The sequence below is a fragment of the Streptomyces sp. NPDC000878 genome (assembly GCF_053599695.1).
Genome location: NZ_JBSFMT010000066.1, coordinates 1 through 57546 on the forward strand (window position 1 = coordinate 1; position 57546 = coordinate 57546).

Below are 57546 nucleotides of genomic sequence, written 5' to 3' on the forward strand. Positions count from 1 at the left end.
AACACCTTTTTGTATAACATCTTGCCCACCCCGACCCTCTTCCGATCTCCTAGGTTGAGGTCGCCAGTTCGAACCTGGTCGTCCGCTCAGCAGTCGAAGGCCCCGGTCCAGTGGACGGGGGCCTTCGACGTGTTCCCATTCCATCGGCTCCATCGGCGTCTGACATTTGTCATGTGCGCTGATGACACCACGCACTGTCCGCCCCTCCCCCCGGCCGGGATGCTGAAGGCATGGAAACCAACGAACACGAACACGTGATTGAGGTCACTGACCTGCGGCGTGTGTACGGGGGCGGGTTCGAGGCGGTGCGCGGGGTGTCCTTCTCCGTGGGCCGTGGGGAGATCTTCGCCCTGCTCGGCACGAACGGCGCGGGCAAGACGTCCACGGTCGAGCTGCTGGAGGGGCTCGCGCCACCGGCCGGGGGACGCGTGCGGGTGCTGGGCCATGATCCGTACGCCGAGCGGGCCGTCGTACGGCCGCGCACCGGTGTGATGCTCCAGGAGGGCGGCTTTCCGTCCGACCTGACCGTCGGCGAGACCGCGCGGATGTGGGCCGGGTGCACGAGCGGGGCGCGGCCCGAGGCGGAGGCGCTCGCGCTCGTCGGACTGGAGCGGCGGACCGGCGTACGCGTGAAGCAGCTGTCCGGGGGTGAACGGCGGCGCCTCGACCTCGCGCTCGCCCTTCTCGGCAACCCCGAGGTGCTGTTCCTCGACGAACCGACGACCGGCCTCGACGCCGAAGGGCGCCGCGACACCTGGGAGTTGGTACGGGAACTGCGCGCCGGCGGTACGACCGTACTGCTCACCACGCACTACCTGGAGGAGGCCGAGGATCTCGCCGACCGGCTCGCCATCCTCCACGACGGGCGCATCGCCGCCGCCGGTACGCCCGCCGAGGTGACCGCCTCGCAGCCGTCCCGGATCTCCTTCGAGCTGCCGAACGGGTACTTCGTGGGGGACCTGCCGCCGCTCGACTCGCTCGGCGTGAGCGGGTATGAGGAGGAGGGGCGCGTCGTCCGGCTGCGGACCCATCAACTCCAGCGCGCGGCAACGCGGTTGCTGGTCTGGGCCGAGGGGGCCGGGGTCGAGCTGCGGGGGCTGGACGTGCGGTCGGCCTCGCTGGAGGAGGCGTTCCTGCGGATCGCGCGGGAGGCGTCGGCAGGGTCGACGGAGGCAGCAGGTTCTGTTGTGGCTGAGGAGCGTGTCGCGTGAGTGCGGTTGTCGGTACGGGAAGCACGGGTAGTACGGGTACTGGTCGCACGGGTACTGGTAGTACGACCACTCCCGCCGGGCGGATGCGGGCCCTGGCGCAGGCCGAGTTGACGTTGTTCCTGCGGAACAAGGGGATGCTCGTCACGGCCCTGCTGGTGCCGCTGGTGCTGCCGTTCAGCGTGCGGTCGGGCACCCAGGACATGGACCTGAAAGAGGTCGGGCTCAACATCGGGACGGTCATGCTGCCCGCCTCGGTCGGCTTCTCGCTCCTCTTCGCCGTGTACGCGGGCCTCGTCGGCGTCTACACCGCCCGGCGCGAGGAACTCGTCCTCAAACGGCTGCGCACCGGCGAGCTGCGCGACGTCGAGATACTCACCGGGGCGGCGCTCCCGGCGGCCACGACAGGCTTCGTACAGAGTGTGCTGCTGGCCATCGGCTGCGCCGTCCTGCTCGACCTCGACGCGCCGTCCGCGCCCCAACTCGCCGTCATCGGGCTGCTGTTGGGACTGGCGACGTGTGTGGCGCTGGCCGCGCTCACCGCCGCCCTCAGCCGGACCACCGAGAGCGCGCAGGTCACTTCGCTGCCGTTGATGCTCGTCTCGTTCCTCGGCTCCGGGATCACCGTCCCGCTGGAGGTGCTGCCCGACCGGGTCGCGTCCTTCTGCGAACTCCTCCCGCTGACACCGGCGATCACGCTCGTACGCGGCGCCTGGACCGGTGACCTGTCGGCGTACGAGGTCCTGGGCGCCGTACTGACCGGCCTGGCCTGGACCGTGCTGTCGGTGTTTGCTGTACGACGGTGGTTCCGCTGGGAACCACGGCGCTGACGGGGACGGGGGCAGGGGAAATGCGCAGGCCCGGGAGCTGGTGGGGGCGCAAGAGCACGCCGGCGAAAGTGGAGACGTACACCCGCTGGACCTTCCATATGATCGCCCTCGTCGAGATCACCGCGATCGGGCTGCCCGTGCTGGGGCTGCTGGACGTGCGGCTCGCGCTGTGGCTGTCGCTGGTGGTGTGCGGGCACGCCGTGCTGGGCGCGGTGACCGCCTCCCGGGCGCTGGACTGGATCTGCGGGACCCGGGAGCAGCCCGTACGGCTGATGGTCGCGCTCGGCATCGTCACCGTACTGATCGGTGTCGGTGCCCTCGTCCTGGTCACGCACGGGCCGGGCGGCGACGACCTGGAGACCGGCGCGGCCTCGCTGTTCATCGGGGTGGTGTCCTTCGGCGCGGGTGGCATCTCCCTCGGAATGCGCGGCCGGATGCGGATGCTGGTGATGGTGGCCTGCCTGGCCGTGGGCTCGGCCGCCGTGTCGTTCCTGCTGGGTCGCCCGGCGGGCGAGTCCGTCGGCACGGGCGTCGCGGTGCTGTTCAGCGCCGGGTTCATCGCGTTCACCTGCGCCCTCTCCGTCTGGCTGCTCAAGGTCGTGTACGAACTCGACGAGGCCCGCGAGACCCGCACCCGGCTCGCCGTCGCCGAGGAACGGCTGCGGTTCGGGCGCGATCTGCACGACGTGATGGGGCGCAACCTCGCGGTGATCGCCCTCAAGAGCGAGCTGGCGGTGCAGCTCGCCCGACGCGAACGGCCCGAGGCCGTCGACCAGATGATCGAGGTGCAGCGCATCGCACGCGAGTCGCAGCGGGAGGTACGGGATGTCGTACGGGGGTACCGCGAGGCCGACCTCGGTGCGGAACTCCTGGGCGCGCGGGGCGTGTTGACCGCCGCGGGGATCTCCTGCGAGGTGACCGGCGAGGCGGTCGGGCTGCCGGCCGAGGTGCAGTCGGCGCTCGGGTGGGTGGTCCGGGAGGCGACCACCAATGTGCTGCGGCACGGGGATGCCGGGTGGTGCGGGGTTCGGGTGCGAGTGGGGGACGGGTGCGTGGTGCTGACCGTGGAGAACGACGGGGTCACCGACGGCGGCAGGGAGTCCGGCGAGGGCTCCGGGGCGCAGTCGGGGGCGGGGGTGGGCTCGGGGTCGGGGCTTGTCGGGCTGCGGGAGCGGTTGACTGCCGTTGGGGGGCGGCTGGAGGCGGGGGTTGTGGGGGAGGGCCGGGATGCGGGTTCGGGTGCGGGTGCAGGTGCAGGTGAGGGGCAGGGGCGGTTTCGGGTGGTCGCTACTGTGCCTTTGCCTGCGGGGTCGGGGGCTGGATCGGGGACTGATTCGGGGGCCGGTTCGGGGGCGGGCTCCGGATCAGGGGCCGGGTCTGGATCGGGTCCTGATGCGGGAGCCGGATCAAGGGCCGCTGCGGGGGCCGCTTCGGGGGCGGGGACTGGTTCAGGTGCGGGGTCTGGATCGGGTCCGGGTGCTGGGTCCGGTGCTGGGTTTGTTGTGAGTGAGGTCTCTTCATGAGTGGGGTGCGGCTGCTGCTCGCCGACGATGAGCACCTCATCCGGGGTGCGCTGGCCGCGCTGCTCGCTCTGGAGGACGATCTCGTGGTCGTCGCCGAGGCCGCGACCGGGCCCGAGGCGCTGGCCATGGCCCGGGCGCACCGGCCGGACGTGGCCGTGCTCGATCTTGAGATGCCGGGCGCGGACGGTGTGAAGGTCGCCACATCGCTGCGGGCCGAACTGCCGGAGTGCCGGGTGCTGATCGTGACCAGCCATGGCCGGCCCGGGCATCTGAAGCGGGCGCTTGAGGCGGGTGTGCGGGGGTTCGTCCCCAAGACGGTCAGCGCGCAGCGGCTCGCCGAGATCATCCGTACCGTGCACGCCGGAAACCGTTACGTCGACCCCGAGTTGGCCGCCGACGCGATCTCCGCCGGGGACTCGCCGCTGACCGCGCGCGAGGCCGAGGTCCTCGAACTCGCCGCCGACGGTGCGCCGGTCGCGGAGATCGCGGAACGGGCCGCGCTGTCGCAGGGGACCGTACGGAACTATCTGTCGTCGGCCGTTTCCAAACTCGGGGCGGAGAACCGGCATGCGGCGGTGCGGCTCGCCCGGCGTCGGGGTTGGGTATAGTTGCTCTCGCGCCACGGCACGTACGGCAGGTTCGTACGACAGTGTGCGGGACGCGATGCGGACGTAGCTCAGTTGGTAGAGCGCAACCTTGCCAAGGTTGAGGTCGCCAGTTCGAACCTGGTCGTCCGCTCAGCAGTCGAAGGCCCCGGTCCAGTGGACCGGGGCCTTCGTCGTGCGCTACGTCCAGCTGACTCCGGTCAGGCGTTCGTACGCCTCGATGTACTTCGCGCGGGTCGCGTCCGTGACCTCCTGCGGGAGCGGCGGCGGGGGCTGCTCGCTGGCGCGGACCCAGCCGGACTCGGCGGACGTGAGCCAGTCCCGTACGAACTGCTTGTCGAACGAGGGCTGGGCGTGGCCCGGCTCCCACTCGTCGGCCGGCCAGAAGCGGGACGAGTCCGGGGTGAGGACCTCGTCGGCCAGGATCAGGGTCTCGCCGGCCGCCGTGGTCTCGTATCCGAACTCGAACTTCGTGTCCGCCAGGATGATGCCCCGGTCGCGGGCGATGTCGCGGGCGCGGGAGTAGACGGCGAGGGTCGCCTGGCGCAGCTCGGCGGCGGACTCGGCGCCGACCTGGCGGGCGACCTCCTCGTACGACACGTTCTCGTCGTGCTCGCCGACCGCCGCCTTGGTGGCCGGGGTGAAGATCGGGGCGGGGAGTTCCGAGCCGTCGGCCAGGCCCTCGGGGAGGGCCAGGCCGCAGACCGTACGGGACGCGTTGTACTCGGTGAGGCCGGAGCCGGTGAGGTAGCCGCGGGCCACGCACTCCACCGGCATCATGCGCAGGGACTTGCAGATCAGGGTGCGGCCCGCCCAGTCGGCGGGGGCGCCCGGCGGGAGTTCGGTGCTCAGGACGTGGTTGGGGGCCAGGTCCGCGAGCTGGTCGAACCACCAGAGCGAGAGCTGGGTGAGGACGCGGCCCTTGTCGGGGATCTCCGTCCGCAGCACCCAGTCGAAGGCGGAGATACGGTCGCTGGCGACCATCACGAGGTCGCCCGCCTCGTTCTGGTACAGGTCGCGCACCTTGCCGGTGTGCAGATGCACCAGACCCGGAACCTGAAGGGGCTCGGGCTTTTCTACGAATCCGGACACGGTTCCTCCCCGTGGTGATGTCCAAGTGGGTCGATTCTCCCGTATGCGGAGAGTCCGTCGACGCCAGGGGTTGGGAGGCCGGGTCTCAGTCTCGTTTGCAGATGCGGTCCAGGAGGTTTGCGGTGGCCCGCTGGACACGGGCGTCCACGTGGCCGGGGCGGTCCAGGGACGGGGACCACGCGAACGTTCCGGACGCGAAGACCAGGGAGCCGGAGGGGGCCCGGTAGAGGGAGGTCTCCTGGTGGCGGAGGGCGCCTTCGCTGTCGGCGTACGGGGAGTGGGCGAGGAGGATGCGGTCCTCGTGCTCGGGGAGCTGGGTGCGCGGGAAGTAGCGGTCGGCCTCGCCGGCGACCATGCCCTCGATCTGGTCGCCGTCGTGGGCGCCGGTCGCCTCCCACATCCAGTGGTCGGCGTTGCGCACGACCAGGGGGGTGGGCTCGGGGACCCGGCCCGCGTACTGGATGCCGATCAACTGCTGCTCGGGCCGGTCGATTTCGCGCCAGAGGGCAGGCTTCCCGGGCCCGCGGCGCTTTCGGCAGGTGAGGAGGCGGTCCGCGACGCCGGAGGGGGACGGGCCCAGCTCCACCTGCCAGTACATGGTGTTGGCGGAGAGGAAGACGAGGGACGTGCCGTTCTCCCGGGCGAGTTCGGTGGTGCGGCGCATCGCCGAGGACCAGTACTCGTCGTGGCCCGGGAAGACCAGGCCCCGGTAGCGGGTGGGGTCGACCCGGCCGGCGTGCAGGTCGCGGGCGTCGGCGTAGGCGAGGTCGTAGCCGTAGCGCTCGGCGAAGCGGATGAAGTCGTAGGCGTGGCCGACGTGGAGGGGGAGGCCGGCACCGGCGTACGGACGGTCGAAGGAGACGGTGGTCGCGGCGTCGGCCTCACCGAGGAGTCGGCCCTCCTCGTCCCAGGCGTGGTAGAGGCTCGCGCCGGTGTGGCCGTCCTCCGGGTAGAGGTTGTACGCCTGCCAGGTGATGTCGGGCAGGAGGAGCAGCAGGTCCGCGGGGTGGTTGTCGCGGACGGTGAAGGGGATGTGGGAGCGGTAGCCGTCGACGGTGGTGAGTACGGCGACGTACGCCCCGATGTTCCAGTACGACGGGATCTGCAGGCGCCAGGAGAGCCACCAGTGGTGGCAGGAGACGGTGCGGTCGGCGGTGAGGGGCGGGGGCTGGACGATGCCGGAGAGGCGGGGGCTGGTGGTGATCTTCGCTGCGCCGTCGCCGCCGTAGTGGCCGATGCGGTAGATGTCCACGGCGAACTCTTGGGGCGGGTCGACGGTGATGTGGAAGTCGATGGCCTCGCCGGGGGCCGCCGGGCCGGTGGAGGCGAAGCCCTTGATCTGACGGCGTACGTCGTCGGCGGCTCGGGGGCCGCCGGTGGGGCGGGGGGTGGTGCGGGGGGTACCGGGGGTACGTGGGGTGGGGATTCTGGCGGTGGTGCCTGTGGCGGTGGGGCTGGGGGTGGGGTCTAAGGGGTCCACGTACCAGGGGACTACGTGGCCCGTGTCGTCGAAGTAGGTCTCGCTGCCTCGGAGCCAGGGGACGGGGCCCAGGCCGAAGGGGTCCGTGACGGCGTGCGCGAGTGCTCCCGACTCCCAGCGGCGGATCGGCTGCGACCCCATGACTGCTTCCCTCCCTGGCTCCCCCGTCAGGTGTGTGCGTGCGTCTTGCGTCTCGCGGTGCTGTGTCCCGCGGTGCTGTTCCCCGTGGTGCTGTTCCCCGCTGTCTTATGTCCCGAGCGATTGCCATGTGCGCGATCGGTCCCAGCACATCACATTACGCACGCAGTCCGTCACCGTTCGTCGCTAATTGACCAGAAGCGGAAGGGTGGAATCCGACCGGTTTTTCCTTCGCCCCCGCCGCCCCTGGGGGCTGCGCCCCCAGACCCCCGCTACGGCCCTGAACGGGCCTTGTCCTCAAACGCCGGACGGGCTGAGTCAGTCAGCCCGTCCGGCGTTTGAGGACAAGCGCGTTCAGCGCGATAACGGGGGTTCGGGGGCGGAGCCCCCGAGGATGGGACGGGTAGGGGCGGCGGGGGCGAGAAAAACCCGCCCTCAGCCCCGCGTCAACCCCAACAACTCCCGCGCCGGCCCCGTCGGCCGATGCCCCACCGGCCACACCGCCCGCAACTCCCGATCCAACCGCACCCCCGCCAACGGCACACACACCAACCTCCGCGTCGACAACTCCTCCCCCACCGCCAGTTCACTCAACACCGCCGGCCCCGCCCCACCCACCGCGGACGCCTTCACCGCGGTCGTCGACGACAGCTCGATCAGCGGACGCGCCAACCCACCCAGCGCCGTATCCAGCACCTGCCGAGTCCCCGACCCCTCCTCCCGCAGGATCAACGGCGTCACCGCCAACTCCTCCGCCCCCACCGGCTTCCGCCGCCGCGCCCACGGATGCCCGGGCGCCGTCACCACGATCAGCCGATCCTTCGCGACGACCGCCGAGTCCAGCCCGCTCGGCACGCCCGTCCCCTCGACGAAGCCGAGGTCCGCCTCGTCCGCCAGGACCCGCTCGGCCACCGTCGCGGAGTTCCCGGCGAGCAGCGACACCGCCGTCTCGGGGCGGAGAGCCCGTAGCGCGAGCAGCCAGCCCGGCAGCAGGTACTCGGCGATCGTCATGCTCGCCGCCACCCGCAGCCGGGAGTCGCGTCGCACCCGCAGGGCCTGCGCGCCGGCGTCGAACGCCTCCGCCGCCTCCACGACCCGCCGGGCCCAGTCGGTGACGAGCACACCCGCGTCCGTCAGTCGGGATCCGCGCGGCGACCGGTCCACGAGGGCCAGGCCCAGCTGCCGCTCCATCGACCGGATACGGCTGCTGGCGGCAGGCTGAGTGACGCCCAGCTCCTGCGCCGCCCGCCCGAGACTCCCCAGCCGGGCCACCGCCAGCAGCAGCTCCATCGCGCCGAGATCCGGGACCCGGTGCGCGACCCCCGTCGACCGCGCGGCCCTGCCCTCCGCCCTGCCCTCCACATCACCCATAGATCCAGCTTATGTCCTCATTCACCGGAACCACCTGGTGACGATCCCCACCCCGCGCGACCGTGAGGACATGGCCACCGCAGCCCCCGCCACCTTCGCTCACCCCCACACCCACCCCCACACCCAGGCCCTTCGCCCCCTCCCCCTCGGCGCCCTCCGCCACCTCGGCCCCAACTGGTACGCCCCCGTCATGGGCACCGCCATCGTGGGCACGGCGGGCGCCGGTCTCCCCGGCGCGGACGGCATCCCGGGACTGCGTACCGCCTGCACGGCCGTCTGGGCCCTCTCCCTCGCCCTCCTGCTCGCGCTGCTCTGCGCCCGCGCCCTGCACTGGACCCACCACCACGACCAGGCCCGCGCCCACCTCCTCGACCCGGCGACGGCACCCTTCTACGGCTGTCTCGCCATGGCCCTGACGGCTGTCGGCGGCGGCGCCCTCGTCGTCGGGCGGGACTGGATCGGCCTCCCCGCCGCCCTCGCCCTGGACGCGGTCCTGTTCACCGCCGGGACGGTCGTCGGGCTCGTGGCCGCCGTCGCCGTCCCGTACCTCCTGGTCGTACGCGGCGGGGCCCCCAGCCCCGTATGGCTGCTCCCTGTCGTCGCGCCCATGGTGTCCGCGGCACTCGGTCCGCTGCTCGTCCCCCATCTCCCGCCGGGGCAGGAGCAGCAGGCGCTGCTGTTCGGCTGCCTGGCCATGTTCGGGCTGAGTCTGCTCGCGACCCTGGTGATGCTGCCGCTCGTCCTCGCCCGTCTCGTGTCGACGACCGCCCCGCTTCCGCTCGTCCTCACCCCGACCCTGTTCCTGGCCCTGGGCCCGCTCGGCCAGTCCACCACCGCCGCCGGCAACGTCGCCGACCTCGCCCCCGGCGTCGTACCCGTCCCGCATGCCATCGCCGCGGCCGTCGCCGTCCTCTACGGCGTCCCCGTCATGGGCTTCGCCCTGCTGTGGCTCGCGTTCGCCGGTGCGCTGGTGGTGCGCGCCCGGCGCCGGGGCATGGGCTTCGCGATGACGTGGTGGGCCTTCACCTTCCCGGTGGGGACCTGTGTCACCGGCGCGGCAAGTCTCGGCCGGCACACCGGGCTCGCGGCCTTCGACGTGCTCGCCGTCGCCCTGTACGTCCTGCTCGTCACCGCCTGGGGCGGCGCCGCCGTCCGTACCGTCCGGGGGCTGGTCAGCGGTGAGCTGCTCGCAGGGCCTCGCCCAGCACCTGTGGCGCCTCGGCCAGCGACGGCCCGTACCAGGTGAGATGGCGCCCGCTGACGAGCGCGCAGGGCACCCCCTCGAAGGCCTCGGGCCCGTCCTCGGCCGTGAAGCGGTACGGCTCGTCCGGCAGTACGACCATCCCGGGCGCGGCAGCGGCCACCAACTCCTCGATCGGTATGCGCGGATAGCGTTCGGCGTGGTCCGCGTACGCGTTGTCGACCCCCAGCCGCGCCAGCACGTCACCGGCGAAGGTGTCCCGCCCGAGGACCATCCAAGGGCGCCGCCAGATCGGCACGACAGCGGTCGTACGGCCCTCCCCGGCCGTCGGCCACCAGCGCTCCGGTGCCGACCACGCCGTCTCCGCCTCGTCCAGCCACCGGGGCCGCGCGCTCGCCCCGCACGCCGTCACCACCCGCTCCAGTTCCCGGAAGGCCTGCGGCACGTCCCGTACCTCCGTGAGGAGCACCTCGATGCCCGCCGCGCGCAGGGCGGCGAGGTCCGGTTCACGGTTCTCCTCCTCGTTGGCGACGACCAGGTCGGGGGCGAGCGCGACGATCCGCTCGACCTTGGGGTTCTTGGTGCCGCCGACGCGGACGACGCCGTCGCCGAGGTCGGCCGGATGGCTGCACCAGTCCGTGGCCCCGACAAGGACGCCGGGCACCGTGACCGCGACCGCCTCCGTCAGGGACGGCACCAGCGAGATCACCCTCATGGTCGTGTTCCCCAAGTGCTGATCAATGGATACGAGTTGACGGCGAACGCCGGGTCGTCGAGCAGCCGCAGGAATTCGTCGATGTCCGCGTCCGGTACCCCGCACTCCGCCACCAGCCGGTCTCTGACCTGGCGCACATTGACCGCGTGCAGCCGGACGCCCGCCCCGCCGCCCGGCCACGCCCCGGCCCAGGTGGCCGACGCCACGTCCGTCAGGCCCGCCGCGCGCAGGGCGCCGTACGTCCGAAGGCCCCAGCGGATGTCGGCGCCGGCGCGGGCCAGGAGGTCCATCAGGGCGTCGTGGACGGTCTCGAAGAGCGTGGCCGCCTCGGGCGAGGGCGCCGTCAGGACCGGCACCCAGGCGCAGTCGAACTCGTCGAGCACGAGCCGGCCACCGGGGCGCAGGGCGCGCACCATGCGGTCGAGGGCGGCAAGCCGGTCGGGCAGGTGGATGAGGACGAGACGGGCGTGGATCAGGTCGAAGTCGCCCTCGGGAAGGTCGTCGCGGGTGATGTCGTGGCGTACCACCCGTACGGTGCCGTGCGCCTGCGTGCCGGTCAGCCAACGGGGTTCGATGTCGGTGACGAGGACGGTGCCGTCGGGTCCCACGTGGTCGGCGAGCCAGGCGGCGACCGAGCCGCCGCCTCCGCCGACGTCGAGGCAGCGCATGCCGGGGGTGACGCCCAGGTCCGCGAGTCGCGCGAACGTCACCGGGTCGTAGCAGGTCTGGAGGGCGTCGAAACGGCCGCCCGCGTGTTCGGAGGCGTTGTCGAAGGCGTACGCAGAGGTGCCGGACATGTCGCCAGTATCTGGGCAGGGTCTGACAACAGGGACGGCAGGGGTTCCCAAACCGCCCAGAAGTGGTGCGCAGAAGGGCATTTCAGCACCGTTCACCGGAGCATCCGGACGCCTCAGCGACGGCCGTCCTGCACCGCCTCGATGTGTTCGGCCACCGCCACCACGATCACCCGGGTGTCCGGCACGGTCGCCCGCCAGCGGTGGCGCACCCCGCCCGTCAGGTACAGGGTGTCGCCGCGGCCGAGCCGGTGTGCGCGGCCCTCCGCCTCGACCTCGACGGCGCCGTCGGCGACGTACATCAACTCGTCGTTGCGGTGCTGGAATTCGCGGCCGGCGTCGTGGTCGCCGATGAACTCCATGGCGTGCAGCTGCTGGTGGCCGCGGACGAGGGAGCGCACCCGGGGCTCGTCGGGAGCGGGTTCGAGGGCGTCCGCGCGGACGACGTCGACGCTGCACGCGGGGTCGGCCGCCGCGAGGAGTTCGACTGCGGTGGTGCGCAGGGCGTCGGCGACCTTCTCCAGGGAGCTGCGGCTGGGCCGCGCCCGCTCGTTCTCGATCTGGCTCAGGAAGGGCACCGACAGGCCGCTGCGTTCGGCCACGACGGCGAGGGTCAGCTCCAGCGCCCGGCGCCGCCGCCGGACGGCCGCGCCCACCCGAAGGGGCTGTTCTTTGTGGTCGCCCATAGCTCCGGCTCCCTCCTCGGCTCGTCGTCGCGTCCCGGTTGCGTACGTCCCATCACAGCGCATCGCGCCGCGTGTTCGGTGGCTGTTCGCCGGATCGACTCCGAAGCATGCACGACGCGTTCCCTGATGAGTTCCTTGCACCCTACGCATGTTCGTCAAACCGTTTCATGCGGCCGTCACATCGGGGTCGCCCCGCGTCGGGCACGACCCTCACGGTTCGCGCCAGTGGAGGGGCCGCCCGGCCCCTCCCGGCGCCGTCCCGCGCGCGCGTGCGGCGGAGCTGACCAGGGGAACCGGCCGACTCGGCGGCCGGGCCAAGGGGATGGCATCGCGCTCCGTGGTTGTCCGGATCCTTCTCGTACGCGGAACAGCTCCGTCCGCCTCGTACGCGGAACAAGTCCGTCCGCCCGGAAACGCCGCGAGGGGTGGGCCTCACCGGAAAAACACCCGCACACGCGCGCGTGCCGTCCGGTTCGACCCACCCCTCCTGAGCGGCTCCCTCAGTTGTTCGATACCCCTTTCGCACCGGTCTTCCCCTCGGAACCGCCGGCCGGTGCCCATTTCTCGGCGAGTCCGGGGTTCGCCTTCAGCCAGGTGCGGACGGCGTCCTGCTCGCTGCCCTTGCCCGCCCGCTGGATTCCCGCCTCCAGACCGGTGAGCTGTGCCTCCGTCATGGAGAAGCTCTTCAGCCAGTCGCCGACCTCGGGGTTGTCGTCGGCGAAGCCCTTGCGGGCGAGCGTGTGCACGCCGTCGCCCTTGCCCCAGGCGCCCTTGGGGTCCTTGAGCTTCTTCAGGTCGTAGTCGCTGTACGCCCAGTGCGGCGACCAGAGGGTCACGGCGATGGGTTCCTTCTTGGCGTACGCGCGCTTGAGTTCGGCGAGCATGGCCGGGGTGGAACCGTCGACGACCTCGTACTCGCCGTCGAGGCCGTACTCCTTGAGGACCTTGTCCTTGAGGAGGCCCATCATTCCGGCGCTCGGTTCGATGCCGACGATCCGGCCCTTGAACTTGGACGACTGCCCCTCGAGGTCGGCGAGCGAGTCGACGCCCTTCACGTACGAGGGGACGGACAGCTCCAGGGAGGTGGGGCTGTACCACTTGCCCAGGTCCTCGAGCTGGTCACCGTACTTCTTCCAGTACTCGGCGTGGGTGACGGGCAGCCAGGAGTCCGTCTGGAAGTCGATCTGGCCGGTGGCCAGGCCCGTGTACAGCGGGCCGGCCGCGTACTGGGTGGTCGTGACGTCGAAGCCGCGCTCCTCCAGCAGCTCCTTCCACAGGAACGTCGTGGCGATGCCCTCGTCCCAGGGGATGTAACCAATGGTGACCTTCTTGCCCTGGCCCACGTCCGCCCCGGTGACCCGGCTGTTCTGCGAGGCGGAGCCGAAGATGCCGAGGCCGCCCGCGACGAGCGCCAGGACGAGCACACCGGCCAGCGCGATCGCCGGGCGGGGGCGGTAGTTCCAGGCCTTGGCCGTGCCCGCGGTACGGGCCTTCGCCGCGGCGCGGCGGCCCAACGGGGAGATCTGGGCGCCGAGTGCGCCGGTCATCCGGTCGAGGTAGATGGCGAGGACGACGATGCCGAGGCCCGCCTCGAAACCGAGGCCGATGTCGAGCTGGCCGATGGCCTCGTTGACGGCGCCGCCGAGGCCGCCGGTACCGACCATGCCCGCGATGACGACCATGGACAGGCCGAGCATGATGACCTGGTTGACGCCCGCCATGATCGTCGGGAGCGCCAGAGGCAACTGCACGCGCAGCAGCGTGTCCCGGGGCGGGGTGCCGAACGCCTCGGCCGCCTCGACGAGTTCGGCGTCGACCTGGCGGATGCCGAGTTCGGTCATGCGTACGCCCGGGGCGAGGGCGAAGATCAGGGTCGCGACGACACCCGCAGGGACGCCCATCCCGAAGAACAGGATCGCCGGGATCAGCAGCACCATCGACGGCATCGTCTGGAGCAGGTCCAGGACGGGGCGTACGACGGCGCTGACCGTCCGGGAGCGGGCCGCCCAGATGCCCAGCGGGATCGAGATCACCAGGGCGATCAGGGTGGCGACGAGCACCAGGGAGAGCGTCGACATGGCCTTGTCCCACAGGGCCATCGAGTCGACGAGCGCGAATCCGGCGAAGGCGAGGACGCCCGCGACCAGGCCGCGCAGCCACCAGGCGGCCACCGCGAGGATGCCTGCCAGGAGCAGCGGCTCGGGGGCGGTGAGCACCGCGTCGATGCCGTCGTACAGGCCCTCCACGACCGCCTTGATCGCGTCGAAGAGCCAGGACATGTGGCCGACGAGCCAGCTGACGCCGTCGTCGACCCAGTCGCCGAGCTGGATCCTAGGCACGGGCGGTCACCTTCCCCTCGCGCGAGTCGCGGGAGCCGGTACAGGACTCGGGGTCCCCCTGCCGGTCGCCCAGGAAGCCGACGAGGCGCTGTCGCGGTACGACGCCGACGAGTTCGCGGTCCGCGGTGAGCACGGCGACCGGGTGGGGCACGCGCGCGCTGAGGGCGCACAACTCGGCGAACGGCGTGTCGGGCGTCGCCGTCGCGCAGTCGCAGTCGGCCTCGTCGCCGTGGGTCTCCGGGTCCATGACGGCGCCCGCGGTGAGGACGCGGGAGCGGTCGACGTCCTTGGTGAAGGAGGCGACGTAGTCGTTGGCGGGACGGACGAGGATGTCCTCGGCTGTGCCGGTCTGGACGATGCGGCCGTCACGCATGACGGCGATGCGGTCGCCCAGGCGCATGGCCTCGTTGAGGTCGTGGGTGATGAACACGATGGTCTTCTTGAGGGTCTTCTGGAGTTCCAGGAGCTGGTCCTGCATGTCCCGGCGGATCAGCGGGTCGAGCGCGCTGAACGACTCGTCCATGAGCAGCAGGTCGGCGTCGGTGGCGAGCGCCCGGGCCAGGCCCACGCGCTGCTGCATACCGCCGGACAGCTCGTCGGGCCACGAGTCCTCCCACCCGGCCAGACCGCACAGGGCGAGCGCCTCGTCGGCGCGGCGATCGCGCTCGGCGCGGGGCACGCCCTGCACGCACAGGCCGTACGCGGCGTTCTCGCGGACGCTGCGGTGCGGGAAGAGCGCGAAGTGCTGGAAGACCATGCTGATCTTGCTCGCTCGTACGGCGCGCAGTTCGCGGTCGCCGAGCGCGGTCAGGTTCTGGCCCTCGAAGTTGACGTGTCCGGCCGTGGGTTCGAGCAGGCCGTTGAGCATGCGCAGCAGGGTCGACTTGCCGGAGCCGGACAGGCCCATGACGACGAAGATCTCGCCCGGTTCCACGGTGAAGGACGCGTCGATGACGGCGGCCGTGATGCCGTCGTCGCGCAGTTCGTCGCGGTCGGCTCCCTGTTCGAGCCGTTTCACCGCGTCCTCGGGTCGTCTGCCGAACACCTTGTACAGATGCTCGGCCTCAAGCCTGGATGACAAGGGTGCTCCTCGGTCGTGCACTTCGGTGGTGCTGTTCGGTGGTGCTGTTCGGTCGTGCTCTTCGGTCGTGCTCTTCGGTCGTGTCTTTCGGTTACGGCGGTTGCGTGAACAACCGGGTTTGTCCGTGACCGCGCCTGCCCCTGCCCGACGTGGGCAAACGGGCGAGTGGGCCAGTTCACAAGGCCTTCGCAGGAGCAACACCGCCCTGGAGAGCGGGCAGCCCGGGGTGACTGTCAGTGGCGTACGGCATGATGCGAGGCGTGACCGGACGACTGATGCTCCTCGACACCGCCTCGCTCTATTTCCGCGCCTATTTCGGCGTCCCGGAGTCCGTGAAGGCTCCGGACGGCACACCGGTGAACGCCGTGCGCGGGCTGCTCGAATTCATCGACCGGCTCGTCAAGGACCACCACCCCGACCACCTGGTGGCCTGCATGGACGCGGACTGGCGTCCACAGTGGCGGGTCGACCTGATCCCCTCGTACAAGGCCCACCGGGTCGCCGAGGAACGCGAGGTGGGACCGGACGAGGAGGAGGTGCCGGACACCCTGTCGCCGCAGGTGCCGATCATCGAGGCGGTGCTGGACGCGGTCGGGATCGCGCGCGTGGGCGTCGCGGGGTACGAGGCGGACGATGTCATCGGCACGTTCACCGCCCGCGCCGAGGGCCCCGTGGACATCGTCACCGGCGACCGGGACCTGTACCAGCTGGTCGACGACGCGCGCGGGAGGCGTGTCCTGTACCCGCTCAAGGGCGTGGGCACCCTGCAGCTGACGGACGAGGCCTGGCTGCGCGAGAAGTATGGCGTGGACGGGAAGGGGTACGCGGATCTGGCACTGCTGCGGGGCGACCCGAGCGACGGCCTGCCAGGGGTGCCCGGCATCGGCGAGAAGACGGCCGCGAAGCTGCTGGCCGAGTTCGGCGACCTGGCCGGGATCATGGCCGCGGTCGACGACCCGAAGGCGAAGCTGACGCCGTCGCAGCGGAAACGGCTCGACGAGTCACGGCCGTACGTCGCGGTCGCGCCCAAGGTCGTGCTGGTCGCGGGCGATGTCCCGCTGCCGGACGTCAACACGGTGGTGCCGCGTACTCCTCGCGACCCGGCGGCGCTCGACGCGCTCGCGGCCCGCTGGGGACTTGGCGGTTCACTGGAGAGATTGCTCACGACACTCGGAAGCTGAGGTACCACTTCCCCCGGAGCGAGGCACGATGTACTCGTGCCTCATGACCAGGCACGACACCCTCGCCCGGGGAGAACGGCATCCTCACCTCAGAGAACACCACTCTCTTTTGAGGAGTCTTCACGAAACAAAACACCTCGGGTGACAGGGATTTCCAAGGGGGAGATGCTAACTTAGGTAAGCCTAAGCAAAGGGAACAGGGAGGCCGTCATGGCAGAGCGCCCGGAACGCAGGGCTCCGAAGACCCACTCCGCGCAGGTCGTCCGCACCGAGCGCCTGACTCCACACATGCAACGCGTGGTCCTGGGCGGCGACGGCCTCGCCGAGTTCACGGCCGGCACCCGCACCGACCACTACGTGAAACTGCTGTTCCCGGCCGAGGGCGTCACCTATCCGGAGCCCTTCGACATGCAGCAGGTCCGTGCGGAGTTCCCGCGCGAGCAGTGGCCGGTGACCCGTACCTACACGGTGCGCGCCTGGGACCCCGAACTGCGCGAGCTGACCCTCGACTTCGTCCTGCACGGCGACGAGGGCCTGGCCGGCCCCTGGGCGATGCGCGTCCAGCCGGGCGAGACGGTCTCCTTCGGCGGCCCCGGCGGCGCGTACGGCCCCGATCCGGACGCCGACTGGCATCTGCTCGTCGGGGACGAGAGCGCGCTGCCCGCGATCGCCTGCGCCCTGGAGGCGCTGCCCGACGGCGCCAAGGCGTACGCCTTCGTGGAGGTCGCCGGCCCCGAGGAGGAGCAGAAGATCGACTCCGACGTGGAGGTCCACTGGCTGCACCGCGGCGAACGCCCCCTGGGCCAGGCCCTCGTCGAGGCCGTACGCGCCCTGGAGTTCCCCGCGGGCCGGGTACACGCGTTCGTGCACGGCGAGGCGGCCTTCGTGAAGGAGCTGCGCCGGCTGCTGCGGGTGGAGCGCGAGATCCCGCGCGAGGACCTCTCGATCTCCGGCTACTGGCGCCTCGGCCACAACGAGGACGGCTGGCAGGCATCGAAGCGGGAGTGGAACGCACAGGTGGAGGCGGAGCAGGAGGCCACCGAACCGGCGGCGCCCTGAGCTTCGGCGTCTTGAGCTAGGGCGCCTTGAGCCACGGCGTCCTGACCGGCGGCGCCCCGACCTGCGGCGTCCTGAGCTTCGGCGAGCTTTCCGGGGCCCGTGAGAACCCGGGCCCCGTCGGTCCGACCCCTGGAGAGGCCGGACCGACAACGCACCGCCCCGACTGAGCGGGTCTCCCCGGTCGGGGTGGTCGGCGGGTGGAGATCGGCTGCGCACCCCACGCCATGCCTTCGCCGAGCCCTCACCATGGCTACGCCGCGTCCCGAAGACACCGGACGGGAACGCCCCTCGGGCCAGTAACATGCCGCCGAGCCTCATCAAGTCGCCCGGTCGCCCAGTCACCCCGCCGCCCGAACACCCCGCCGCAACCGGCACGTGAGGACTTGGGCCCCGCCTCGATACGGCCACGACATCCCTGCGAAACAGCGCCTCCCTAATTTCTGTCACCCGACAGGAATTCCGCGCCGAAGGCAGGTCCCGCCGTGACCACCACCACCGCTGACTCCGACGTACGCCCCGATCCGCCGGAGCCGTCCGCCGACCGTTCCCTCGCCGAGTTCGGCTACCGCCAGGAACTGCACCGCAGCCTCGGCCGGTACGCCTCGTTCGCGGCCGGGTTCTCCTTCATCTCCGTTCTGACGACCGTCTTCCAGTTCTTCGCCTTCGGGTACGCGTTCGGCGGCCCCGTCTTCTTCTGGGCCTGGCCCGCCGTGCTGATCGGCCAGCTGCTGGTCGCCGCGTGCTTCGCGGAGCTGGCCGCGCAGTACCCGATCTCCGGCGCGATCTACCAGTGGTCGTCCCGGCTCTCCAACCTCACCTTCGGCTGGTTCGCCGGCTGGATCATGGTGATCGGGCAGATCGTGGTGGTCGCGGCGGCGGCGCTCGCACTCCAGGTCGTCATGCCCGCGATCTGGTCCGGCTTCCAGCTGGTCGGCGACGACCCGGCCCCGACCTCGGCGAGCGGCGCGGCCAACGCGGCGATCCTCGGCGTGCTCCTCCTGGCCCTGACGACGTTCGTGAACGTCATCGACAACCGCGTGATGTCGCTGATCAACCGGGTCGGCGTGACCGCGGAGATCATCGGCGCGGTCCTGATCATCGTGCTGTTGCTGACCCACTCCGAGCGCACTCCGGGCATCACCTTCCACACCGGAACAGCCCTGGAATCGGGCCTGTTCGGGGCGCTGCTGGTGGGCTCGTTCACGGCGGCGTACGTGATGATCGGGTTCGACAGCGCGGGTGAGATGAGCGAGGAGACGCACAATCCCCGGCGTACCGCGCCGCGCACGATCCTCACCGCGCTCGCCTCGGCGGGCCTGCTGGGCGGTCTGATCATCCTCGCCGGCCTGCTCGCCGCACCGAGCCTCACCGACGGCCGGCTCGGCGTCGAGGGCCTGAGCTACGTCCTGACGAGCAGCCTCGGCGACGGGGTGGGGCGTGCCCTGCTGGTCGACGTGGTGGTGGCCATCGCGGTGGCGACTCTGGCGATCCAGACATCGGCGTGCCGGATGCTGTTCTCCATGGCCCGAGACGGCCAGCTCCCCTTCTCGGCCCGCCTCGCCAAGGTCAACGCGCGCACGGGCATGCCGAGCGCCCCGGCCCTGGTCGTCGGCGTCCTGGCGGCGGCCCTGCTCCTCCTCAACTTCGCGTCCCCGGAGGCGTTCCTGGCCATCGGCACGACGTGCATCGTGATGCTGTACCTGGCGTACGCGATGGTGACGGGCCCGCTGCTGCTACGCCGCCTGCAGGGCACCTTCACCACCACAGGCACCGACGAGACGGACAAGCCCCTCTTCTCCCTGGGCCGCTGGGGCATCCCGGTCAACGCCCTCGCCCTCCTCTACGGCCTCTTCATGACCGTCAACCTGGCCTGGCCGCGAGCGGCGGTGTACGACCCGGCGGGCGGGCACTGGTACTTCCAGTGGTTCACGGTGTTGTTCTTGGGGGTCACGGTGGGGGGTGGGGTGCTGTTCCGACTCGTGCGTGCACAACGGGTGCGCTCTGCCGGGAAACCTGCTCAGGCGCTGCGTGAACCGGCTTAACAAGCCACCGGTAGCGGCAGCGGAGAGCTGTCGGGTTCCGCGGTGAAGACCACGTTCACTTCGAGCGTCTCGCCCCTCAGACGGTGAACGGAGCTGTACCTCGGGGTGCTGTGCGTCCACAGCGCCAGCCCGGCAAGCATGTGATGGAGCGCGTCGAACCACCATCCGATTCCTGTTCGACGACGGGCGCGCTCCTCGACGTGGAGGAAGCGAGCAAGGAGATCCTCGTGGAGTCGTGCAGCCTCTGCGGCACCATCGACCCACGAGAGATCTCGCTCGTGCGCGATCGAGAAGACGGCATTGAGCCAGCTGTCGTTCATGTCCTTGGTGATGCCGTGAAGGTCGTTGTCGAGGATGTGCAGGACGCGGACCAGCTGCCAGATCTCCCGGATGCAGGGATCGGAGAAGAAGTCGACCGGTAATTCACGCCCCTGCGTGTACTCGATAAGGTCGATCCAGTTGTCTATCCCCACCGAATAGGAACGGACGGGGAAGTACTCGTGCGGCCGAGGTGGCTGCCCCTTGCGGGCACGTGCACTTAGATCCGCCTCGTCCTCTACGGAATACATCCATGCCTCGAAGTGGCCGGAGAACCGCTTGCGCCACTGCGGACTCATGGTGTGCTTGAACTCCTGCCCCAATTCCCACCAGGCACTCAGGAAAGGATCTCCCTCGAACGCCTCCTGCTCCAGCTCTCCGACCAGGGCCGGACCGGCCTTGGTCTCACGACCCCCCGTTCCCACACCTTCGGCCGGATCATCGAAGGCGAACCAGAGCCCGAGGAACTTGCTGATCGTATTCAGCTGGGGGCCCGTGGCCGAAGGGTAGGAGTTGGCGCAGTTACGAGCTACCTCAGCCCGTTCGAGCACGCTAGAGTATTGGGACGATATGAGCCCGCGGCCGGTGAGCCACGACATCATGACGCGCTCCGCCCCCTGATACCGGTCAGGGGAGGAGGACTCCGCGCCGGCACACCACGATCGTGGATACGTTGTCGTTATTGCGCGCTTGTTCACAGTGCTCCTTAACCGATAGAAGGCTCGGGATGGCATGTGGGACGGCGTTCCCTTTGTTGCGCGGGAATTGAGGAAGGGCTGTTACCGGCATCGAGACGGTCACCCTGACCTGACGCATGTCGGGAGAGAAGCGGGTCGTAGAACTGCGGCTGTGTGAAGGAAGGGATGACGCACCTCCTGCACTCCTCGATCAGGGCGCGGATTGCTCGGCCGACGTCAAAGCGTGCTCCATACCCTTGTCGACGGCATCGCCTCCCGGACAATCGCGACAACTTCGCCTTCCTCGAAGACGCAGTCACGTTCCTGACCGGCCCGACACCGTGATCACTGCCCCGCCCCGGGCCGACTCGACACCCAAATGTAATCGAACAGGCGACGTAGGCCCAGATAGCATCCACGGTGACGGAGGCGTACGCCCTCCGGGAAGGGCGCACAACGGGAGCGCTCGAAGCACCGTTCGTCTGCTCCCAGGCCTGTGAAAGCGCCCTGTGACCAGTGGTGTCGGCATGCTCTTCAGCCAAGGCGTTCTGTTACGACGTTCACGATGCTTGCTGCTCGTACGCTTGATCGTGATGAGACGCCGCACTCCGCCCCCGCCCTCTCCCCTGCCGCAGCGCAACGGGGTGGATCCCGTGCGCGTGCGGTTGCCGGCCGGGGATGCGTGGGCGACCGTACGGGATCATCTCGTGGCCCGCCTCGCGGCCGGCGACGAGGTGATCGACGAGATGCTGGACGCCGGAAGGATCGTGGACGCCGCCGGGCGTCCGGTGCTGCGGAACACGGCATACGCGCCGGGGATGTTCGTCTGGTTCCACCGGGAGCTGCCCGACGAGGAGCGGGTGCCGTTCGCGGTCGATGTCGTCCACCGGGACGAGCATGTGGTGGTGGCCGACAAGCCGCACTTCCTGGCCACCACCCCGCGCGGCAGCCATGTCGCCGAGACCGCCCTGGCCCGGCTGCGGCGCCAGCTGGGCGTCCCGACACTGAGCCCGGCGCACCGGCTGGACCGGCTCACGGCCGGACTGCTGCTGTTCACCGTGCGGCCCCAGGAGCGCGGCGCGTACCAGTCGCTCTTCCGCGACAGACAGGTGGCGAAGGAGTACGAGGCGGTGGCCCCGTACGACCCCGCGCTGGCCCTGCCGCGCACCGTGCGCAGCCGGATCGTCAAGGAGCGCGGGGTCCTGGCTGCCCGCGAGGTCGAGGGCGAGCCCAACGCCGAAAGCGGGGTCGAGCTGCTGGAGCACCGGAACGGGCTCGCCCGGTACCGGTTGACACCGCGTACCGGGCAGACACACCAACTGCGGGTGCACATGAGCGCGTTGGGGGTGCCGATCCTCGGCGATCCCCTCTATCCCGTGGTGACCGGCCCCGTGGCGGCAGGTGACTTCCGGCGTCCGCTCCAACTGCTGGCGCGGGTCCTGGAGTTCACCGATCCGGTCACGGGGCGCGAGCACCGGTTCGTCAGCCCGCGGGTGCTGCGAGCGTGGTCGTCGTACGACGAGTGGGCCGGGTAGCCCCGGTGCCCGGTCTGCTCAGTTGCCGCGCCACCACTGCAGGAGGCGCCTGAACACCCCCGGCCGTCCCACCGGTTCGGGCGTCGCCTCCGGCGTCGGAGCAGTGGGCTCCGAAACGGTGGGCTGCGGAGCTGCGGCTTGTGGCTCCGCCATGCCGACCTGCCAGTTCTTGGAGCGCTGCGACGGCACAGGATTGATGGACGGGAGCTGTGTGACGTCCTGCTGGACCTTCGGCACAAACTTCACCGGCAGTTCCACCAGGTGCCGGTTCGAGATGGACTCCTGCCAACGCAGCTCGTCCTCCTCGCAGGCGAGCTGGATGTCCGGAATGCGGGTCAGCAGCGCGTCGACACCGACGTCGGCGACGGCGCGGCCGATGTCCTGGCCCGGGCATTCGTGAGGGCCGCCACCGAAGGCCAGGTGGGAGCGGTTGCCCTGCATGTTGGCCTTGAGGTCGGGACGGACGCGCGGGTCCACATTGCCCGGCGCGATGCCGAAGAGGAGGCCGTCGCCCTTCCTGATGCGCTGGCCGCCCAGCTCGGTCTCCTGCTTGGCGATGTAGGGGATGATCGTGCTGAACGGCGGCTCGTCCCACAGGGACTGCTCGACCGCTTGGGGCACCGTCATCTGGCCACCGTTGAGCTGGGCTCGGAAGCCGGGGTTCGTGAGCACCACCCGCAGTACGTTGGCGAGGAGGTTCACCGTGGCCTCGTACGCGGCGATCATGACGACGCGCAGGTGCTGGCCGACCTCCTCGTCGGTGAGCTTCGCCGGATGGTTGATGAGATGGCTGGTGAAGTCGTCCTCGGGTTCGGCCCGGCGGCGAGCGGTGAGCCGCATCAGGATGTCCATGAGGTACGCGTTGCTGGCGATGGCGGTCTCAGTGCCCTTGGGCAGGTCGCGGGTGGCCTCCACGATCCGGTCGTTGTATTCGTCCGGCATACCGAAGATCTCGCAGAGCACCGCCATCGGCAGGTGTTCGCAGAACTGGCTGACCAGGTCGGCCCTGCCCTCCTCGCAGAACTTGTTGACGAGAAGCTGGGTCGCGCGGTTGATGTGGCGGCGCAGGCCCCGGTGGTCGATGGTCGACATGGCGCCGGTGACCGCGCCGCGCAGCCGCAGGTGCTCGTCACCCTCGGCGTAGCAGCAGATGGGCTGCCAGTAGACGTGCGGCATGAGCGGGTGGTCGGGCTTCACCGTGCCGTCGTGCAGGGGGGTCCACAACCGGGTGTCCCGGCAGTACTGCGAAGGGCTGCGCACCATGTGCATGTTCTCGCCGTGACCGAGCACCACCCAGATCGGTACGTCGTCGTGGAGCAGCGCAGGCGCCACCGCGCCGTGCTCGGCCCGCAGTTTCTCGTACACGGCTCCCAGGTCCGCGGCCTCCGGGCCGTACAGCCGGCGCAGTCCGCCGGGGCCGGTGCCGTGGGCGGGGCAGCCGGGGGGTGGGCTGAGGGCGGTGTCGTCCGGGCTGGTCGGGGAGAGGGGTTCAGGCGTCATGCTGATGGCTCCGAAACTGAAGTGGATCCGGTGTCAGAAGAGTTGGGGGTGTGCTGGATTACTGATCACGGCGCTCACACCGACGCCTTCGTCATCTCCAGCGAGTGCAGGAAGCGCATCAGCGTCATGAGCGTGTCCCGGCTGGAGGCCCGGCGGCGGGCGTCGCACTCCACGATGGGGATCTCCGGGGCCAGGTCGAGCGCCGAGCGCAGGTCCTCGACCGGGTAACGGGGGGCGTCCGGGAAGGAGTTGACGGCGATGACGAAGGGGACGCCTCGTTCCTCCAGTCGCCCTATCACGTCGAAGCTCACTTCCAGACGTCGCGTGTCGATCAGGACGACCGCGCCCAGGGCGCCCTCGAACAGGCCGTTCCACAGGAACCAGAAGCGTTCCTGGCCGGGGGTGCCGAACAGGTACAGCACCAGTTGGTCGGTGATGCTGATGCGGCCGAAGTCCATGGCCACGGTGGTGGCGGTCTTGGAGTCGGAGCCGTAGTTGTCGTCGACGCCGATGCCGGCCTGCGTCATGGTCTCTTCGGTGGTCAGCGGCCTGATCTCGCTGACCGAGCCGACCATGGTCGTCTTGCCGACGCCGAATCCGCCCACGATCACGATCTTCACCGCGGCCTGGGTGGAGTGCGGCAGGCGGTCCTCGGTCCGTGGACCCGTGATGGTGTCAGAGCCTTTGAAGTCCATGCATCACCGCTTCGAGGAGGGAACGGTCGGCGAGCGACTGGCGGATCAGCGGGTCGCGCGCCTGGACCAGTTCGGCCGTCAGCAGCTCGGTGAGCAGGACGGTCACCACGCTGAACGGCAGGTTGAGGTAGGCCGAGAGTTCGGCCACGGACAGAGGGGCCTTGCAGAGGCGGAGCAGCGCCGACTGCTCCGGCGGGGCGGAGGGCGTCGGCTCGGCGCACGCCACGATTAACGTGACGAGGTCGAGCGGAGCGCGCTCGCCGCCCTGGGCCGCGCCGGTGAGCACATAGAGCCGTTCGGGGTTCTTCCGCTCCCCCTCCTTGCCCTCTGTGCCCTCCGCACCCTCCTTGCCCTCCGGGCCCGCGCCGCCCTCCGTACCGGCGACGCTCAGAAGGAGCGGTTCCGGGGGCGGTTCCTGCTTGATCGGATAGCGCCGTCGGCGCTGCGGAGGAGTCATACGGTCTGCCCGTTCCGCCGGGGCGGACTGGTGAGGTGCTCACCGATGCGGATGACGAGGTCGCGCATGTGGTGGCTCATGCTGCCGGGTTCGGCGCCCACGTTGGCGAGGACCGCGAGGTAGGCGTTGGGACCGGCGGCCATCAGATAGAAGTAGCCGCCGGTGACCTCGATGATGACCATCTTCATCGTGCCGTCGCTGCCCGGGATCTCGTGGGCGACGGCGCCCGCGAGGCTCTGCAGCCCCGCGCAGGCGGCGGCGACACGGTCGGCGGCGTCGGGGTCGCCGCCGTAGCGGGCGATGCGCAGGCCGTCGGCGGAGAGCACCACGATCTGCTGGACACCCGGTACGCCGTCGGCGAGCGCCTTGAGCATCCAGTCGAAGTTGGCTCGCTGCGAGATCACTTGAGGTCCCCCTCGTCGTCGGCCTCAGCGTGGGCCGGCTGCTGGTTGGTCGCACTGGGTGCGGTCGGGTCTTCCCGATGGCCGCCGAGGGCCGCCAGGTCGTCCGGGTGGCCGCCCAGGGCCGTGGAGTCGCCCGGGAACACGTAGTCGGCCGCGTCGTCCGGGTGGCCGGAGAACGTCGTCGGGTCGTCGGGGTTCCTGGTGAAGGCCGTGGGGTCCGGGTCGCCCTTGAGGCCCTCCATGAACGCCTCGACCCACAGGCCCGGCAGGGGCTCGTCCTCCTTGGCCTTCTTCTTCTGCGACTCGGGCTCCCACAGTTTCCGCAGCTCCGGGTCGGCCTCCATCTCGGCCTCGGCGGCCCTGGAGCGGGCGTACCGCTCGCTGAGCGGAGTCGTGACCCGGCTGCGGCGCTGCGGCAGGCCGTTCTCGGTCCACTCGGTGACCACCGGGATGTCGTCCTCCATCGAGACGGAGGCCGGGATGCGCGGACCGGTGGTGGGGCGGCGCTTCTTGGGCGGGCGCTTGGGGCCTTCCACCGCACCGAGTTCGGGCTTGGGCGCGGCGGTGGCGCCGATGCCGTGGGCGAGACCGACACCGGGTTCGCTGGTGAGCATCTCGGACGGCACGACCAGGATGGCGCGGACACCGCCGTACGCGGACTGCCTGAGCGAGATCTGCATGTTGAACGCCTCGCACAGGCGTCCCACGACCGCCAGGCCGAGGCGCGGGGCCTCGCTGAGGTCGTTGAGGTCGAAGCCGGCCTGGGCGCGGGTGATCATGTCCTCGGCGCGCTTGCGGGACTCCTCGCTGAGGCTGACGCCGGCGTCCTCGATCTCGATGGCGATGCCGGTCTGCACCTCGGTCGCCGTGACGTGCACCTTGGTGTGGGGCGGCGAGTAGCGCGTGGCGTTGTCGAGCAGTTCGGCCGCCGCGTGGATGACCGGTTCGACGGAGTTGCCGTCGACCTGGACCTTCGCGATGGAGGTCAGGTCGATACGCCGGTACTCCAGGATCCGGGACATCGCACCGCGCAGCACGCTGTACAGCGCGACGGGCTCGGGCCACTGGCGTCCGGGCCGGCCGCCGCCGAGCACCGAGATGGAGTCGGCGAGGCGGCCGATCAGCGCGGTGCCGTGGTCGATGCGCAGGAGGTCGTCGAAGACCTCGGGGTTGCGGCCGTGGTCCTCCTCCATCTCCCGGAGTTCGTTGGCCTGCTGGTGGACGATCGACTGGACGCGCCGGGCGATGCTGACGAACGCACGCTGCGAGCCGTCCCGCATGGCCTCCTCGTGGTCGATGATCTCCATGACCAGGAGCAGCAGCCTGCGCTGCGGTACCGGGAGTTCGCGGTACGGGGAGTCCGCCAGACCCATCCGGCGAATCACCTCTGAGGGTGAACCGACGCCGTGCATCATACGGAGCGCGTACGGCAGGATCTCCTTGCCGAGCCGGCCGAAGTCCTCGTCGTGGGCGGCGATGCGCCGCTCCAGATACGCGGTGTGACGGGCGTGCTCGGCCCGCAGGTTACGGACGGTACGGCCGCGGCGGACCACTTCGGCGGCCACCGCGACGACCAGGACCGTGGCGATGGCTCCGCACCAGCCGACGGCGATGCGGGCCGGCCCTGTGACCAGGGCGCCGGCGGCGCCGGTCGCCCCGGCCATCGCTATGGCAGGCAGCAACAGCACGCGCGCGTAGGGAAGTTCACGGCCACCGGAAGGCGATTGAAGACTCACCATGTATGCCCTCTGAGACAAATCGGCTGGGGTTGGGGGAGCTTGCTGTGGGGTACGTCTGGGAACTGTCCGGATCTTCGGTATTTTTGGGAACAAGCGCACGAATACATCCCAACTCGGTGCGCTGCGGGCGAGCTTAGTCCGACCGGATCAACGCCGTGTCATATTCGGCAAGCCTCTGAAATGCCCCTTGCGACTGGAGTACTCTCAGCTCCATTTGCACGCTGCGGATGCAATCGCACACAGTCCGTCACGACGCATGGGCGTACGAAAACCACTCACCGTGACGGGTGAACGAGGCCCCTGGCAGCCCTCAGGGGCGCCCCTGCCTCAGATGCCGGCGATACGCAGAGCCGCGTCCGCGGTGGCTTCCGCGAAGACCGAGACCGGGCGCTCGGGGTCGGAGCGGTGTACGAGGATGACGCCCTCGATGAGCCCGAAGAGCAGATCCGTCCGCAGATCCAGCTCGCTCTTGGCGAGCGCCCCGCCGGCCGCCGTCGCGGCGAGCAACTGTCGGTAGGCGTCCTTGAGTTCGGCCCGTACGGCATGGAAGCCGGCGAAGCGTTCGGCGCGCACCTCGGGGAGGAGGTAGAGGCCGCCGAGGTTGTGCGGGCCGCCGCAGAGCAGCTCGACGTCGGTGCGGCACAGCTCCCACAGCCGGTCCCCGGCCGGGGTCGTGTCGTCGGCGAGGAGTCCGCGGGCGTAAGTCAAGGAGGGGGTGACGGTGGACTCCAGGAGGTCGGCGAGCAGTTCCTCCTTGCCGGAGACGTAGTGGTACATGGACGCCTGGCGCATCCCCGCCCGCTCGGCGATGGTCCGGGTGGTGGTGGCCGCATAGCCCCGGGTGGTGAACAACTCGGCGGCGGCGGCGAGCAGTTCGACTCGTGGGGCGACCCCGCTGTCCGGCCGCTGCGCGGCCCGCGGCCTGCCGACCCGCCGTCCACCCGGCCCACCCGTCGTTCCCATGCGTTCGATCCTCGCATACCGGCCGGTCCGGCGATCTTCGTGAGCAATCGGTAACGGGGTGGAAACGCACGGGCAATTCCGGTGTCGCACCGCCCGCCTAATTTCTGTCGGGCGACAGAAATTAAGCGCCACCGCAGACAGCACGCCACGCAGTACGACTTCGGAGCCGGAGGACCCCCGATGGGGACATCGACCACGTACGGAGCCCGCGACCACGCCCGTGCCCAGGAGGGCGCCCGGACCGAGGCCATGCCCGTCGTCCCGGCCGCCGACTGGCCGGCGCCGCCCTGCGCGGCGGGCCATCTGGTGTGGGCCGAGACGGTGGCGGGCGGCAACTACACGCACCGGGTGCTGGCCCGCGGCACCGAGCTGCGCCTGACCGACCTGCGCGGCGACGCCTGCGCCCATCTGCTGCTCTTCGTCGCGGACCGGCCCTGGGAGCGGCTGAACGTCGCCGACACGGTCAAGGTCCAGTGGAACGCCTACCTCGGCGAGGGGCAGTTGCTCCTGTCCGACCAGGGCCGCGTCCTCGCCACCCTCGTCACCGACACCTCGGGGCGCCACGACGCGCTGTGCGGCACCTCCACCCTCGTACGCAACACGGACCGGTACGGCGACGGCACCCCGCAGTCGCCCTCCCCCGCCGGCCGTGAGCTGTTCAAGCTGGCCGCGGCCAAGAACGGCCTCCAGCCGCGCGATCTGCCGCCCTCGCTCTCCTTCTTCCAGGGCGTGGAGGTACGCGAGGACGGCTCCCTCGACTTCACCGGCTCGGCCGGACCGGGCGGCAGTGTGACGCTGCGCGCCGAGCAGGACGTCACGGTGCTCATCGCGAACGTCCCGCACCCCGCCGACCCGCGCGAGGACTACGTCAGCACCCCGCTGGAGGTCCTGGCCTGGCGCGCCGGGCCGACCGCCCCCGGCGACCCGCTCTGGGAGGCCACGCCCGAGGGCCGCCGCGCGTTCCTCAACACCGCCGAATTCCTTGCCGCGAGGGGGCTCGCATGAGCACATCCACCAGCACGGCCGTCGTTCCCGCCCGCGCCGCCTGGTCGTCCGTCGTCCGGGCCGGCGAGACGCTGACCATCACCGACCTGCACGGCAACCAGGCCGTCGACTTCCTCGTGTACGACGCCCACGACACGTCCGTGCGCTACAGCGCGCCCGACACGATCCACGCGCAGGGCGGCATCTTCCTCACCACGGGCAGTGTCCTGATGTCGAACGAGCACACGCCCCTGATGACCGTGGTCGCCGACGACGTCGGCCGGCACGACACGGTCGGCGGCGCCTGCTCCAAGGAGTCGAACACCCTGCGGTACGGCCATCACACCTGGTCGCAGCACGCGTGCGTGGACAACTTCCTCGCCGAGGGCGCCAAACACGGCCTGGGCAAAAGGGACTTGGTGTCCAACATCAACTGGTACATGAACGTGCCGGTGGAGAAGGACGGCACGCTCGGCATCGTCGACGGCCTCTCGTCACCGGGACTCCAGCTCAAGCTGCGCGCCGAGCGCGATGTCCTGGTGCTGGTCTCCAACTGCCCCCAGATCAACAACCCTTGCAACGGCTTCGACCCGACGGCGGTGGAGATGACCATCACCGAGGCGGGCACCCAGGCGGGTATCCAGGCGGGCACGGAATGAGCTTCGACACGCTGCTGGTCGCCAACCGCGGCGAGATCGCGGTGCGGATCATCCGTACGGCAAGGGAGTTGGGCCTTCGCACGGTCGCGGTCTACTCCGACCCCGACCGTTCCGCCCCGCACGTCCGGCTCGCCGACGAGGCGGTGCGGCTCGGTCCGGCGCCCGCGAAGGAGTCGTATCTCGACGCCGACCTGGTACTGGCGGCGGCCAAGGTGACGGGCGCGGGGGCGATCCATCCCGGGTACGGCTTCCTGTCCGAGGACGCGGCCTTCGCGCGGCGCTGCGAGGACGCCGGGATCGTGTTCGTGGGGCCGACGCCGGAGCAGCTGGAGCTGTTCGGCGCCAAGCACACGGCCCGGGCGGCGGCCGAGGCGGCGGGCGTGCCGCTGGCGCCGGGCACGGGCCTGCTGGCCTCGCTGGAGGAGGCGTCGGAGCAGGCCGCCGCCATCGGCTATCCCGTGATGCTCAAGGCGACCGGCGGGGGCGGCGGCATCGGTATGTCGGCCTGCGTGTCGGCCGCCGAACTCGCCGAGGCCTGGGAGCGGGTGCAGCGCGTCGCCGCCGCGTCCTTCTCCTCGGCCGGCGTCTTCCTGGAACGGCTCGTCGAAAGAGCCCGCCACGTCGAGGTCCAGGTCTTCGGCGACGGCGAGGGCCGGGTGGTGACCTTCGGCGACCGCGACTGCTCGCTCCAGCGCCGCAACCAGAAGGTGGTGGAGGAGGCCCCGGCACCCGGACTTCCGGCCCACGTCCGGGCCCAACTGGCCGACTCCTCGCGAGACTTGTGCGCGTCGGTCGGCTACCGCTCCGCCGGAACAGTCGAGTTCGTGTACGACGCCGCCCGCGGGGAGGCGTACTTCCTGGAGGTCAACACCCGGCTCCAGGTGGAACATCCGGTCACGGAGGAGATCTACGACGTCGACCTCGTCGCCTGGATGCTGCGGCTGGCGCGCGGCGAGCGGGATGTCGTACGGGACCCGGGCGCCCCTCGCGGCCACGCCGTCGAGGCCCGTGTCTACGCCGAGGACCCCTCCCGCGAACACCGGCCCAGCGCGGGCCTGTTGACGCGGGTGGAGTTCCCGGGCGGGGTGCGGATCGACGGCTGGGTGGAGACGGGCACCGAGGTGACCACGTCGTACGACCCGATGCTGGCGAAGGTGATCGCGTACGGCTCCGACCGGGCGCACGCGCTGCGCCGACTCGACGAGGCGCTGGCCCGCACCCGGGTCGACGGCATCGAGACGAACCTCGGGCTGGTACGGGCGGCGCTCGCGGACCGCGACTTCCGCGCGGCGACGCACTCGACGGCGACCCTGGCGAGGGTGAGCGATCCGACTCCACGCATCGAGGTCGTCTCCGGCGGGACGCTCACCACGGTCCAGGACTGGCCGGGCCGCACCGGCTACTGGCAGGTGGGTGTCCCCCCGTGCGGCCCGATGGACGACCGTTCGTTCCGGCTCGGCAACCGGGCCCTGGGCAACGACGAAGGCGCCCCCGGCCTCGAATGCACCTTGCAGGGCCCGGCGTTGAGGTTCACGCACCCCACGACGGTCTGCGTGACCGGGGCCCCGGCGCCGATCGCGCTGGACGGGTCACCGGTCGCCCAGTGGGAGCCGGTGACGGTACCGGCGGGCGGAGTACTCCAGATCGGCGCCCCGACCGAGCAGGGCCTGCGGACGTACGTACTGTTCGCGGGCGGCGGCCTGGACGTGCCGCCGTTCCTCGGCAGCGCGGCCACCTTCACGCTGGGCAGGTTCGGCGGGCACGGGGGCCGGACGCTGCGTACGGGAGACGTCCTGCACGGCGGGGCGACGACGGAGTCGGGAGCCCCGGTTCCCCCCGCCGACCGCCCGGAGTTCGCGTCCCCCTGGCACATCGGTGCCGTCGAAGGCCCGCACGCGGCACCGGAGTTCTTCACCGAGGAGGACATCCACGACTTCTACGCGGCCGACTGGAAGGTCCACTTCAACTCGGCCCGCACCGGCGTACGGCTGGTCGGTCCCAAGCCCCGCTGGGCACGCACCGACGGCGGCGAGGCGGGCCTGCACCCGTCCAACATCCACGACACGCCGTACTCCGTGGGCGCCGTCGACTACACGGGCGACATGCCGGTCCTGCTGGGCCCGGACGGCCCCTCCCTCGGCGGCTTCGTGTGCCCGGCGACGATCATCAGCACGGAACGCTGGAAACTGGGCCAGCTGCGCCCGGGGGACACGGTCCGCTTCGCACCCGTGGACACAACGGGCGTACAGCGGGCGGACATTGTCGACGGAGGCGTCCTGGCCCGGGACGGCGACATCACGTACCGCCGCAGCGGCGACGACAACCTGCTGGTCGAATTCGGGCCGATGCAGCTGGACTTGGCGCTGCGGATGCGGGTCCACGCGCTGATGGAGGCGGTGACGGAGCTGGACCTGGAGGGCGTGACGGACCTGACGCCGGGCATCCGCTCCCTCCAGATCCAGGCCAACCCGGCGGTGCTGCCCCAACCCGAACTCCTGTCTGCCGTACGGGAGATCGCAACCGCCATGCCCCCGGCGGACCGCCTGACGGTCCCCTCCCGCACGGTCCACCTCCCCCTCGCCTGGGACGACCCGGCAACTCGCGAGGCAATAGCCCGCTACATGGCGGGAGTTCGCGACGACGCCCCTTGGTGCCCGTGGAACATCGAGTTCATCCGCCGAGTGAACGGCCTCGCCTCGGTAGACGACGTGTACCGCACGGTATTCGAGGCGGAGTACCTCGTACTGGGCCTGGGAGACGTCTACTTGGGCGCGCCCGTGGCGACCCCGCTGGACCCCCGCCACCGCCTGGTGACGACGAAGTACAACCCGGCCCGCACCTGGACGGCGGAGAACTCGGTGGGCATCGGCGGTGCCTACCTCTGCATCTACGGCATGGAGGGCCCGGGCGGCTATCAGTTCGTCGGCCGTACGACGCAGGTGTGGTCGGGCTGGCAGCAGCGCGGCGCGTTCGAGCCGGGCTCGCCGTGGCTGCTGCGGTTCTTCGACCGCATCAAGTGGTACGCCGTCGAGCCCGACGAACTCCTCGACCTGCGGGCCGACATCACCTCGGGGCGCTTCGTCCCGCGCATCGAGGAGGGTGTCTTCTCGCTGGCGGAGTACGAGGGTTTCCTGGCGGAGAACGCGGACTCGATCGCGGAGTTCCGCTCCCGCCAGGGGGCGGCCTTCTCGGCGGAGCGGGATGCGTGGGAGGCGGCGGGCGAGTTCACGAGGGCGGAGGCGGACACGGGCCCTGCGGCTCCCTCCGCCGAGGTGACGGTTCCGGCCGGGGGCCACCTTGTCGAGGCCGAATTCGCCGCGTCGGTCTGGCAGTTGAACGTGTCTCCGGGCGACGAGGTGACGGCCGGCCAGCCGCTGCTGGCCCTGGAGGCGATGAAGATGGAGTCCCGGATACACGCCCCGATAACAGGGGTGGTCCACCAGATCCTGACGAGGCCGGGCGCCCAGGTGGAGGCAGGCACAGCACTGATGATCCTGACCCCGGTCACCTGAGGGACGGGGCTGAGCCCAGGTAGTTTCTTCGCCCCCGCCGCCCCTACCCGTCCCATCCTCGGGGGCTCCGCCCCCGAACCCCCACATCGCGCTAAAACGCGCTCGTCCTCAAACGCCGGACGGGCTGGATGGTGCCGACCTGCGCTTGATGGTGCCAGCCGGGCTTGATCTTTCAGTACCGGCCCGCATTCCCAGCCCGTCCGGCGATTGAGGACAAGGCCCGTTCAGGGCCGTAGCGGGGGTCTGGGGGCGCAGCCCCCAGGGATGGGAATGGGTAAGGGCGGCGGGGGCGAAACAAACACCCAGATCAACCCACCACAACGAAGGAGCACCCAGATGTCGACCCTGACCCGAGTCCGTATGGCCTACGCCCGTATCGACGCCGTAGACCGCCCCGAGGTCTGGATCGACCTACGTCCCCAGGCCGAGGTCGAGGCGGAGGCCAACGCCATCGACGCACGCCTCGCCGCAGGCACCCCCCTCCCCCTCGCCGGCAAACTCTTCGCCGCCAAGGGCAACATCGACGTCCAAGGCCTCCCCACCACCGCCGGCTGCCCGGCCTACGCCTACCACCCCGAGGCCGACGCCCCCGTCGTCGCCCGCCTCCGAAACGCCGGCGCCATCGTCCTCGGCACCACCAACCTCGACCAGTTCGCCACCGGCCTGGTCGGCACCCGCTCCCCCTACGGCCCCGTCCGCAACGCCCACGACCCCACCCGCATCAGCGGCGGCTCCAGCTCCGGCTCAGCCACAGCGGTAGCGCTCGGCATCGTCGACTTCGCCCTGGGCACCGACACCGCCGGCTCCGGCCGCGTCCCCGCCGCCTTCAACGGCATCGTCGGCCTCAAGCCCACCCGAGGCCTGGTCCCCACCACCGGCGTCGTCCCGGCCTGTGCCTCCCTCGACTGTGTGACCGTCTTCGCCCGGACGCTCCCCGAGGCCGAGCAGGCCCTCGCGCACATGACGTCCCCGCCCGACCGAGACCTCCCGCCCCTCCCCCAGCGCGCCCCCGGCCCCTGGCGCGTAGCCGTGCCGCCGCTCGACCAGCTCGGCGAACTGGACCCGGGCTGGGCCCAGGCGTACGAGGCCTCCGTGACCCAGCTCCGATCCGCGGGCGTCTCCGTCCGCACGCTCGACCTCACGCCCTTCACCGAGGCCGCCGCGATGCTGTACCAGGGCGCGTTCGTCGCCGAGCGCTACACAGCGGTGGGTGCCTTTGTCGACAAGTTGCTCACCGAGGGAGGGGAAGGGACAGCAGAAGGCGAACGAGAAGGGCACCCCGCCCTCGACCCCACCGTCGCCGGCATCATCACCCGCGCCCGCGACATCCCCGCCCACCAGCTCTACGCCGACCAGGAGCGTCTGACCGCCCTGCGCACCCATGCCCTCGCCGAACTGGCCGACGCCGACGCCCTGTTGCTGCCCACGGCCCCCGGTCACCCCACCCTCGCCGAGGTCGCCGCCGACCCGCTGGGCGCCAACGCCCGCCTGGGCCGCTTCACCAACTCCACCAACCTCTTCGACCTGGCCGCGGTCGCCGTACCAGCGGGCGAGGTGAACGGTCTCCCCTTCGGCGTGATGCTGATCGGCCCGGCGTTCACCGACGAACGGCTCGCCACGATCGCCCGTCTGCTCCAGCCCGAGGCCCGCCTCGCGGTGGTCGGCGCGCATCTCTCGGGCCAGCCGCTGAACCCCCAACTCCTCGCCCTGGGCGCCCGTTTGGAGCGTACGACCACGACGGCCCCCGTCTACCGCCTGCACGCCCTGGCCACCACCCCACCCAAGCCGGGCCTGGTCCACGTCGGCGAAACAGAGACCGGTGGAACCGCCGTCGAGGCCGAGGTGTGGCGCCTCCCCGCCGAAGGCCTCGGCCGCTTCCTCGCCGCCCTCCCCCGCCCGATGGCCCTGGGCCGCGTCGAACTCGCCGACGGCACCCACGTACCCGGCTTCCTGTGCGAACCGGCCGCCCTCGAAGGCGCCGAGGACATCACGACGTACGGCGGCTGGCGCGCGTACCTGAACGACCGTCCCTGAAACGACCGTCCCTGACCCGGAGTTGCCGACCGGAGTACCCCAACCACCCGACCGCAACCAGCGCTTAAGCACCCCGCGTCACCGTCAGAGCCCCGTCACCGACTCGGGAGGGGCAGTCCGATGACAGCAAGGCCCGCACAACAGCCGCCTACGACAGGGCGAGCGGACGACGGGGGTGGGGGGAGGTGGGGCCGGGCCATAGCGGCCCGGCCCCGGTTGCTGCTCCTCGTCGTGCTGGCCCTCACCGCCTGTGCGGCCGTGCTCGGCGGCGGGGTGGCGGACCGGCTGAGCAGCGGGGGTTCGCAGATCCCGGGGGCGGAGTCGACGTACGCCACCCGGGTGCTGGAGCAGCGCTGGCCCGCCTCGCAGCCCAACCTGTTGTTGATGGTGTCGGCACGCGGGGCGGCGGGAGGCGTCGATGACTCCCAAGTCACGGCCCAGGCACAGGACTTGGCGCGTCGGCTCGGTGCCGAGCAGGCGGTTGGCGGAGTCGTCTCGTACTGGGACGGCAGGGAACCGGCGCTGCGGGCCCGCGACGGCGGCGAGGCGCTGATCACCGCGCGCATCGCCGGTGACGAGGACGCCGTGGACGCCGTACTGGAGCGGGTGCGGCCGTCGTACGAGGGCAGGCGGGGGCCGGTCGAGGTGCGACTCGGGGGTCCCGCCGCCGTGCGCAACGCCTCGCAGGAGGTGATCGCCGAGGATCTGGTCCGGGCGGAGATGATCGCGCTGCCGGTCACCCTCGTACTGCTGGTCTTCGTGTTCGGCAGCGCGGTCGCGGCGCTGCTGCCGCTGCTCGTCGGGATCATGGCGATCCTGGGCACGAACGCCGTCCTGCGTGTGCTCACCGAGTTCACCGATGTGTCGGTCTACGCGCAGAATCTCACCACGGCCCTCGGGCTCGGACTCGCCATCGACTACGCCCTGTTCATCGTGCGCCGCTACCGCGAGGAGCTGGCGGCGGGCACCGATCCCCGCGCGGCCGTGGTCACCACACTGCGCACCGCCGGGCGTACCGTCCTGTTCTCGGCGCTGACCGTCGCCGTGTCGCTGGCGTCGATGTTCGTCTTCGAGCAGTACTTCCTGCGGTCGTTCGCGTACGCGGGTATCGCGGTCGTCCTCATCGCGGCGGCGGCCTCGCTGATCGCGCTGCCCGCCCTGCTGGTGGTGCTGGGCCGCCGCGTCGACGCCCTGGACGTACGCCGGTTGCTGCCCCGACGCGGAACCTCGGAGTCGAAGCCGAAGCGCGAGCCGGGTGCCGGCTGGGCCGCGCTCGCCCGGCTCGTGATGCGGCGGGCGCCGCTCTTCGCGGTCGGTACGGCGGTGGTGCTCATCGCGCTCGGACTGCCGTTCAAGGACGTGCGGTTCGGCACGGCCGACGACCGCCAGCTGCCGTCCTCGACCCCGGCGCATCTCGTCCAGCAGCAGATCCGGGAGGAGTTCCCGGGCAGTCCGGGCGGCATCCTCGCGGTGCTCGCGCAGGGGCCACGGGTCGATGAGGCCTCGCTCGCGGACTTCAGCCGGAGCGTCTCCCAACTCCCCGAAGTCGTACGAGTGTCAGGTCCCGCCGGTCTCTACGCGGACGGCGAGCGCATCCGCGCGGCCACTCCCGTCGAGGCGGCTCAGACAGGCACCGACGGAAGTGCTTACGTCACTGTGCTGCCCAAGGGCGAGGCCACCTCGGCAAGTTCACTCGAACTAGTGACTGACATTCGGTCAATTCCCGTTCCGTTCAAGGCCTCCGTCGCCGGAGCCGCCGCCGTGCTCTCCGACACCCAGCACGGAACGGCCGAGCGGCTGCCCTGGGCGCTCGGTGTGATCGCGGTGACGACCCTGCTGCTGGTGTTCCTGCTCACCGGCAGTCTGCTGCTCCCGCTCCAGGCCGTTGTGCTCAACGCGCTCAGCCTGACGGCCATGTTCGGAGCGGTCGTCTGGGTCTTCCAGGAGGGCCATCTGTCGGGGCTGCTCGGGTTCACGTCGACCGGGGACATCGAGACCGCGCTGCCGGTGCTGATGTTCTGCGTGGCCTTCGGGCTGTCCATGGACTACGGCGTCTTCCTGGTCTCCAGGATCCAGGAGGAGTACGAGCGCGGCGGCGACCACCGTGCGGCCGTGGAGTTCGGCATCCGGCGCACCGGCGGACTGATCACGGCCGCGGCGGTGATTCTCGGCTTCGTGATGGTGGCGATCGGCACCTCGCGGGTGACCAACATCAAGATGCTCGGCCTGGGGGTCGGGCTCGCCGTGCTGATGGACGCGATGGTCGTGCGCAGCCTGCTCGTACCGGCGGTACTGCGGCTGACCGGTCGCGCCACCTGGTGGGCGCCCGGGCCGCTTCGCCGGCTGCACCGCCGTATCGGGATCTCCGAGACGGCCGCCGGAACAGCCCCCGGAATAGATATCTCTACGGCCGACGACGCGAACCAGCAGTCAACTCCCGTCGCGGAAGCTCCGGTTGAGGCACAGGAGGCAGACAAGTCGCTCATCGGTTCGCATCGCGCGGAGCGCACCTAGCGTCGGATGTGGCTGCTTTGCGGTGCCCGTCGCCGCGCGCCATCGAATCGGTCATAAGGGATGGATAGACTCCCGGAATCGTGGACGTGCACTTCCGACGTCCGCGTTATTCCGGGGGGAATGTTGATACGGATCCTGCTGGCCGAGGACGTCTCCATGGTCCGGGGCGCACTGGTCGCCCTGCTCAATCTGGAACCCGATCTGGACGTCGTGGCGGAGGTGGGGGCCGGCGATGCCATCGTCGGCGCCGCCCTCGCCGCCAGGCCCGACGTGGCGGTCATCGACGTCCATCTGCCCCGCCTCGACGGGATCAGCGCCGCCGCGCTGCTCCAGGAGGCGTTGCCCGAGTGCCGTACGGTCATCATCACCAGCCTGGGCAAGCCGGGCACCCTGCGCCGGGCGCTGCACCACAAGGTCACCGGCTTCGTCCTCAAGGACGCACCGGCGGTACGGCTCGCCCAGGTCGTCCGTCAAGCGGCGGCCGGGGAGCGGGTGTTCGACAGAGAACTGGCCCTGGCCGCCTTCGACAGCGGCGAGAGTCCGCTCACGGACCGGGAGACGGAGATCCTCCAACAGGCCGCGGGCGGGGCGGGCGCCGCGGAGATCGCTGCCGGCGTGCATCTCTCGGTGGGGACGGTCCGGAACTATCTCACGTCGATCGTCGGAAAGCTGGACGCGCGCAACCGGCTGGACGCGGTACGGATCGCGGAGGACGCGGGCTGGATATGACGCACCGTCAATAACCTCTCCCACTAGGCATGTTCACCTGGGTCGACGGCCGGCTCCGGAGGGCGCCTCGGCGGTCACGCGGTACCAGCCGCGTTCGTCGGTGTCCACGGCCAGCCGGCCGCCCACCGCGGCCAGCCGCTCGGCGAGGTTACCGAGGCCGCCGGGCCGTCCGTCCCGCGCCTCCCGCCCGTCTCGTGCTTCCCGCCCGCCCCGGACACCGTCGTTGGCGAGGGTGAACCGGACGAACCCGGTGCCCAGGTCCCGTACTTCGATCCGGCACTGGGTGGCGTCGCTGTGCCGGATCAGGTTGGTGACTCCTTCGCGCAGCACGGTCGCCAGGACGGAGCCCACGGCGCCCGGCACCTCGCAGCGCACATCGACACTGGCCCGGATGTCGGCGGCGGCGAGCAGGGAGCGCGCGGACTCGGCCTCGACGGTGAAGGACAGTTCGCGGTAGCCACGGGCGACCGTACGGACGTCGGCGAGGGCCTGCTGGGCCACGTCCCGGGCACTGTCCAACTCCGCGAGCGCACGCTCGGGTTCGCCCCGCACCAGCCGGTGGGCGAGGTCCGTCTTGAGCGCTATGGCGGAGAGGCTGTACCCGAGGAGGTCGTGCAGATCGCGAGCGAACCGGCGCCGCTCCTGCGCGACGGCCCGCCAGGCCAGTTCCTCGCGCTCCCCATGGGCCCGTACGACGAGATCGGCGAGCCGGGTGACCCCATACACGGCGAGACCGACGGCCACCGTGGCCGCACCGCTCAACACCCAGTCCCGCCACCCCTGTTGAAGCACGACACCACTGACGCACGCACCACCGACGACGACCAGCGCACCCAGTGCCCGACCGACCGCACCTCCGACCACCAGCGGCACGGATCCGGCGAAAAGGCCGAACATTCCCGGCCAGTTGAAGCCGAAGGCAACGACCGGCAGTAGAGCTAGCACACCCTGGAGCACCAGGGCCGGACCCGCGAACCGGTCGCGTAAGGACCGCAGTTGCGGTGCGGAGTGCACCAACTGCAGCCCGTACGAGGCGAACAGGGTGACGAGGGTGACCGTGCCGACGACGGCACCGGGGTGCCGGGTCACGACGGCGAGCGCGCCCAGGGGAAGCAGACCGCTCGTCGCGAGCAGAACCACCCTGCCCGCGACACGCGGTACCCGCAGACCGGCCGGACCCTCGATCGAGGTTGATTCCGGCTGGTCAGCCGCATCCGACATCGGCCCACCCCCAGACGGGGATGCTAGGCGCCGCCGGGTCCCGTCAGCGGAGAGCCCCTGAACAACCACACAGTGTGATGAATTCATGAAGCAGTCGTGTCCGGATCACTTCTCTTCGCTCCCGTCAGTCTGGGAGGGTCTGTACAGGGACGTAAGGGACACATAAGCAGCGCGTGAGCCGTTTTGGAGCAAGGAGCCGGATCCACGAGGCACAACAGGCAGAGGTGACGGACGTTGGAGATCTCCGTACTCGGGCCGCTCACGGCACGGCTGGGCCAGACCTCCGTGGTGCCGAGCGCGGCCAAACCACGCCAGGTCCTGGCCCTGCTGGCCCTCAACTCGGGCCGGGAGGTGAGTGTTTCGGCCCTGGCGGACGAGCTGTGGGGCGACGGCCCGCCGCGCAGCGCCGCCGCGACCCTGCACACGTACGTCAAACAACTGCGCCGCATGATCCAGGCCGCGCTCGGCCCCGCACCGGACCGCGGCCCCCGCGAGGTGCTCGGCAGACGGCACACCGGTTACGTACTCGACGCACCGCCGGACGGCACGGACGCGGCCCGCTTCGAACGGCTCGCCCGGCAGGGGCGGACGGCGCTGGAGGCGGGGGATGCCGCCCGGGCCTCCGAACTCCTGGAGCGGGCCCTGTTGTTGTGGCGCGGACCGGCGCTCGCCGATGTGACACCGGGCCGGATGCTGGGCGCCGAGGTGCTGCGCCTGGAGGAGCTGCGCCTCACCGCCGTGGAGGACCGGATAGGCGCCGACCTGCGCCTCGGCCGCCACGGCACCCTCCTCGGCGAACTCACCGGCCTGACCGCACGGTTCCCACTGCACGAAGGCCTGCACGGCCAGCTGATGGTGGCCCTTTACCGCAGCGGCCGGACCTGGCAGGCCCTGGAGGTCTACGGCCGACTGCGCACCGCCTGCGTCACGGACCTGGGCCTGGAGCCGTCCCCCCAACTCCAGCGTCTGCACCGGGCATTGCTCGCGGGCGACCCGGCGCTGGAACCGCCGGCCGTCGGGGACGGCGGCGGTCTGTCGGCGGCAACCCTGTTCGTCGACCACGGCACGATCCGGTGACACCGCCGACACCGGGGACGCCGGGTCCACCGGGGACGCCGGGTCCAGCAGGCGCACCGGGGACGCCGGGTTCGCCAAGTTCGCCGGGTCCAGCAGGTCCACCGGAGACGCCTGGTCCGCCGCGGACGCCGGATGCGCCGACCTGCCGGTTGCTCTGCCTCCCGTACGCCGGGGCCGGGGGCTCGGTGTACGCGCGCTGGCAGCAAGGGCTGCGGGAGCGCGGCTGTTCGGTGGAGGTGATCCCGGTGCGGCTGCCGGGCCGGGAGGGGCGGGCGGGCGAACCCCGGTTCACTCAACTGGACCCGCTGGTCAGGGCGTTGGACGCGGATCTCGGCCCGCTCCTCGACCGTCCGGAGCCGTATCTGGTGTACGGGCACAGCATGGGGGCGCTGCTCGGCTACGCCCTCACCCTGCGCCGCCAGTCCCGGGGCGCCCTACTGCCCCGGGCCCTGCTCCTCGGCGCGTACCGGGCCCCGCACCTGCCCGCGCCGCGCATCGCACACCCGGACACCCCGGACGTCGAACTGGCCTCCGCCCTGGCCCGCCTCGGTGGCCTGCCCCCTCCGCTGCTCGACCAGCCGGAGTGGCTGCGGGTGCTGCTGCCGGTCGTACGGGACGACCTGAGCGTGTGCGCGGACGCCAACTCCCGGCGTTCGTCCTGGACTTCGCCGGTGCGGGTGCCGCTGCACCTCTTCGCCGGGGAGCAGGACGCCCTGGTCGGCGTCCGCGAGATGGTCGCCTGGCGCCGGTTCGCGGCGCGGGGCTGCGAGGTACGGACGCTGCCGGGCGGGCATTTCTTCGTGCGCTCGCACGAGGACGAGGTCCTGGACGAAGTCGCTTGCCTGGTACGGCGGTACGGCGGTACGGCGGCGGCGTCACGCATCTGGAAGCGGCAGGGACGGGCGGCTCGGCGCAGGCGTCCTGAGGTGACCGTCGGCCTTCCGCGCACGGGTCGCCCGCAGCAGCCCGAGCGTGGTCATGCCGCTGAGCGCCCCCAGCGGGAGATTCATCCAGAACGCCCACCGCCACTCGCCGGCCGGCAGCCGAGCCCCCAACACCAGCCCGGCGAAGACCCCCGCGACGATCACGGCACCCCAGCCGAACTGGACCGACTCCCGCTCACCGCGCACCGGGAGCACCCGCGCCACCAGCACCAGCGCGACGGCGGTGAGCGCGGCGGCCCCCGCACCCTGCACTCCGCGCAGGACCAGAAAGGCCACCGGCGTGGTGATCAGCCGGGCCCCGATCACCACCGACGTCTGGACGAACATCCACAGCCCGGCGAGCAGCACGAAAAACGGCCCGCCGAACGGCCCGATCCGCCCGCACAACCACCGCGACGGCAGCAACAGCCCACCCAGGGCGAGGAGATAGACGACGACCGCCCAGGGCAGCGCGGTGCCGGACAGGCCCATGGCGGTAAGCAGGGCGGGCCCGAGGGCGGCGACACAGGCGCCGGCGGCGGCGACCAGGAACTGGTTGAGGGCGAGGGCGCAGAGCAGGACGACCCGGGTCCGCCCGTGGGCCAGCGGGCTCGGCGGCTCGCCCCCAAGTCCCGGCGACAGCACGCCCGTAGACCTCACCCTCACGTACCGGCCTGCATCTTCGCCACCCGCTCCCCCGGCGCCTGCAACTGGAAGTACGCGCCCGCGAGCACCTTCCGGGTCAGCCGCGGGCTGCTGCTCACCACCCGGTAGAGGGCCCGCCGCCAGGCCGAGCCCAGCGTCCCGTCGAGGGTGAACAGGCGTTCCTGGCGCAGCTGGAGGGCCCTGGACCGGGCGACGGACGCCTCCCGCTCCCGCTGGAACGCCTCGGTGGCCGCGAGCAGTGGCACCGCCGATCCGGGTCCGCCGTCCCCCAACGCCCGTTCGACCAGCGGAGCGAGTGTCACGGCGTCGATGATCGCGTGGTTGACGCCCTGCCCGAGGATCGGCGTGAGCGTATGGGCGGCGTCGCCGATGAGCGTCAGCCCGGGCATCGACCAGCGCGGGACGACTGTCGTGAAGATGTCCAGCATCGAGGTGTCCGACCAGCTGTGCACCGACTCCCGTACGGCCTTTGACAGTTCGGGGGCCAGCAGGTCGAGCCGCTCGTACAGCGCGGGCAGCCCCTGTGCCCGCATCTCCCGCAGCCCGCCCTTGGGAATGTTGAAGCCGACGCGGACACTGTCGGGCCGGGTCGGGATGAACAGCCCGTGCTGATCGCCCCGGATGCGCACCCGGTACGTACGGTCGTCCCAATCCCCGTACGGGAACGGCAACTTGAGCCAGATGACGTCCCGCTCCAGCGGAACCTTCCGGTACGTGAGGCCGGACATCTCGCGGATCTTGCTGAACCGCCCGTCGGCGGCGACCGTCAGCGCCGCCCGGATCTCCGTCTCGCCGTCGCCGGTCCGGGCCCGCACCCCGGTGACCGTGCCCTCGGCGTCGCGCAGGAGGGCGGTCGCGGTGGCCCCCTGGACGAGCCGGAAGCAGGGGTGTGCGGCGCCGGTCTCGGCTAGGGCGGCGAGCAGGGTGGGCTGCGGCAGCTCGACGGGGAAGGGGTGCGGGTAGCGGAAGTCGGTGAACTCGGCCTGGAACACGGTGTGTCCGGAGTCGTCGATCTCCATCCGGTGCATCTGTACGTATGTTCCGTCCAGCCGGTCGAGCAGTCCGAGCCGGTCCAGCAGCCAGACGGAGTCCGGGGAGACCGACTCGCCCCGGAAAGAGCGGTTGAAGTGGGTGCTGGCCTCCAGCACGACGACGGGGACGTTCCGCCGGGCCAGTTCGACGGCGAGGGTGAGCCCGGCGGGCCCGCCGCCGACCACGCACACGGACGTCTGGATCCGTTGGGTCGTCTGGATCGTCATGTAACTCCCCCAAGCAAGCGGCTGCGGAGCTTCTGGTCGTGCGGGCTCCCGGTTTCGCAGCCCGGCCTTAAGCCGTTCTTGGGCGGGTCTTGCACAAGACCGGCTTAAGGCCGGGTCCGCAGGCTCCCCGCCATGACCACCGACCCACTCGACCGTCTGCGCTCGCTGCGGCGGTACGCCCCCGAGGTGCCCGCGCTCCTCGCGGAACTCGCCGCGGGCCCCGACCCGTTCGGCGCCCTCCAGTCGGCCGGCCGCGCCCTCGCCCGCCTCGATCCAGCGGACGGCACCCCACTCCACGACGAGGACCGGGTCACCGTCACGATCTCCGGCAGCGGCACCCTCGACGGCCTCACCGCCTCCCTCACCGCCGAGTTCGCCCGCCACGGACTCCAACTCGACGCCGTCACCCGAGACTTCGGCGCCTGGGAACGTGACCTCCTCGACACCGGCAGCGCGCTCTACGCGCCGACGACCGCGCTCTCCCTCTGTGTCCTGGACGCCTCGGTCCTCTTCGCCCCCTTGCCCCTCCCCTGGACGGTCGCCGACGCGGCCTCGGCCGCCGACGAGCTGCTCGCCCGCCTGGACTCGCTCGCCGCCCGCCACGGCGAGCACGCCTCCGGACTGCTGGTGCTGAACACGCTTCCGCTGCTCCACACGCACACCCACCAGCTCGTGGACCTGCGCGCACGGGCCGAACTCAGCGCGCTGTGGCGGGAGTTCAACGCGGGCGTACTCCGTCTCGCACTGCGGCACCCGCGTACCCAGGTCATCGACCTCGATCCGCTCGTCGCCGCCGGCGGCCCGGTACGTGACGCCCGGCTGGCCGCGTACGCCAAGGCCCGGCTGGGTTCCGAGCTGCTCGCCCGGTACGCCCGCGAGGTCGGCCATCTGGCCCGAGCACTGCGTGGCCGGACACGGAAGGTGCTGGTCCTGGACGCCGACCAGACGTTGTGGGACGGGGTCCTAGGCGATGTCGGCCCGGAGGGGATCGCGGCGGCGGGGACGATCCGCGGGGAGGCCTTCGGCGGGTTCCAGCGGGTGGTACGGCAGCTGGCCGCGCAGGGTGTCCTGCTCGCCGTATGTTCGAAGAACGACCCGGAGCCGTTGCTGACCGTGTTGCGCGAGCATCCGGACATGGTGCTGCGCGAGCCGGATTTCGTGCGGGTGCAGGCGAGTTGGGGTCCGAAGGACGCGGGGCTGCGGCAGATCGCGGGCCGGCTGAACCTGGGGACCGACAGCCTGGTCCTCGCCGACGACTCGGCGTTCGAGCGCGGCCAGGTGGCCGGTGCCCTGCCCGCCGTGGCGCTCGTCCCGCTGGACGACGAGCCCGCACTGCACGCCGAACGGCTCCTGGCCGACGGCTGGTTCGACGTACCGGAGCTGACCGACACCGATCTGCGGCGGGCGGCCCAGTACCGCAGCGAGGGCGACCGACAGCGGCTGCGGGAGGGCGCCCAGTCGTACGAGGAGTACCTGGCGCAGCTCGGTGTGGTGGTCGAACTCGCCGCCCTACGAACCGATCAGGTGTCCCGGACCGCACGGGTGGCCCAACTCACCCAGCGCACCAACCAGTTCAACCTCACCCCCCGCCGAATGTCGGCCCCGGAGGTGCGGGAGTACGCCGACGCGCCCGACGGGCTGGTCCTGACCGTCGGGACGCGCGACAAGTTCGGGGACAACGGCCTTGTCGGCGCGGTGTTCGTCCGCCGTGATCGGACGACCGGCTGGCACATCGAGAACGCCCTGCTGAGCTGCCGGGTCTTCGGCCGGGGCATCGAACAGGCCGTGTTCGCCGCCCTGTTGGAGGGTGCCAGGGAGGCGGGCACCCCGGCGGTGTACGGCAGCTACCGCCCGTCGGCCAGGAACGGCAGGGTCCGGGAGCTGTATCCCACGCTCGGCTTCGAAGCGACGGACGGGACGGGCGAGCCGGACGGGCCGGACAGGATGGACGGGACGACCGCCGTCTTCCGACACCCGCTTCTCGTCCTGCCCGAAGTCCCGGCACACATCACGCTGAGGGGGACGACCCGATGAGCAGCAGGAGCACGCCAGGGGCGAGGGACACCTTCACCGGTGTCCTCCTGGAGAACACCGCCGCCCAGGCGCACCGGGACGCCCTGGTCTATCTGCGCGACGACATAGCGGGGTCGCCGCCCGAGCGCGTCACCTACGCCGAACTCGACACCCGCGCCCGCCGGATCGCGTCCTGGCTGCGCGCCCAGGACGCCGTCGGCCGGCAGGTGCTGCTGCTCCATCCGCCGGGGACCGGGTTCGTCGCGGCCTTCCTCGGGTGTCTGTACGCCGGTGCGGTAGCCGTGCCCGCGCCGCTGCCCACCGACCAGGGCCGCCAACTCGCCCGTGTCTCCGGCATCTTGAGGGACGCGGAGGCGATGGCGGTGCTGACGGCGCCGGAACTCGCGCCCGCGCTGGAGGCCTGGCTGCTGGCCGAGGGGATGACGCACGTCCGGTGTCTCGGCACGGACGGCGACGGCGACTTCGCGGACCCGGCGGACTGGCGTGCGCCGGACATCCGCCCGCACGACCTGGCCTTCCTCCAGTACACCTCGGGTTCAACCAGCGAGCCCAAGGGCGTGATGGTCACGCACGCCAACCTGCTCGCCAACGAGGCGGCGATCCAGGCCTGGACGGGCACCGGGCCGGACACGATCGGCGGCGGCTGGCTGCCGCACTACCACGACCTCGGGCTGATCGGACACATCCTGCAACCGCTCTACGCGGGCGGCACGGCGGTGCTGATGTCGCCGACGGCGTTCCTCAAACGCCCTTACCGCTGGCTGCAGATGATCGACGAGTTCCGGCTGAGCGGCAGCGGCGGGCCCAACTTCGCCTTCGACCTGTGTGTACGCCGGGTCACCGACGAGCAGTTGGCGGGCCTCGACCTGTCCGGCTGGCGGGTGGCGCCGAACGGCGCCGAACCCATCCGCGCCGACACACTGCACGCCTTCGCCGAACGCTTCGCCCCCGCCGGGTTCCGCCCGGAGACCTTCTTCCCCTGCTACGGCATGGCGGAGACGACCCTCCTGGTGACCGGCGCGACCCCCGAACTCCCGCCCGCCGTAAGGACGGTGGACGCGGCGGCCCTGGAGCGCGGCGAGCTGTCCGACCCCGTCGCGGACGCCCCCGTACGCACCCTCGCGGGCAGCGGCACCGTGCGCGACAGCGAGATCCGCATCGCCGACCCGGTCACCGGGGCGAGCCGACCTCCGGGCACGGTGGGCGAGATCTGGGTGCGCGGCCCAAGCGTGACTCCCGGCTACTTCCGCAACTCCCGCGCTTCCTCGGAGAGTTATCTGCCGGGCGGCTGGCTGCGCACCGGCGACCTCGGTGTCCTCGACGGCGACGAACTGTTCGTCACCGGCCGCCTCAAGGAGGTCGTCATCCTCGCCGGGCGGAACTTGTACCCGCACGACGTGGAACGCACGGTCCAGTCCGCCGACCGCGCGCTGACGGTGGGCGCGGGCGCCGCGTTCGCCGTACAGAGTGACCTCGGCGAGCATCTCGTGATCGTCCAAGAGGTCCGGGCGGCGGCCGTCCCCGGCGGCGATCTGCGCGCGGTGGCGACGGTCGCCCAGCAGCTGATCGGTCGTCAGTTCGCGGTCCCGGCGGGCAATGTGGTGCTGGTCAAGCCAGGCACGGTACGCCGTACGACCAGCGGCAAGGTCCAACGGACCCTCATGCGGCGGCTGTTCCTCGAAGGCGCGCTGACTCCGCTGTACGAGGTGCTTGAGCCGTCGGTGCGGGTGCTGGTCAGCGACGCGGGCGACCGCGCCCTCGCACGGGGCGAGCGTTCCCTGGAGCGGGTGAGCCCGGCATGACGATGGAGCACTCCCCGTACCGGCTCGCCGAGGAGCTGGAGCTGTACCTCGGCGACCCGGCCGACCCGGGCGGCCCGTTCTCGTACGCGGCCAGCGCGGACCTGGACGCCCGGGAGGAGTTCCCGGCGGAGATCTGCCGGCTCCTCGACGACTGGGGGCTGCCCGACTATTACGTCCCCCTCGGCGCGGGTGGCCGACTGCGCGACTACGAGCACGCGCTCCAGCTCGTCCGCACGGTGGCCCGGCGCGATCTGACCGTGGCCGTCGCGCACGGCAAGACGTACCTCGGCGCGGTCTGTGTGTGGATCGCGGGCAGCCCCGAGCAGACCGCCCGGCTCGGCGCGGACATCCGGGCCGGGGTGCCGGTGGCCCTCGGGCTGACCGAGCGGGCGCACGGCAGCGATCTGCTGGCCGGGGAGGTGGAGGCGGTGCCGGACGGGTCCGGGGCCTGGCGGGTCACCGGCGAGAAGTGGCTGATCAACAACGCCACCCGGGGCAGTGTGCTGGCTCTTCTCGCCCGTACGGCGCCGGACGGCGGCCCGCGCGGGTTCAGCGTGCTGCTGACCGACAAACGCGCGCTGGCGCCCGGCAGTTACCGCCATCTGCCGAAGGTCCCCACGCACGGAATCCGGGGCGCCGACATCTCCGGCATCGCCCTCGACCAGGCCCGCGTGCCCCGTTCGACGGTGGTCGGCGCGGAGGGCGGCGGCATCGAAACCGTCCTGAAGGCCCTCCAGTTGACCCGCACGATGTGCGCCTCCCTGTCCCTGGGCGCCGCCGACCACGGTCTGCGCCTCGCCCTGGACTTCGCGGCCGAGCGTGAACTGTACGGCCGCCGCCTCGCCCAACTCCCCCAGGCGCGACACGTGTTGGCCGCCGCGGCAGCGGATGTCCTCACGCACGAGGCCGTCGCGCTGGTCGCCTCGCGCCTCGTACACACGGCGACCGAGGAGCTGAGCGTGGTCTCGGCGGTGACCAAGTACCTGGTCCCGACCTGCACGGAGGAACTCCTGCGCGAACTGGCCGCCCTGCTCGGCGCCCGCGCCTTCCTGGCCGGGGTGACCTCGCCGGGGGTGGAGCGCTACGGCATGTTCGAGAAGATCGAGCGCGACCACCGCATCGTCGCCCTCTTCGACGGCAACACCCTGGTCAATCTCAACTCCCTGATCAACCAGTTCCGTTCACTGGTACGCCGGTGGCAGCGCCCCGAGACCGGCGTGACCGACGCGGCGGCCTCGGCCTGTGATCTCTCCGCCCCGCTCCCCGCCTTCGACGCGCCCCGCCTCACCCTCCTGTCCCGGTACGGCAGTTCACTGCTGGCCGCGCTGCCCGCCTGGACGGCGGAGCTGCGCGAGGAGGCCGGGCGCGACCCGGCCCTCACGCCCACCGCGCAGGCGGCACAACGGCTGCTGGCGGTCACGGAATCCGTGCACCAGGAGATGGCCGAGCCGCTGGACGTCGTCGCGGGAGTCCCGTACGGGGCCTTCGAGACCGCCCGCCGCTACTGCCTGTGCTTCGCGGGCGCCGCCTGCCTCGGCCTCTGGCTGCACAACCGCCGAGCGGCGACCGACGGGGTCTGGCGGGACGCCGGCTGGCTGCGCACGGCGCTGGACCGGCTCCTCGTCCGGCTCGGCGACCGACAGCCCGGCTCGGACCCGGAGGCGTACGACCGTCTCCTCGACGAGGCGTACACGGCCCGCTCGGCCGGGCGACTGTTCTCGCTGCTGCACCTGGGCCTCTCGAAGGAGCCGACATGACCGCCGACACCCGCGTCCGCGACCTGATCCGGTGGTTCGGCGATCCGGCCGATCCCGCGAACCCGGTGGGCCGGGCCGCTCTCCTCGCGGCGGACGAGCAGAGCGAACCGAGCGCCGCGGGTGAGTGGCTGCTCGACGAGTACGGTTTCGGCGCGGAGTTCGTACCCGCCGAACTCGGCGGCAGGTTCACGCAGTTGGACGACCTCGTGCGGGTGGCCCGGGAGGTCTTCCGGCGCGATGTCGGGCTGGGCCTCGGGTACGGCATCACGTCCTTCATGGCGTCGGTGAATGTCTGGGCGGCCGGTACGCCCCAACAGCGCAAGCAACTCGCCGGGTTGCTGCTGGACGGCGGCAAGGTCTCGATCGGTTACCACGAACTCGCCCACGGCAATGACTTCCTGCGCAACGAGTTCACGGCCGACCGCACCCCGGGCGGCTATCGACTGAACGGCACCAAGCAGGTCATCAACAACGCCGACCGGGCGGGCGCCTGGGTGCTGTTCGCCCGTACCGATCCGGCACCGGGGGCCCGCAGCCACTCGGTGCTGCTGACCGGCCCCGAGGACTGCGCGGACGGCGCGGTGACCTTCCTCCCCCGCTATCCGACAACCGGCGTACGCGGCTGCCGACTTACGGGGCTCGACTTCCGCGACTGCGAGATCCCGGCCGGCGCGCTGGTCGGCACGGAGGGCCAGGGCGCCGAACTGGCCCTGCGTTCCTTCCAGGTGACCCGCAGCGCGCTGCCCGGGATGGCCGTGGGCACGCTGGACACCTGTCTGCGGACGGTACTCGGGTTCACGCTGGGGCGGCGGCTGTACCGGCGGCGCGTGCTCGACCTGCCGCACGCCGCCTCCGTACTCACCGGCGCCTTCGCGGACTTGCTGCTGTGCGACAGCCTGGCGCTGGCCGCCGCGCGGGCCGTGCATCTGCTGCCCGGCCAGTCGAGCGTGACCGGCGCCGCCGTGAAGTACCTGGTCCCGAAGCTGCTCACGCGCACGGCGAACGACCTCTCGGTGATTCTGGGCGCCCGCTTCTACGTCCGCGAGGGCGAGCACGCCCTCTTCGGCAAGCATCTGCGCGACCTGCCCGTACTGAGCCTCGGTCACGCGGGCCCGACGGCCTGCCTGGCCACCCTGATCCCCCAACTCCCGCGCCTGGCAAGAAACCCCGGCCCACCCGCACCCGACGCCCTGTTCACACCGGGCGGCCCGCTCACCCCGGGCATCCCGTACGACCGCCTCACGGTCACGGCCGACGGGGACGCGCTGACCGGCGTGCTCGAAGAGTCATCGGCGCCGAACGACCCGTACACACAGACCCTGTTGGCGCAGCTGAGCCGCGAACTGAACCTCGTGCGCAAGGCGCTGCTCGCCCTACCACCGGCCGAGCGGACCCCGCTGGCCGGACCTGCGAGCTTCCGACTCTCCGACCGTTACGCCCATTTGATGGCGGCGGCAGCGGCACTGGGCGTCTGGCGGACCGCTGCCGACGGTTTCCTCGCCGACCCCGCGTGGCTCGCGACCGTACTGCACCGCACGGCGTCCCGTCTCTCCCTGCGACCGGCACCACCACCCGCAGAACACACGGCCCATCTGCATGCCGAACTCCTGCGCCGCCACGACGAGAACCGGTCCTTCGATCTTTACGACCTCTGCCTCAACGGCTGACACCCATGGAGCATCCGATGACCGTGCCGAGCACCTACACCGAGCAGACGCTGACGAGTTGGCTGGTGGACCGGGTCGCCGAGTATCTGCGCAGGCCGCCGACCGAGATCGACCCCGCCGTGCCGCTCGCCGAGTACGGGCTCGACTCGGTGGCGGCGCTGAGCCTGTGCGGCGATGTCGAGGACGCCTTCGAGGTCCTCATCGAGCCGACGGCGGCCTGGGACTACCCGACGATCCGGTCACTGGCCGGCCATCTGCTGGGACGGCTGGAGGCACGGACGTGACAGCCGACCACATGGGCGGCAGTGGCGGCGGGATCGCGATCACCGGTATCGACTGCCGCTTCCCGCAGGCCGAAGGGCCGCGCGGCTACTGGGAGTTGCTGATGCGCGCCGGTGACGGCGTCGGCCCGGTGCCGCCCGAACGCTGGCCGGTGGCGGAGTCGTTCTCCGCGCCCGCCGAGGGCGGGTTCATCTCCGACCCGGACGTGTTCGACCACGAGTTCTTCGCCGTCTCACCGCGCGAGGCCGGTTCACTCGATCCGCAGCAGCGGCTGATGCTGCACTGCGCGTGGCGTGCGGTCGAGGACGCGGGCATCGCCCCGCACCGGCTGGCGGGCACGTCGACCGGCGTGTTCATCGGGGTCATGGGCAGCGAGTGGGCCCAGCTGACACTGACCGACCTGCCCGGGATCACCGCCCAGATCGGCTCCGGCAACGGCTACTGCATGATCGCCAACCGGGTGTCGTACCACCTGGATCTCAAGGGCCCGTCCCTCGCCGTCGACACGGCCTGCTCGTCCTCGCTGGTCGCTGTGCATCTGGCGGCGAACGCGCTGCTCGCGGGCGAGTGCGATCTCGCCATCGCGGGCGGCGTCAACCTGGCATTGACCCCGGCCCTCGGCATCTTCTACGCCCAGGCCGGCCTCGCCGCCCCCGACGGCCGCTGCAAGCCGTTCAGCGCCGACGCGGACGGCATCGGCCGGGGCGAGGGCGTCGGAGCGGTGGTGCTGCGCCGGTACGAGGACGCGGTCGCCGATGGTCAGCCGGTGTACGCCGTCCTGCGCGGCACCGCCGTCAACCAGGACGGACGCAGCAACGGCATCACCGCGCCCAGCCGCTGGTCCCAGGAGGCCGTGGTCGCCGCCGCCTGCCGCCGGGCCCGCGTGGACCCGGCCGACGTGACCTTCGTCGAGGGCCATGGCACCGGCACGGTCCTGGGCGACATGATCGAGACCAGGGCCCTAGGCGCACTCCACGCCACGCGCCCCCGCTCGCGCCCCCTGTCCCTCGGCTCGGTCAAGGGCAACCTGGGCCACACGGAGGGCGCCGCCGGCATCGCGGGCCTGATCAAGGTCGCCCTCTCCCTCCACCACCGCACGGCCCCGGCCAGCCGCTTCGCGACCCATGAGAACCCCCAACTCACCCTCGCCGACCAGGGTCTACGCCTCCTCAAGTCGCCGCTGCGCCTCCCGTCGGGCCCGGTTCTGGCCGGTCTCAGCAGCTTCGGCATGGGCGGCACGAACGCCCACGCGGTGCTCGAATCGGCGCCGAGGGCCGGACGTACGGCAGGCCGCACCGGTACTCCGCCCCATGCGCCCCAGCACTCCACCGCGCAGCGCCCCGCCGGCCTCGGCATCGGCGTCTTCACCCTCACCGCGCCCACCGAGGCGGCCCTGCGCCGCAATCTCCTCGCCCAGGCGGAGGCGATCAGCCGCCGACGAACGCCCTTCGCCTCCCTGTGCTGGACCTCGCACCAGGTCAAGTCCGGTCACGCACACCGCTGTTCGGTGGTCGCCGCCGACTCGGCCGAACTGGCCACCCGCCTGCGCTCAGCGTCCGAGGCACCCACCGTGCCCGCACGCCCGTCCGAACTCCCGCGCACTGCCTGGCTGTTCACCGGCCAGGGCGCCCAGTACCCGGGCATGGCGGCCCGGCTGCACCGTGAGTCCGTCCTGTTCCGCCACCACTTCGACGCGGCCGACACCGCCCTGCTCCCGCACACGGGCGGTTCCGTACGCGACCTGCTCCTGGGCGCCGATCCGGCGGTCCACCGCACCGGTTGGGCCCAGCCCGCGCTCTTCGCCGTCGGCTACGCACTCGGCGCAAGCCTCCACGAGCTGGGCATCCGGCCACAGGCACTCCTCGGCCACAGCGTGGGCGAGTTCGCGGCGGCGGTACTCGCCGAGGCCCTCCCTCTGGAGGCAGCGGCGCAACTGGTCGCCGCCCGAGGAGCGCTGATGCAGCAACTCCCCGACGGCGGCGGCATGTTGGCTGTCCAGGCCCCGGCCGAGCCACTCCACGAGTACGTCGAACCGGAACCCCTGGTCGGCTTCGCCGCCTTCAACGGCCCACGCTCGACCGTGCTCTCGGGCGACCTGGCCGCACTGGACCGGATCGCCGACGCCCTGGCCCAACGCGGGTTCCCGGTACGCCGGTTGGAGGTGTCCCACGCCTTCCACTCCCCGCTCATGCGCCCGGTACTCGAACCCTTCCACCGGCTCGCCGAGGAGGTGACCGACGGAGGCGTCCCGCGCATCCCCCTGTACTCCACACTCCGCGGCAAGCTCCTCGACTCCGAACCGCTGGACGCCGCGTACTGGACGGAACACATCAGCGCACCCGTCCTCTTCGCGGACGCCGCCGCACAACTCCTCGACGAGGACCCGACCCACCTGGTGGAGATCGGCCCGAAGCCCGTACTCACGGCACTGTCCCGCCACTTGGCCACCGACCGCACCTCAGAGCCCCGCTCCCTGCACCCCCTCCCGGGCGTGAACGCGGGCGCCCGTGAACTTGCCGGGACCCTCGCCGTCCTCCACGACGCGGGCCTCGACCCAAACTGGGACGCCGCGTACGCCCCACAGGACCGCGTCCTCCAGCGCCTGGCCCCGTACGCCTTCTCCACGGAGCACCGCTTCTGGCACCGGGGCGCCACTGAGACACGTACCGAAGCCCCAAGCGAGGTCGGGGCACCCACAGCCCCAACCAACGGCGGGGAACCCACAGTTCAGCCAAGCACCACCACAACCGCCACCCCCACGACCACAGCCACCGCCGTCCTGGACGCCATCGCCCAGGTCGGCGGCTACCCCCTGACCGCCCTCTCCGACACCTCCCGCCTCTACGAGGACCTCGGCTTCGACTCGGTCGCCGTCATGGAGCTGAAGTCCCGTATCGAGGAACGGCTCCCGGCGCTCGGCGACCTCCCCGTGCACGAACTGCTGCCGAGGCTGTCGTCCGTCGGTGACCTCGTCGCCTACGTACAGGAGCGCACTCCATGACGACCCACCCGCCCCATCTCGCCGGCGCCGGTTCCGCCCTCCCCGGCGAACCGGTCGACAACGCGGCGCTCTCCGCCGCCCTGGGCGTCAGCGCCGAGTGGATCGAGCTGTTCATCGGCACCCGGACCCGGCACTTCGCCCGCGATCTGGTCACCGGCGAGGTACGGCGCTCGCTGGCCGACCTGTGCGCCCAGGCCGCCGAGGAGGCGATGGCCAACGGGGGCGTGGAAGCGGCCGACATCGAGTTCCTGGTCCTCGGCACGGCGACCCCGGACCACCTCATGCCGACCACCGCGAGCCAGGTCGCCGACCTGCTCGGCCTCGACCAACTCCCCACCTATCAGCTCCAGTCTGGCTGCGCGGGCGCGGTACAGGCACTCGATCTCGCCCGGCATCTGATCGGAAGCGGGGAGTTCGGCTGCGGTCTCGTCATCGGCGGTGACGTCTGCACCAAACACCTGGACCTGCGCCGGGACCTGTCCGCCGCCGCGCCGAGCGACCTCGTCAACGGCGTGCTGTTCGGGGACGGTGCGGGGGCCGCCGTACTGACCGCCGAGCCGCACGGAGCGGCCGTGGCCCTGCTGCGCACCCTCAACCGCTGTACCGGCCTCGGTCGTTCGCCGGGCCAGATCATCGACTGGTTCGGCCTCGCCGACCGGGACGAGGACCGCCAGGCGCTCACCGAGGACTACAAGGCGATCGAGGAGTCCGTACCGGTGATGGCGGCGGAGATCCTCTGGGAACTCCTCGACACCCTGGGCTGGGCGGCGGACGACGTGGACTTCCTGCTGCCGCCCCAGCTCTCCGGCCGGATGACCCGCCAGATCGCCGAACACCTCGCCCTCCCCTCCGCCCACGAGATCTCCTGCGTCGCCCTGACCGGCAACAACGGCAACGCCCTGCCGTTCCTCCAGATCGAACAACTGCTGCCGAAGATGGGCAGCGGCCAGAAGGCGCTGGCCGTGGCGGTCGAGTCCAGCAAGTGGATCAAGGCCGGGTTCGCCCTGGAGAAGCGCTGAGCTGCTGAAGCACTCAAGCGCTCGCACCACCACCCACCACCCACCACCAGGTTCCCCCGACCGAGAGGCCCCGCATGCCCTCCCTGCCCCCGCACACCACCTTCGCCGTCACCGACTTCCACGACCTCGTCCGCAACGACCTCGGACTCCCCCTCACGGACGCCCAGTTCGCCACCGACTTCGACGAACTCCCGGAGTGGGACTCCCTGTTCCTCCTCAAGCTGGTCGTCCTCCTAGAGCGCGCCACCGCCCAACCGGTTCCGGTCTCCCGCCTGTTCGAGGCCCGCAGCCTCCAGGAGATCTACGACCGGGTGGTGACCCCGTGACCGGCAGCGGACCCAGCCGGCCCAGCCGGCCCGGCGGCCACTCCACCCACCCCGTCCGCGACCGCCGGCCCACCCTCCACTTCCTGGAGTACGCGGCCACCCAACGCCCCGTGCACCTGGACACCGACATCGACATGACCCACGCCCTGGCCCACCGCGCCCACGCCGACCGCCACTACTCGACGGTGGCCTACGTCCTGCACGCGGCGGGACGGGTCCTGGCCCGTCACCCGGAGGCCAACGCGGTCCTCGCCCCGGGCCACCGGTGCCGCCCCCGGATCGTCCGGTTCACCGAGGTCACCGGGAAACTCGCCCTGGACACGACAGTCCCCGGCGGCGACCGCATCGTGCTCTCCGCCCTCGTGCCGACCCTGGAATCGGCGTCCTTGGCCGACATCCAGGACCGCGTCGACCGCTACCGCAACGCCCCGGACCCCGCCGCCCTGCCGGAGTTCGCCCGCGTCCGCACCCTGGCCCGGCTGCCCGCCTGGCTCGGCCGGATCGCCTTCGCGATGGCCCTGCGCGACCCCCGCCGCCGCCCCGCCGTCCTCGGCACGGTCTCGGTCAGCTCCCTCGGCCACCGCCCGGTCGACGGCTTCCACTCCACGGGCGGTACGGCCATCACGCTGACCTGCGGACGTACGGCACCGCGCCCGGTCGTCCGGGACGACGGCCGGATCGAGGCTGCCCCGCTGATGCGGCTGGGCCTCACCTTCGACCACCGCGTGCTCGACGGCGCCACCGCCGCCGACGTACTGGCCGACCTCAAGTCGGCGCTCGAAACGGAGTGGACGACGCGGGACACCGGCCACACGGCCGCCGTCACACCCCTGCGCCCCCTGCGCGAGGCGGCGACGGACCCCCAGTGACGCAACCCCGGCCGACGACAAAAGCCGGGGACAGGAACCGACAACGAAAGCCCCCGCCGAGAGCCCCCGACAAGACAGGAGAGCCGAACCCATGCATGATCTGGGCGAGTTGAAGCAGTACGCCCTGCTCCACGCCCGCAACCAGGGCCTGTCCATCCGGGCCACTACCCGCGTCCTGGCCCGGATCCACAGCGACGACCCGGGCGCCGAGGACTCCTGGGCCCGGGTGTGGTCCGCCGAGGGCGACGCGCTCGCCGGGCGCGGCCGGCTGCTCGACGCCTGCCGCTGCTACGCCCTCGCCCGATTCCCGTACGCCGACCCGGCCGACGGCGACCGGACGCGTGCCCAGCGCGCGGGCGTGGCTGCCTTCGACCACTGGCGGCGGGCCCGCGGCGGCATCGAACGCCTCGAACTCGCCCACCCGGACGGCACGTTGGCATGCTGGGCGGCAGGCCTGGACAGGCACCGTCCGCTGCTGATCATGATGGGCGGCATCGTGAGCGTGAAGGAGCAGTGGGCCCCGCTGCTCCCGAAACTGACCCGCCTCGGCTACGCGGCCGTGGTCACGGAACTGCCCGGCGTGGGCGAGAACTCCCTGCCCTACACGGCGGATTCATGGCGCCTGCTGCCCTGGCTGTGCGACCAGTTGTCGAACCGCGCCCGCACCACCGACACCACGCTCCTCTGTCTGAGCTTCAGCGGCCATCTCGCCCTGCGTGCGGCCGTCGAGGACCCCCGGATCGCCCGCATCCTGACCGTGGGCGCCCCGGTCGCGCACTTCTTCACGGACGACGACTGGTGGCTCCGTGTCCCGGCGCTCACCACAACGACCCTGCGCCAGCTGACAACCACCGCCGACGACCACGAACTGCGCTCCCTGCTCAAGGAGTTCCCGCTCGACGCCGCCCAACTCGGCGCCGTACGGGCGGCGGTGCGGTACGTGGCGAGTGCGCGGGACGAGATCATCCCGCCCCGGGAACAGTCACTGCTCCGCGAGGCGCTGGCCGACATCCGTGTCAAGGAGTTCGACGATGTGCACGGCTCACCGGGGCACGCCGGTGCGCTGCGGCGCTGGCTGGTGCTGAACCTGCTGCGCTCAGCACGTGGTCGTGCAGCCGGGTGAGGTCGGGCCCCGGTCCGATACCGAGTTCCTCGTGCAGCGACCGACGAACGGCACGGTAGGCGCGTACCGCGTCGGAGCAGCGGCCGGACCGGTGCAGCGCGACGATGAGCTGGCAGTGCAGCCGTTCGCGCAGCGGATGCTCGACCGCCAACTCCATCAGCTCACCGGTGAGTTCCTGATGTCGGCCGAGCTTGAGGTCGGCGGTGATCCGCTGCTCCAGCACGCCGAGCCGCAGCTCCTCCAGCCGGGTGGCGGCGGACCGCAGGACGACACCCTGCGGCACCCCGGACAGCGCGGGCCCCGTCCACAGCGCGAGCGCCTCCCCCAGACTCCGCGAGGCGGCCCCGAAGTCCTCGCCCTTGAGGGCCGTACGCCCTTCCTCGCTCAGCGCCTCGAAGCGGCGCAGGTCGAGGTCGTGCGGTTCGACGTGCAGGACATAGCCGGGCGGCCGGCTG

Annotated in this window: 45 protein-coding genes, 1 tRNA gene and 1 pseudogene (1 of these 47 only partly in view); 28 read left to right on the plus strand and 19 right to left on the minus strand. The window is 71.2% G+C overall.

What is annotated here, in order from left to right:
- The first annotated feature begins 230 nt into the window (after positions 1-230).
- From ACWDR4_RS38725 to ACWDR4_RS38745, 5 genes are all read left to right on the plus strand, one after another.
- Complete coding sequence (locus tag ACWDR4_RS38725; RefSeq protein WP_450415493.1) at positions 231-1211, plus strand: ABC transporter ATP-binding protein; 981 nt, start codon at positions 231-233, stop codon at positions 1209-1211.
- 83 nt (positions 1212-1294) lie between these two features.
- Positions 1295-2038: an ABC transporter permease gene (locus tag ACWDR4_RS38730; RefSeq protein ID WP_450415560.1), complete on the plus strand. Its 744-nt coding sequence runs from the start codon at positions 1295-1297 to the stop codon at positions 2036-2038.
- A gap of 20 nt (positions 2039-2058) precedes the next feature.
- Positions 2059-3561 carry a histidine kinase gene (locus ACWDR4_RS38735; protein ID WP_450415495.1) on the plus strand — a complete coding sequence of 501 codons (1503 nt, stop codon included), beginning with the start codon at positions 2059-2061 and terminating at the stop codon, positions 3559-3561.
- Positions 3558-4169 (plus strand): response regulator, encoded by a 612-nt coding sequence (locus ACWDR4_RS38740; RefSeq protein WP_450415496.1) that lies wholly within the window; start codon positions 3558-3560, stop codon positions 4167-4169. The genes ACWDR4_RS38735 and ACWDR4_RS38740 overlap by 4 nt, the downstream gene beginning before the upstream one ends.
- Positions 4170-4226: 57 nt before the next feature.
- Positions 4227-4299, plus strand: a tRNA-Gly gene (locus ACWDR4_RS38745).
- A gap of 47 nt (positions 4300-4346) precedes the next feature.
- Here the strand turns inward: ACWDR4_RS38745 and ACWDR4_RS38750 are convergent.
- The 3 genes from ACWDR4_RS38750 to ACWDR4_RS38760 all read right to left on the minus strand — a co-directional run bounded on the left by ACWDR4_RS38750 (position 4347) and on the right by ACWDR4_RS38760 (position 8247).
- Positions 4347-5258 (minus strand): phosphoribosylaminoimidazolesuccinocarboxamide synthase, encoded by a 912-nt coding sequence (locus ACWDR4_RS38750; RefSeq protein ID WP_450415497.1) that lies wholly within the window; start codon positions 5256-5258, stop codon positions 4347-4349.
- A gap of 85 nt (positions 5259-5343) precedes the next feature.
- Positions 5344-6879 carry a N,N-dimethylformamidase beta subunit family domain-containing protein gene (locus ACWDR4_RS38755; protein WP_450415499.1) on the minus strand — a complete coding sequence of 512 codons (1536 nt, stop codon included), beginning with the start codon at positions 6877-6879 and terminating at the stop codon, positions 5344-5346.
- 432 nt (positions 6880-7311) lie between these two features.
- On the minus strand, positions 7312-8247 hold the full coding sequence (locus tag ACWDR4_RS38760; protein ID WP_450415501.1) for a LysR family transcriptional regulator: 936 nt from the start codon (positions 8245-8247) through the stop codon (positions 7312-7314).
- Positions 8248-8317: 70 nt separating this feature from the next.
- On the opposite strand from ACWDR4_RS38760, the gene ACWDR4_RS38765 reads away from it, so the two are divergent.
- A complete protein-coding gene (locus tag ACWDR4_RS38765; protein ID WP_450415502.1) occupies positions 8318-9493 on the plus strand; it encodes a TDT family transporter in 1176 nt (391 codons plus the stop codon).
- On the opposite strand, the gene ACWDR4_RS38770 is transcribed toward ACWDR4_RS38765, so the two are convergent.
- The 5 genes from ACWDR4_RS38770 to ACWDR4_RS38790 all read right to left on the minus strand — a co-directional run bounded on the left by ACWDR4_RS38770 (position 9420) and on the right by ACWDR4_RS38790 (position 15063).
- Positions 9420-10163, minus strand: coding sequence for a helical backbone metal receptor (locus ACWDR4_RS38770; RefSeq protein ID WP_450415504.1), 744 nt, complete (start codon positions 10161-10163; stop codon positions 9420-9422). The two genes, ACWDR4_RS38765 and ACWDR4_RS38770, sit on opposite strands and share 74 nt — an antisense overlap.
- The gene (locus ACWDR4_RS38775; RefSeq protein ID WP_450415506.1) at positions 10160-10960 is read right to left on the minus strand and encodes a methyltransferase domain-containing protein; all 801 of its coding nucleotides are present in this window, start codon (positions 10958-10960) and stop codon (positions 10160-10162) included. Before ACWDR4_RS38775 ends, ACWDR4_RS38770 begins: the two co-directional genes overlap by 4 nt.
- A 113-nt stretch (positions 10961-11073) precedes the next feature.
- Positions 11074-11643 carry a helix-turn-helix domain-containing protein gene (locus tag ACWDR4_RS38780; protein WP_450415508.1) on the minus strand — a complete coding sequence of 190 codons (570 nt, stop codon included), beginning with the start codon at positions 11641-11643 and terminating at the stop codon, positions 11074-11076.
- Between the two features lie 500 nt (positions 11644-12143).
- The gene (locus tag ACWDR4_RS38785) at positions 12144-13982 is read right to left on the minus strand and encodes an ABC transporter permease/substrate binding protein (protein WP_450415510.1); all 1839 of its coding nucleotides are present in this window, start codon (positions 13980-13982) and stop codon (positions 12144-12146) included.
- Positions 13975-15063 (minus strand): quaternary amine ABC transporter ATP-binding protein, encoded by a 1089-nt coding sequence (locus ACWDR4_RS38790; RefSeq protein WP_450415512.1) that lies wholly within the window; start codon positions 15061-15063, stop codon positions 13975-13977. Before ACWDR4_RS38790 ends, ACWDR4_RS38785 begins: the two co-directional genes overlap by 8 nt.
- Before the next feature lie 251 nt (positions 15064-15314).
- Between ACWDR4_RS38790 and ACWDR4_RS38795 the strand changes: the two genes are divergently transcribed.
- From ACWDR4_RS38795 to ACWDR4_RS38805, 3 genes are all read left to right on the plus strand, one after another.
- Positions 15315-16244 (plus strand): 5'-3' exonuclease, encoded by a 930-nt coding sequence (locus tag ACWDR4_RS38795; protein ID WP_450415562.1) that lies wholly within the window; start codon positions 15315-15317, stop codon positions 16242-16244.
- Positions 16245-16454: 210 nt separating this feature from the next.
- Entirely contained in the window at positions 16455-17303 is an 849-nt protein-coding gene (locus ACWDR4_RS38800) for a siderophore-interacting protein (RefSeq protein WP_450415514.1), read from the plus strand.
- A gap of 482 nt (positions 17304-17785) precedes the next feature.
- Positions 17786-19345, plus strand: a complete 1560-nt coding sequence (locus tag ACWDR4_RS38805) for an amino acid permease (RefSeq protein ID WP_450415515.1) — start codon at positions 17786-17788, stop codon at positions 19343-19345.
- Here the strand turns inward: ACWDR4_RS38805 and ACWDR4_RS38810 are convergent.
- The gene (locus ACWDR4_RS38810; protein WP_450415516.1) at positions 19342-20265 is read right to left on the minus strand and encodes a terpene synthase family protein; all 924 of its coding nucleotides are present in this window, start codon (positions 20263-20265) and stop codon (positions 19342-19344) included. The two genes, ACWDR4_RS38805 and ACWDR4_RS38810, sit on opposite strands and share 4 nt — an antisense overlap.
- 668 nt (positions 20266-20933) lie before the next feature.
- Here ACWDR4_RS38810 and ACWDR4_RS38815 point away from each other — a divergent pair.
- Complete coding sequence (locus ACWDR4_RS38815) at positions 20934-21875, plus strand: RluA family pseudouridine synthase (RefSeq protein ID WP_450415517.1); 942 nt, start codon at positions 20934-20936, stop codon at positions 21873-21875.
- 18 nt (positions 21876-21893) lie between these two features.
- On the opposite strand, the gene ACWDR4_RS38820 is transcribed toward ACWDR4_RS38815, so the two are convergent.
- The 6 genes from ACWDR4_RS38820 to ACWDR4_RS38845 form a co-directional block, all read right to left on the minus strand.
- A complete protein-coding gene (locus tag ACWDR4_RS38820) occupies positions 21894-23375 on the minus strand; it encodes a cytochrome P450 (protein WP_450415518.1) in 1482 nt (493 codons plus the stop codon).
- A 74-nt stretch (positions 23376-23449) separates the two neighbouring features.
- Entirely contained in the window at positions 23450-24070 is a 621-nt protein-coding gene (locus tag ACWDR4_RS38825; protein WP_450415519.1) for a GTP-binding protein, read from the minus strand.
- Positions 24051-24527: a DUF742 domain-containing protein gene (locus ACWDR4_RS38830; protein WP_450415520.1), complete on the minus strand. Its 477-nt coding sequence runs from the start codon at positions 24525-24527 to the stop codon at positions 24051-24053. Before ACWDR4_RS38830 ends, ACWDR4_RS38825 begins: the two co-directional genes overlap by 20 nt.
- Positions 24524-24931, minus strand: coding sequence for a roadblock/LC7 domain-containing protein (locus ACWDR4_RS38835; RefSeq protein ID WP_450415521.1), 408 nt, complete (start codon positions 24929-24931; stop codon positions 24524-24526). Before ACWDR4_RS38835 ends, ACWDR4_RS38830 begins: the two co-directional genes overlap by 4 nt.
- Positions 24928-26670 carry a sensor histidine kinase gene (locus ACWDR4_RS38840; RefSeq protein ID WP_450415522.1) on the minus strand — a complete coding sequence of 581 codons (1743 nt, stop codon included), beginning with the start codon at positions 26668-26670 and terminating at the stop codon, positions 24928-24930. The genes ACWDR4_RS38835 and ACWDR4_RS38840 overlap by 4 nt, the downstream gene beginning before the upstream one ends.
- A gap of 327 nt (positions 26671-26997) precedes the next feature.
- Complete coding sequence (locus ACWDR4_RS38845) at positions 26998-27633, minus strand: TetR/AcrR family transcriptional regulator (protein WP_450415524.1); 636 nt, start codon at positions 27631-27633, stop codon at positions 26998-27000.
- Between the two features lie 180 nt (positions 27634-27813).
- On the opposite strand from ACWDR4_RS38845, the gene ACWDR4_RS38850 reads away from it, so the two are divergent.
- From ACWDR4_RS38850 to ACWDR4_RS38875, 6 genes are all read left to right on the plus strand, one after another.
- Positions 27814-28638 carry an urea amidolyase associated protein UAAP1 gene (locus tag ACWDR4_RS38850; protein ID WP_450415526.1) on the plus strand — a complete coding sequence of 275 codons (825 nt, stop codon included), beginning with the start codon at positions 27814-27816 and terminating at the stop codon, positions 28636-28638.
- Positions 28635-29276 (plus strand): urea amidolyase associated protein UAAP2, encoded by a 642-nt coding sequence (locus tag ACWDR4_RS38855; RefSeq protein ID WP_450415528.1) that lies wholly within the window; start codon positions 28635-28637, stop codon positions 29274-29276. The genes ACWDR4_RS38850 and ACWDR4_RS38855 overlap by 4 nt, the downstream gene beginning before the upstream one ends.
- Complete coding sequence (locus tag ACWDR4_RS38860; protein ID WP_450415529.1) at positions 29273-32788, plus strand: 5-oxoprolinase/urea amidolyase family protein; 3516 nt, start codon at positions 29273-29275, stop codon at positions 32786-32788. The genes ACWDR4_RS38855 and ACWDR4_RS38860 overlap by 4 nt, the downstream gene beginning before the upstream one ends.
- A 336-nt stretch (positions 32789-33124) precedes the next feature.
- Positions 33125-34822, plus strand: a complete 1698-nt coding sequence (gene atzF, locus ACWDR4_RS38865; RefSeq protein ID WP_450415531.1) for an allophanate hydrolase — start codon at positions 33125-33127, stop codon at positions 34820-34822.
- Between the two features lie 120 nt (positions 34823-34942).
- The gene (locus tag ACWDR4_RS38870; protein ID WP_450415532.1) at positions 34943-37336 is read left to right on the plus strand and encodes an MMPL family transporter; all 2394 of its coding nucleotides are present in this window, start codon (positions 34943-34945) and stop codon (positions 37334-37336) included.
- A gap of 120 nt (positions 37337-37456) precedes the next feature.
- Positions 37457-38065: a response regulator transcription factor gene (locus ACWDR4_RS38875; RefSeq protein ID WP_450415533.1), complete on the plus strand. Its 609-nt coding sequence runs from the start codon at positions 37457-37459 to the stop codon at positions 38063-38065.
- A 33-nt stretch (positions 38066-38098) separates the two neighbouring features.
- Here the strand turns inward: ACWDR4_RS38875 and ACWDR4_RS38880 are convergent, their stop codons facing one another.
- Complete coding sequence (locus ACWDR4_RS38880; RefSeq protein WP_450415534.1) at positions 38099-39286, minus strand: sensor histidine kinase; 1188 nt, start codon at positions 39284-39286, stop codon at positions 38099-38101.
- 234 nt (positions 39287-39520) lie between these two features.
- Between ACWDR4_RS38880 and ACWDR4_RS38885 the strand changes: the two genes are divergently transcribed.
- Together ACWDR4_RS38885 and ACWDR4_RS38890 are read left to right on the plus strand one after the other, a co-directional pair.
- Positions 39521-40363, plus strand: coding sequence for an AfsR/SARP family transcriptional regulator (locus ACWDR4_RS38885; RefSeq protein ID WP_450415535.1), 843 nt, complete (start codon positions 39521-39523; stop codon positions 40361-40363).
- Positions 40360-41184: pseudogene (locus tag ACWDR4_RS38890) on the plus strand (thioesterase II family protein); the annotation flags it as partial. The gene ACWDR4_RS38885 and the pseudogene ACWDR4_RS38890, both read left to right, overlap by 4 nt.
- A 54-nt stretch (positions 41185-41238) precedes the next feature.
- Here ACWDR4_RS38890 and ACWDR4_RS38895 read toward each other — a convergent pair.
- Together ACWDR4_RS38895 and ACWDR4_RS38900 are read right to left on the minus strand one after the other, a co-directional pair.
- A complete protein-coding gene (locus ACWDR4_RS38895; RefSeq protein WP_450415537.1) occupies positions 41239-41952 on the minus strand; it encodes an MFS transporter in 714 nt (237 codons plus the stop codon).
- Positions 41949-43211, minus strand: a complete 1263-nt coding sequence (locus ACWDR4_RS38900; RefSeq protein ID WP_450415538.1) for an FAD-dependent oxidoreductase — start codon at positions 43209-43211, stop codon at positions 41949-41951. The genes ACWDR4_RS38895 and ACWDR4_RS38900 overlap by 4 nt, the downstream gene beginning before the upstream one ends.
- 132 nt (positions 43212-43343) lie before the next feature.
- Between ACWDR4_RS38900 and ACWDR4_RS38905 the strand changes: the two genes are divergently transcribed.
- The 10 genes from ACWDR4_RS38905 (at position 43344) to ACWDR4_RS38950 (ending at position 57091) form a co-directional block, all read left to right on the plus strand.
- Positions 43344-45245, plus strand: coding sequence for an HAD-IIIC family phosphatase (locus ACWDR4_RS38905; RefSeq protein WP_450415539.1), 1902 nt, complete (start codon positions 43344-43346; stop codon positions 45243-45245).
- Complete coding sequence (locus ACWDR4_RS38910; RefSeq protein ID WP_450415540.1) at positions 45242-47047, plus strand: fatty acyl-AMP ligase; 1806 nt, start codon at positions 45242-45244, stop codon at positions 47045-47047. The genes ACWDR4_RS38905 and ACWDR4_RS38910 overlap by 4 nt, the downstream gene beginning before the upstream one ends.
- Positions 47044-48804, plus strand: a complete 1761-nt coding sequence (locus tag ACWDR4_RS38915; RefSeq protein ID WP_450415541.1) for an acyl-CoA dehydrogenase family protein — start codon at positions 47044-47046, stop codon at positions 48802-48804. Before ACWDR4_RS38910 ends, ACWDR4_RS38915 begins: the two co-directional genes overlap by 4 nt.
- The gene (locus tag ACWDR4_RS38920) at positions 48801-50471 is read left to right on the plus strand and encodes an acyl-CoA dehydrogenase (RefSeq protein ID WP_450415543.1); all 1671 of its coding nucleotides are present in this window, start codon (positions 48801-48803) and stop codon (positions 50469-50471) included. Before ACWDR4_RS38915 ends, ACWDR4_RS38920 begins: the two co-directional genes overlap by 4 nt.
- Positions 50472-50488: 17 nt before the next feature.
- A complete protein-coding gene (locus tag ACWDR4_RS38925) occupies positions 50489-50755 on the plus strand; it encodes an acyl carrier protein (protein WP_369035857.1) in 267 nt (88 codons plus the stop codon).
- Positions 50752-53754, plus strand: coding sequence for a type I polyketide synthase (locus ACWDR4_RS38930; RefSeq protein WP_450415545.1), 3003 nt, complete (start codon positions 50752-50754; stop codon positions 53752-53754). Before ACWDR4_RS38925 ends, ACWDR4_RS38930 begins: the two co-directional genes overlap by 4 nt.
- A complete protein-coding gene (locus ACWDR4_RS38935) occupies positions 53751-54773 on the plus strand; it encodes a 3-oxoacyl-ACP synthase III family protein (protein ID WP_450415547.1) in 1023 nt (340 codons plus the stop codon). Before ACWDR4_RS38930 ends, ACWDR4_RS38935 begins: the two co-directional genes overlap by 4 nt.
- 74 nt (positions 54774-54847) lie before the next feature.
- Entirely contained in the window at positions 54848-55099 is a 252-nt protein-coding gene (locus tag ACWDR4_RS38940; protein ID WP_450415548.1) for a phosphopantetheine-binding protein, read from the plus strand.
- Positions 55096-55968, plus strand: coding sequence for a 2-oxo acid dehydrogenase subunit E2 (locus tag ACWDR4_RS38945; RefSeq protein WP_450415550.1), 873 nt, complete (start codon positions 55096-55098; stop codon positions 55966-55968). Before ACWDR4_RS38940 ends, ACWDR4_RS38945 begins: the two co-directional genes overlap by 4 nt.
- A 91-nt stretch (positions 55969-56059) precedes the next feature.
- On the plus strand, positions 56060-57091 hold the full coding sequence (locus ACWDR4_RS38950) for an alpha/beta hydrolase (protein WP_450415551.1): 1032 nt from the start codon (positions 56060-56062) through the stop codon (positions 57089-57091).
- Here ACWDR4_RS38950 and ACWDR4_RS38955 read toward each other — a convergent pair.
- Positions 56985-57546, minus strand: the 3' portion of a protein-coding gene (locus tag ACWDR4_RS38955; RefSeq protein WP_450415552.1) for an AfsR/SARP family transcriptional regulator. 236 nt of this gene lie beyond the right edge of the window; 562 of the gene's 798 nt are visible here — the last part of the coding sequence; its start codon lies beyond the right edge, outside the window; its stop codon occupies positions 56985-56987. The two genes, ACWDR4_RS38950 and ACWDR4_RS38955, sit on opposite strands and share 107 nt — an antisense overlap.

What these genes read in the sequence shown, in the direction of transcription:
- ACWDR4_RS38725 (WP_450415493.1), top strand. Translation starts at nt 231, where the DNA reads ATGGAAACCAACGAACACGAACACGTGATTGAGGTCACTGACCTGCGG.
- ACWDR4_RS38730 (WP_450415560.1), top strand. Translation starts at nt 1,295, where the DNA reads ATGCGGGCCCTGGCGCAGGCCGAGTTGACGTTGTTCCTGCGGAACAAG.
- ACWDR4_RS38735 (WP_450415495.1), top strand. Translation starts at nt 2,059, where the DNA reads ATGCGCAGGCCCGGGAGCTGGTGGGGGCGCAAGAGCACGCCGGCGAAA.
- ACWDR4_RS38740 (WP_450415496.1), top strand. Translation starts at nt 3,558, where the DNA reads ATGAGTGGGGTGCGGCTGCTGCTCGCCGACGATGAGCACCTCATCCGG.
- ACWDR4_RS38755 (WP_450415499.1), bottom strand. Translation starts at nt 6,879, where the DNA reads ATGGGGTCGCAGCCGATCCGCCGCTGGGAGTCGGGAGCACTCGCGCAC.
- ACWDR4_RS38760 (WP_450415501.1), bottom strand. Translation starts at nt 8,247, where the DNA reads ATGGGTGATGTGGAGGGCAGGGCGGAGGGCAGGGCCGCGCGGTCGACG.
- ACWDR4_RS38765 (WP_450415502.1), top strand. Translation starts at nt 8,318, where the DNA reads ATGGCCACCGCAGCCCCCGCCACCTTCGCTCACCCCCACACCCACCCC.
- ACWDR4_RS38770 (WP_450415504.1), bottom strand. Translation starts at nt 10,163, where the DNA reads ATGAGGGTGATCTCGCTGGTGCCGTCCCTGACGGAGGCGGTCGCGGTC.
- ACWDR4_RS38775 (WP_450415506.1), bottom strand. Translation starts at nt 10,960, where the DNA reads ATGTCCGGCACCTCTGCGTACGCCTTCGACAACGCCTCCGAACACGCG.
- ACWDR4_RS38780 (WP_450415508.1), bottom strand. Translation starts at nt 11,643, where the DNA reads ATGGGCGACCACAAAGAACAGCCCCTTCGGGTGGGCGCGGCCGTCCGG.
- ACWDR4_RS38795 (WP_450415562.1), top strand. Translation starts at nt 15,315, where the DNA reads ATGCGAGGCGTGACCGGACGACTGATGCTCCTCGACACCGCCTCGCTC.
- ACWDR4_RS38800 (WP_450415514.1), top strand. Translation starts at nt 16,455, where the DNA reads ATGGCAGAGCGCCCGGAACGCAGGGCTCCGAAGACCCACTCCGCGCAG.
- ACWDR4_RS38810 (WP_450415516.1), bottom strand. Translation starts at nt 20,265, where the DNA reads ATGATGTCGTGGCTCACCGGCCGCGGGCTCATATCGTCCCAATACTCT.
- ACWDR4_RS38815 (WP_450415517.1), top strand. Translation starts at nt 20,934, where the DNA reads ATGAGACGCCGCACTCCGCCCCCGCCCTCTCCCCTGCCGCAGCGCAAC.
- ACWDR4_RS38820 (WP_450415518.1), bottom strand. Translation starts at nt 23,375, where the DNA reads ATGACGCCTGAACCCCTCTCCCCGACCAGCCCGGACGACACCGCCCTC.
- ACWDR4_RS38825 (WP_450415519.1), bottom strand. Translation starts at nt 24,070, where the DNA reads ATGGACTTCAAAGGCTCTGACACCATCACGGGTCCACGGACCGAGGAC.
- ACWDR4_RS38830 (WP_450415520.1), bottom strand. Translation starts at nt 24,527, where the DNA reads ATGACTCCTCCGCAGCGCCGACGGCGCTATCCGATCAAGCAGGAACCG.
- ACWDR4_RS38840 (WP_450415522.1), bottom strand. Translation starts at nt 26,670, where the DNA reads ATGGTGAGTCTTCAATCGCCTTCCGGTGGCCGTGAACTTCCCTACGCG.
- ACWDR4_RS38845 (WP_450415524.1), bottom strand. Translation starts at nt 27,633, where the DNA reads ATGGGAACGACGGGTGGGCCGGGTGGACGGCGGGTCGGCAGGCCGCGG.
- ACWDR4_RS38850 (WP_450415526.1), top strand. Translation starts at nt 27,814, where the DNA reads ATGGGGACATCGACCACGTACGGAGCCCGCGACCACGCCCGTGCCCAG.
- ACWDR4_RS38855 (WP_450415528.1), top strand. Translation starts at nt 28,635, where the DNA reads ATGAGCACATCCACCAGCACGGCCGTCGTTCCCGCCCGCGCCGCCTGG.
- ACWDR4_RS38860 (WP_450415529.1), top strand. Translation starts at nt 29,273, where the DNA reads ATGAGCTTCGACACGCTGCTGGTCGCCAACCGCGGCGAGATCGCGGTG.
- atzF (WP_450415531.1), top strand. Translation starts at nt 33,125, where the DNA reads ATGTCGACCCTGACCCGAGTCCGTATGGCCTACGCCCGTATCGACGCC.
- ACWDR4_RS38870 (WP_450415532.1), top strand. Translation starts at nt 34,943, where the DNA reads ATGACAGCAAGGCCCGCACAACAGCCGCCTACGACAGGGCGAGCGGAC.
- ACWDR4_RS38875 (WP_450415533.1), top strand. Translation starts at nt 37,457, where the DNA reads ATGTTGATACGGATCCTGCTGGCCGAGGACGTCTCCATGGTCCGGGGC.
- ACWDR4_RS38880 (WP_450415534.1), bottom strand. Translation starts at nt 39,286, where the DNA reads ATGTCGGATGCGGCTGACCAGCCGGAATCAACCTCGATCGAGGGTCCG.
- ACWDR4_RS38900 (WP_450415538.1), bottom strand. Translation starts at nt 43,211, where the DNA reads ATGACGATCCAGACGACCCAACGGATCCAGACGTCCGTGTGCGTGGTC.
- ACWDR4_RS38905 (WP_450415539.1), top strand. Translation starts at nt 43,344, where the DNA reads ATGACCACCGACCCACTCGACCGTCTGCGCTCGCTGCGGCGGTACGCC.
- ACWDR4_RS38910 (WP_450415540.1), top strand. Translation starts at nt 45,242, where the DNA reads ATGAGCAGCAGGAGCACGCCAGGGGCGAGGGACACCTTCACCGGTGTC.
- ACWDR4_RS38915 (WP_450415541.1), top strand. Translation starts at nt 47,044, where the DNA reads ATGACGATGGAGCACTCCCCGTACCGGCTCGCCGAGGAGCTGGAGCTG.
- ACWDR4_RS38920 (WP_450415543.1), top strand. Translation starts at nt 48,801, where the DNA reads ATGACCGCCGACACCCGCGTCCGCGACCTGATCCGGTGGTTCGGCGAT.
- ACWDR4_RS38925 (WP_369035857.1), top strand. Translation starts at nt 50,489, where the DNA reads ATGACCGTGCCGAGCACCTACACCGAGCAGACGCTGACGAGTTGGCTG.
- ACWDR4_RS38935 (WP_450415547.1), top strand. Translation starts at nt 53,751, where the DNA reads ATGACGACCCACCCGCCCCATCTCGCCGGCGCCGGTTCCGCCCTCCCC.
- ACWDR4_RS38940 (WP_450415548.1), top strand. Translation starts at nt 54,848, where the DNA reads ATGCCCTCCCTGCCCCCGCACACCACCTTCGCCGTCACCGACTTCCAC.
- ACWDR4_RS38950 (WP_450415551.1), top strand. Translation starts at nt 56,060, where the DNA reads ATGCATGATCTGGGCGAGTTGAAGCAGTACGCCCTGCTCCACGCCCGC.